This window comes from Streptomyces sp. NPDC058307 (assembly GCF_042880295.1).
Taxonomy (GTDB): domain Bacteria; phylum Actinomycetota; class Actinomycetes; order Streptomycetales; family Streptomycetaceae; genus Streptomyces.
On the sequence record NZ_JBHVYZ010000004.1, the window covers coordinates 61985 to 106743 of the forward strand.

39 protein-coding genes and 1 pseudogene are annotated in these 44759 nt (G+C 70.5%); 24 read left to right on the top strand and 16 right to left on the bottom strand.

Translation table 11 applies throughout. The features are described 5' to 3' along the window. Window positions 1-288 precede the first annotated feature (288 nt). The 7 genes from ACFVYN_RS04610 to ACFVYN_RS04640 all read left to right on the top strand — a co-directional run bounded on the left by ACFVYN_RS04610 (window position 289) and on the right by ACFVYN_RS04640 (window position 8360). Window positions 289-1521 carry an amidohydrolase family protein gene (locus ACFVYN_RS04610; RefSeq protein WP_389992427.1) on the top strand — a complete coding sequence of 411 codons (1233 nt, stop codon included), beginning with the start codon at window positions 289-291 and terminating at the stop codon, window positions 1519-1521. Further along, window positions 1521-2435, top strand: a complete 915-nt coding sequence (locus tag ACFVYN_RS04615) for an LLM class F420-dependent oxidoreductase (RefSeq protein WP_389992430.1) — start codon at window positions 1521-1523, stop codon at window positions 2433-2435. The genes ACFVYN_RS04610 and ACFVYN_RS04615 overlap by 1 nt, the downstream gene beginning before the upstream one ends. Window positions 2436-2446: 11 nt before the next feature. Continuing rightward, window positions 2447-3217 (top strand): SDR family NAD(P)-dependent oxidoreductase, encoded by a 771-nt coding sequence (locus ACFVYN_RS04620; protein ID WP_389992433.1) that lies wholly within the window; start codon window positions 2447-2449, stop codon window positions 3215-3217. Between the two features lie 155 nt (window positions 3218-3372). Further along, on the top strand, window positions 3373-4491 hold the full coding sequence (locus ACFVYN_RS04625) for an LLM class flavin-dependent oxidoreductase (protein WP_389992436.1): 1119 nt from the start codon (window positions 3373-3375) through the stop codon (window positions 4489-4491). Between the two features lie 14 nt (window positions 4492-4505). Next, window positions 4506-6236, top strand: coding sequence for an amidohydrolase family protein (locus tag ACFVYN_RS04630; RefSeq protein WP_389992439.1), 1731 nt, complete (start codon window positions 4506-4508; stop codon window positions 6234-6236). Continuing rightward, window positions 6233-7690 (top strand): aldehyde dehydrogenase family protein, encoded by a 1458-nt coding sequence (locus ACFVYN_RS04635; protein ID WP_389992442.1) that lies wholly within the window; start codon window positions 6233-6235, stop codon window positions 7688-7690. The genes ACFVYN_RS04630 and ACFVYN_RS04635 overlap by 4 nt, the downstream gene beginning before the upstream one ends. Before the next feature lie 133 nt (window positions 7691-7823). Continuing rightward, window positions 7824-8360: a DUF3455 domain-containing protein gene (locus tag ACFVYN_RS04640; RefSeq protein WP_389992445.1), complete on the top strand. Its 537-nt coding sequence runs from the start codon at window positions 7824-7826 to the stop codon at window positions 8358-8360. A 149-nt stretch (window positions 8361-8509) separates the two neighbouring features. On the opposite strand, the gene ACFVYN_RS04645 is transcribed toward ACFVYN_RS04640, so the two are convergent. The 3 genes from ACFVYN_RS04645 to ACFVYN_RS04655 form a co-directional block, all read right to left on the bottom strand. Further along, window positions 8510-9961 (bottom strand): family 43 glycosylhydrolase, encoded by a 1452-nt coding sequence (locus tag ACFVYN_RS04645; RefSeq protein ID WP_389992448.1) that lies wholly within the window; start codon window positions 9959-9961, stop codon window positions 8510-8512. 21 nt (window positions 9962-9982) lie between these two features. After that, a complete protein-coding gene (locus tag ACFVYN_RS04650) occupies window positions 9983-11413 on the bottom strand; it encodes a family 43 glycosylhydrolase (protein ID WP_389992836.1) in 1431 nt (476 codons plus the stop codon). A 468-nt stretch (window positions 11414-11881) separates the two neighbouring features. Next, a complete protein-coding gene (locus ACFVYN_RS04655) occupies window positions 11882-12274 on the bottom strand; it encodes a nitroreductase/quinone reductase family protein (RefSeq protein WP_389992451.1) in 393 nt (130 codons plus the stop codon). A 114-nt stretch (window positions 12275-12388) separates the two neighbouring features. Between ACFVYN_RS04655 and ACFVYN_RS04660 the strand changes: the two are divergent. Then, window positions 12389-13216: pseudogene (locus ACFVYN_RS04660) on the top strand (endonuclease/exonuclease/phosphatase family protein). Here ACFVYN_RS04660 and ACFVYN_RS04665 read toward each other — a convergent pair. Together ACFVYN_RS04665 and ACFVYN_RS04670 are read right to left on the bottom strand one after the other, a co-directional pair. Continuing rightward, on the bottom strand, window positions 13208-13372 hold the full coding sequence (locus ACFVYN_RS04665; RefSeq protein ID WP_389992454.1) for a DUF397 domain-containing protein: 165 nt from the start codon (window positions 13370-13372) through the stop codon (window positions 13208-13210). The pseudogene ACFVYN_RS04660 and the gene ACFVYN_RS04665 sit on opposite strands and share 9 nt — an antisense overlap. 10 nt (window positions 13373-13382) lie before the next feature. Further along, the gene (locus ACFVYN_RS04670) at window positions 13383-14234 is read right to left on the bottom strand and encodes a helix-turn-helix transcriptional regulator (protein WP_389992457.1); all 852 of its coding nucleotides are present in this window, start codon (window positions 14232-14234) and stop codon (window positions 13383-13385) included. A gap of 28 nt (window positions 14235-14262) precedes the next feature. Between ACFVYN_RS04670 and ACFVYN_RS04675 the strand changes: the two genes are divergently transcribed. Next, on the top strand, window positions 14263-14619 hold the full coding sequence (locus ACFVYN_RS04675; protein WP_389992460.1) for an ATP-binding protein: 357 nt from the start codon (window positions 14263-14265) through the stop codon (window positions 14617-14619). 38 nt (window positions 14620-14657) lie between these two features. On the opposite strand, the gene ACFVYN_RS04680 is transcribed toward ACFVYN_RS04675, so the two are convergent. The 3 genes from ACFVYN_RS04680 to ACFVYN_RS04690 form a co-directional block, all read right to left on the bottom strand. Further along, window positions 14658-15407 (bottom strand): anti-sigma factor, encoded by a 750-nt coding sequence (locus ACFVYN_RS04680; protein ID WP_389992464.1) that lies wholly within the window; start codon window positions 15405-15407, stop codon window positions 14658-14660. Further along, the gene (sigK, locus tag ACFVYN_RS04685) at window positions 15407-15997 is read right to left on the bottom strand and encodes an ECF RNA polymerase sigma factor SigK (protein WP_389992467.1); all 591 of its coding nucleotides are present in this window, start codon (window positions 15995-15997) and stop codon (window positions 15407-15409) included. Before sigK ends, ACFVYN_RS04680 begins: the two co-directional genes overlap by 1 nt. 93 nt (window positions 15998-16090) lie before the next feature. After that, window positions 16091-16561: an ATP-binding protein gene (locus tag ACFVYN_RS04690; RefSeq protein WP_389992470.1), complete on the bottom strand. Its 471-nt coding sequence runs from the start codon at window positions 16559-16561 to the stop codon at window positions 16091-16093. A 198-nt stretch (window positions 16562-16759) separates the two neighbouring features. On the opposite strand from ACFVYN_RS04690, the gene ACFVYN_RS04695 reads away from it, so the two are divergent. From ACFVYN_RS04695 to ACFVYN_RS04715, 5 genes are all read left to right on the top strand, one after another. Continuing rightward, window positions 16760-17134 carry a hypothetical protein gene (locus tag ACFVYN_RS04695; protein ID WP_389992473.1) on the top strand — a complete coding sequence of 125 codons (375 nt, stop codon included), beginning with the start codon at window positions 16760-16762 and terminating at the stop codon, window positions 17132-17134. A 137-nt stretch (window positions 17135-17271) separates the two neighbouring features. Beyond that, window positions 17272-17856, top strand: coding sequence for a sigma-70 family RNA polymerase sigma factor (locus ACFVYN_RS04700; RefSeq protein ID WP_389992476.1), 585 nt, complete (start codon window positions 17272-17274; stop codon window positions 17854-17856). Next, window positions 17853-18605 carry an anti-sigma factor domain-containing protein gene (locus ACFVYN_RS04705; protein ID WP_389992479.1) on the top strand — a complete coding sequence of 251 codons (753 nt, stop codon included), beginning with the start codon at window positions 17853-17855 and terminating at the stop codon, window positions 18603-18605. Before ACFVYN_RS04700 ends, ACFVYN_RS04705 begins: the two co-directional genes overlap by 4 nt. A 120-nt stretch (window positions 18606-18725) precedes the next feature. Further along, complete coding sequence (locus ACFVYN_RS04710; protein ID WP_389992482.1) at window positions 18726-20327, top strand: molybdopterin-dependent oxidoreductase; 1602 nt, start codon at window positions 18726-18728, stop codon at window positions 20325-20327. Window positions 20328-20412: 85 nt separating this feature from the next. Then, window positions 20413-21075: a fasciclin domain-containing protein gene (locus tag ACFVYN_RS04715; RefSeq protein WP_389992485.1), complete on the top strand. Its 663-nt coding sequence runs from the start codon at window positions 20413-20415 to the stop codon at window positions 21073-21075. A gap of 46 nt (window positions 21076-21121) precedes the next feature. Here ACFVYN_RS04715 and ACFVYN_RS04720 read toward each other — a convergent pair whose 3' ends face one another. Beyond that, window positions 21122-21679: a phenolic acid decarboxylase gene (locus ACFVYN_RS04720; RefSeq protein WP_389992488.1), complete on the bottom strand. Its 558-nt coding sequence runs from the start codon at window positions 21677-21679 to the stop codon at window positions 21122-21124. Between the two features lie 105 nt (window positions 21680-21784). Here ACFVYN_RS04720 and ACFVYN_RS04725 point away from each other — a divergent pair, with 105 nt between their 5' ends. Further along, the gene (locus ACFVYN_RS04725) at window positions 21785-22216 is read left to right on the top strand and encodes a MarR family winged helix-turn-helix transcriptional regulator (RefSeq protein WP_389992490.1); all 432 of its coding nucleotides are present in this window, start codon (window positions 21785-21787) and stop codon (window positions 22214-22216) included. Here ACFVYN_RS04725 and ACFVYN_RS04730 read toward each other — a convergent pair. Beyond that, complete coding sequence (locus ACFVYN_RS04730; protein ID WP_389992493.1) at window positions 22194-23357, bottom strand: FAD-dependent oxidoreductase; 1164 nt, start codon at window positions 23355-23357, stop codon at window positions 22194-22196. The two genes, ACFVYN_RS04725 and ACFVYN_RS04730, sit on opposite strands and share 23 nt — an antisense overlap. A gap of 203 nt (window positions 23358-23560) precedes the next feature. Here ACFVYN_RS04730 and ACFVYN_RS04735 point away from each other — a divergent pair, with 203 nt between their 5' ends. The 3 genes from ACFVYN_RS04735 to ACFVYN_RS04745 all read left to right on the top strand — a co-directional run bounded on the left by ACFVYN_RS04735 (window position 23561) and on the right by ACFVYN_RS04745 (window position 27728). Then, window positions 23561-24403: an LLM class F420-dependent oxidoreductase gene (locus tag ACFVYN_RS04735; RefSeq protein WP_389992496.1), complete on the top strand. Its 843-nt coding sequence runs from the start codon at window positions 23561-23563 to the stop codon at window positions 24401-24403. A 58-nt stretch (window positions 24404-24461) separates the two neighbouring features. Next, window positions 24462-27074, top strand: a complete 2613-nt coding sequence (locus ACFVYN_RS04740) for a bifunctional FO biosynthesis protein CofGH (protein ID WP_389992499.1) — start codon at window positions 24462-24464, stop codon at window positions 27072-27074. Window positions 27075-27167: 93 nt separating this feature from the next. Continuing rightward, window positions 27168-27728, top strand: coding sequence for a hypothetical protein (locus ACFVYN_RS04745; protein ID WP_389992502.1), 561 nt, complete (start codon window positions 27168-27170; stop codon window positions 27726-27728). On the opposite strand, the gene ACFVYN_RS04750 is transcribed toward ACFVYN_RS04745, so the two are convergent. Beyond that, window positions 27721-28227 (bottom strand): DUF2165 domain-containing protein, encoded by a 507-nt coding sequence (locus ACFVYN_RS04750; RefSeq protein WP_389992505.1) that lies wholly within the window; start codon window positions 28225-28227, stop codon window positions 27721-27723. The genes ACFVYN_RS04745 and ACFVYN_RS04750 overlap by 8 nt on opposite strands. 89 nt (window positions 28228-28316) lie before the next feature. Between ACFVYN_RS04750 and ACFVYN_RS04755 the strand changes: the two genes are divergently transcribed. After that, window positions 28317-31625 carry a tetratricopeptide repeat protein gene (locus ACFVYN_RS04755; RefSeq protein WP_389992508.1) on the top strand — a complete coding sequence of 1103 codons (3309 nt, stop codon included), beginning with the start codon at window positions 28317-28319 and terminating at the stop codon, window positions 31623-31625. 123 nt (window positions 31626-31748) lie between these two features. Further along, the gene (locus tag ACFVYN_RS04760; protein WP_389992511.1) at window positions 31749-32867 is read left to right on the top strand and encodes an ADP-ribosylglycohydrolase family protein; all 1119 of its coding nucleotides are present in this window, start codon (window positions 31749-31751) and stop codon (window positions 32865-32867) included. Between the two features lie 13 nt (window positions 32868-32880). Here ACFVYN_RS04760 and ACFVYN_RS04765 read toward each other — a convergent pair whose 3' ends face one another. From ACFVYN_RS04765 to ACFVYN_RS04775, 3 genes are all read right to left on the bottom strand, one after another. Beyond that, complete coding sequence (locus tag ACFVYN_RS04765) at window positions 32881-33438, bottom strand: WD40/YVTN/BNR-like repeat-containing protein (protein WP_389992513.1); 558 nt, start codon at window positions 33436-33438, stop codon at window positions 32881-32883. Between the two features lie 197 nt (window positions 33439-33635). Further along, window positions 33636-35201: a sodium:solute symporter family protein gene (locus ACFVYN_RS04770; RefSeq protein WP_389992515.1), complete on the bottom strand. Its 1566-nt coding sequence runs from the start codon at window positions 35199-35201 to the stop codon at window positions 33636-33638. 126 nt (window positions 35202-35327) lie between these two features. Then, entirely contained in the window at window positions 35328-36116 is a 789-nt protein-coding gene (locus ACFVYN_RS04775) for an SDR family oxidoreductase (protein WP_389992518.1), read from the bottom strand. A 138-nt stretch (window positions 36117-36254) separates the two neighbouring features. Between ACFVYN_RS04775 and ACFVYN_RS04780 the strand changes: the two genes are divergently transcribed. Beyond that, window positions 36255-37082, top strand: coding sequence for a hypothetical protein (locus tag ACFVYN_RS04780; protein ID WP_389992839.1), 828 nt, complete (start codon window positions 36255-36257; stop codon window positions 37080-37082). Window positions 37083-37096: 14 nt separating this feature from the next. Here ACFVYN_RS04780 and ACFVYN_RS04785 read toward each other — a convergent pair whose 3' ends face one another. After that, window positions 37097-38983 (bottom strand): MFS transporter, encoded by a 1887-nt coding sequence (locus tag ACFVYN_RS04785; protein WP_389992521.1) that lies wholly within the window; start codon window positions 38981-38983, stop codon window positions 37097-37099. 154 nt (window positions 38984-39137) lie between these two features. Continuing rightward, complete coding sequence (locus ACFVYN_RS04790; RefSeq protein WP_389992523.1) at window positions 39138-41918, bottom strand: D-alanyl-D-alanine carboxypeptidase; 2781 nt, start codon at window positions 41916-41918, stop codon at window positions 39138-39140. A gap of 250 nt (window positions 41919-42168) precedes the next feature. Between ACFVYN_RS04790 and ACFVYN_RS04795 the strand changes: the two genes are divergently transcribed. The 3 genes from ACFVYN_RS04795 to ACFVYN_RS04805 all read left to right on the top strand — a co-directional run bounded on the left by ACFVYN_RS04795 (window position 42169) and on the right by ACFVYN_RS04805 (window position 44540). After that, window positions 42169-42924: a GPP34 family phosphoprotein gene (locus tag ACFVYN_RS04795; RefSeq protein ID WP_007382717.1), complete on the top strand. Its 756-nt coding sequence runs from the start codon at window positions 42169-42171 to the stop codon at window positions 42922-42924. A gap of 331 nt (window positions 42925-43255) precedes the next feature. Next, window positions 43256-44125 carry a helix-turn-helix transcriptional regulator gene (locus ACFVYN_RS04800; protein WP_352388492.1) on the top strand — a complete coding sequence of 290 codons (870 nt, stop codon included), beginning with the start codon at window positions 43256-43258 and terminating at the stop codon, window positions 44123-44125. 223 nt (window positions 44126-44348) lie between these two features. Further along, window positions 44349-44540 carry a DUF397 domain-containing protein gene (locus ACFVYN_RS04805; RefSeq protein WP_031039646.1) on the top strand — a complete coding sequence of 64 codons (192 nt, stop codon included), beginning with the start codon at window positions 44349-44351 and terminating at the stop codon, window positions 44538-44540. Window positions 44541-44759: the final 219 nt, after the last annotated feature.

Below are 44759 nucleotides of genomic sequence, written 5' to 3' on the forward strand. Positions count from 1 at the left end.
ACCACCGACCCCTTGTCCTCCCCGGCCCCCGTCGAGGAGCCGGGACGTCTCTGTTCCGGTACTCGCGGTGCACCGTTCATCGCCGTCCCCCTCGGGCCTGTTTACAACCCCGTCAGTCTGCCTTGTCCACGGCGGATGCGTCAGCTGTGGAGAGGCTGATCACAGGAGGACGCGCGGGATGGCACAAGCCCCTCACCCGCCCCTCGCACACTTCCGCACAGGAACCGTCCCCATCGGCCCCCGTTCACACAGCTGACGGGTCGTCAGATCGGCGCTACCGTGAGCGCCATGGAGACCACGACGGCACTTCCGAAGATCATTTCCGTCGACGACCACACGGTGGAGCCCTCCGACGTCTGGCAGAACCGGCTCCCGAAGAAGTACCTCGACACCGGCCCCCGCACGGTCCGCGCCCCGCTCAAGGAGATCAGCTTCCTCGGCGGCCGCTTCAAGCCCGTGATGGGCGCCCCGGACGACGACGGACCCCTCGGCGACTGGTGGCTGTACGAGGGACTCCAGCGCCCCCTCACCCGCCTCGACACCGCGGTCGGCTACAGCAGGGACGAGATCAAGCTGGAGGTCATCACCTACGAGCAGATGCGCCCGGGCTCGTACGACGTCCCCGCCCGCCTCGCCGACATGGACGTCAACCACGTCCAGTCCGCCGTGTGCTTCCCGACCTTCCCGCGCTTCTGCGGCCAGACCTTCACCGAGGCCAAGGACCACGAACTGGGCCTGCTCTGCGTCCAGGCCTACAACGACTGGATGGTGGAGGAGTGGTGCGGCCCGCAGGCGCAGGGCCGGCTCATACCGCTCACCCTGATCCCCCTCTGGGACGCCGAGTTGGCCGCCGCGGAGGTCCGCCGCAACGCCGCCCGCGGCGTCCGCGCCGTCGCCTTCTCCGAGATACCCCCGCACCTGGGCCTGCCCTCCGTCCACTCCGACGACTGGGACCCCTTCCTCGCCGCCTGTGACGAGACCGGCACGGTCATCGCGATGCACATCGGCTCCAGCAGCCGTATGCCCTCCACGTCCGCCGACGCCCCGCCCGCCGTCGGTTCCACCATCACCTTCGCCAACTGCTGCTTCTCGATGGTCGACTGGCTGATGAGCGGCAAGTTCGAGCGCTTCCCGAACCTCAAGGTGATGTACGCCGAGGGCCAGATCGGCTGGATCCCCTACATCCTGGAGCGCGCGGACGTGGTGTGGGAGGAGAACCGCGGCTGGGGCGGCGTCGCCGACAAGGTCCACCGCCCGCCGTCCGAACTCTTCACCGAGCACGTCTACGGCTGCTTCTTCGACGACGCCTTCGGGCTGAAGAACCTCGACGCGATCGGTGTGGGGAACGTGCTGTACGAGACCGACTACCCCCACTCCGACTCCACCTGGCCCAAGTCCCGCGAGGTCGGCGAGGCCCAGATGGGGCACCTGGACCCCGACGTGGTCGAGCGGATCGTCCGCGGCAACGCCATCGAGCTGCTCGGTCTCACCCCGGACGGCCTCTGGGGCGGCCCGAAGTGATGGAGTACGGCATCCAGCTCCCCGTCCAGTCCCAGAGCACGATCTACGCCGAGCCCTGGGAGGCCGGCGCCGGTCCGGAGGACCTCGTCGAGGTGGCCCGGGCCGCCGACCGCGCCGGGTTCGCGTACATCGCCGCCTGCGACCACGTGGCGATCCCGCGCCGCCTCGCCCCCGCCATGAGCACGGTCTGGTACGACCCGGTCGCCACCCTCGCCCACCTCGCGGGCGTGACGGAACGCGTCCGGCTGCTGAGCCACGTGGCGGTGGTCGGACTGCGGCACCCCCTGATCACCGCCAAGCAGTACGCCACCCTCGACCATCTCAGCGGCGGCCGGCTGATCCTCGGGGTCGGCGCGGGCCATGTGCGGGAGGAGTTCGAGGCGCTCGGCGTCGACTTCGCCGGGCGCGGGGCCGTCCTCGACGAGTCGATCGACGCCCTGCGCACCGCCCTCGGGCCCGAGGAGTTCCCCGAACACCACGGCAAGCTCTACGACTTCGAGGGACTCGGCCAGCGTCCCCGTCCCGCGCAGTCCCGCGTTCCGGTGTGGGTCGGCGGGTCCTCTCCGGCCGCCGTGCGCCGGGCCGCCCTCAAGGGCGACGGATGGCTGCCCCAGGGCGACCCCCGCGACCGGCTGCCCGCGCAGATCGAGCGGCTACGGCGCCTGCGGGCACAGGCGGGCCGCGAAGGACCGTTCACCGTCGGGGCCATCGCCGAGCCGCTCCACCTCGGCGCACCCACGTGGGACGTCGGCCGCCGCACGCTCAGCGGCGGCCCCGACGAACTCGCGGAGTCCCTGCGCGCCTACCGCGCGATGGGCGTGGACCAGCTCCAGGTGCGCTTCCGCAGCCGCGGCCGTACCGAACTCACCGACCAGATCTCGGCGTTCGGCGCCGACATCGCCCCCCACCTCTGAGGAGTCACCGCATGGGCAAGCTGGACGGACGTGTCGTCCTCGTCACCGGCGCGGCACGCGGGCAGGGCGAGCAGGAGGCCCGGCTGTTCCGGGAGGAGGGCGCCGAGGTCGTCGTAGGCGATGTGCTCGACGAGCAGGGGAAGGCGCTCGCCGAGGAGATCGGGGCGCTGTACGTCCACCTGGACGTGAGCCAGGAGGCCGACTGGCGGCGGGCGACCCGGGCCGCCGTCGAGGAGTACGGGCGCGTCGACGGGCTCGTCAACAACGCCGGCATCCTGCGCTTCAACTCCCTCCTGGACACCCCCCTCGACGAGTTCATGCAGATCGTGAACGTCAACCAGGTCGGCTGCTTCCTCGGCATCAGGAGCGTCGGGCCGGTCCTGTCCGACGGGGGCACGATCGTCAACACGGCCTCCTACACCGGGGTGACCGGGATGGCGGGCGTGGGCGCCTACGCGGCCTCCAAGCACGCGATCCTCGGGCTCACCCGGGTCGCCGCGCTGGAGCTGGCGCCGCGCGGCATCCGGGTCAACGCCATGTGCCCCGGGGCCGTCGACACCGCGATGTCCAACCCGGCCGTCCTGGACCCGTCCGCGGACAGCGAGGAGGCCTCCCGGGGGCTCGACCGGTTCTACCGCAAGCTCGTACCGCTCGGGCGGATCGGGCGGCCGGAGGAGGTGGCGGCGCTGGCCCTGTTCCTGACGTCCGCCGACTCCTCGTACATCACCGGCCAGCCGATCGTGATCGACGGCGGCTGGCTCGCCGGGGTCTCCGTCATCTGAACCCATCGCGGTCATCTGAAGCCACCGCAGTCATCTGACTGGCCGTCAGCTATTGACGCTGTATGCGCCCGGTGCCACAGTCGGCGGCAGATCAGGAATCTGACGGAGTGTCAGAAACAGGAGTGTCAGAGACAGACTGGGGACGGTGAACCTCCTTGGAATTCGGGGTCTTTGTACAGGGATACGTGGGCAAGCGCGCCGAGACCGACCCGCTGGCCGAGCACAAGGCGCTGATGGAGGAGACCGAGTACGTCATCGAGGCGGACCGGTCCGGCTTCAAGTACGCCTGGGCGTCCGAGCACCACTTCCTGGAGGAGTACTCGCACCTCTCCGCCAACGACGTCTTCCTCGGCTACCTCGCGCACGCGACGGAACGGATCCACCTCGGCTCGGGCATCTTCAACCCGCTCGCCCAGGTCAACCACCCCGTGAAGGTCGCCGAGAAGGTGGCCATGCTCGACCATCTCACCGGCAACCGCTTCGAGTTCGGCAGCGGGCGCGGGGCCGGGTCGCACGAGATCCTCGGGTTCATCCCCGGGGTGACCGACATGAACTACACCAAGGAGATCTGGGAAGAGACCATCGCGGAGTTCCCCAAGATGTGGCTCCAGGACGAGTACACCGGCTTCCAGGGCAAGCACTGGCAGCTGCCGCCGCGCAAGGTCCTGCCGAAGCCGTACGGGAAGTCGCACCCCGCGATGTGGTACGCCGCCGGGTCGCCGCCGTCGTACGCCATGGCCGCCCGCAAGGGGCTCGGGGTGCTGGGCTTCAGCGTGCAGAAGGTCTCCGACATGGAGTGGGTCCTGGAGCAGTACAAGACGGCGGTGGTCGACGCCGAGCCCATCGGGGACTTCGTCAACGACAACGTGATGGTGACGACGACGGCGATCTGCGCGCCGACACACGCCGAGGCGATCGACATCGCCGTACGCGGTGACCTGCACTACCTGCCGTCCCTGGTCTTCCGGTACCACGACACCTTCCCGCGGCCCGAGGGGTTCCCCGTCTGGCCGGAGACCCTGCCCGAGTACACCGCGGAGTTCGTCGAGCTGCTCATCGAGGAGGAGCTGCTGATCTGCGGGGACCCGGACGAGGTGGTCCGCCAGTGCAAGCGGTGGGAGCAGGCCGGGGCGGACCAGCTGAGCTTCGGGCTGCCGGTGGGGGTGCCGAAGGAGGAGACGCTGCAGACGATCCGGCTCATCGGGGAGCACGTGATCCCGAAGATCGACACGGATCCGGTGCATCGGACCACCCGGTTCCGCGAATCCGTCTGAGGGGGTTCGGTTCCATGCTCGATCACGTCATCAGAGGTGCGACCGTCGTCGACGGGACCGGGGCGCCCGCCTTCACCGCCGACGTCGGCATCCGGGACGGTCGTATCGCTGTCGTGGGGACCGTCGCGGAAGAGGCCCGTACCGGCGAGGACGCCACGGGGCTCGTCCTCGCCCCCGGGTTCGTCGACCCCCACACCCACTACGACGCCCAGCTGTTCTGGGACCCGTACGCGACCCCCTCCCTCAACCACGGCGTCACCACGGTCGCCGCCGGGAACTGCGGCTTCACGCTGGCGCCGCTGAACCCGGCCCGCCCCGACGACGCCGACTACACCCGCCGCATGATGTCCAAGGTCGAGGGGATGTCCCTGGTCGCCCTGGAGGAGGGGGCGCCCTGGAGCTGGAGTTCCTTCGGGGAGTACCTGGACGCCCTCGAAGGCCGGATCGCGGTCAACGCCGGTTTCATGGTGGGGCACTGCGCGCTGCGGCGGTACGTCATGGGGCCGGACGCGGTCGGCGGGCAGCCGTCCGAGGAGCAACTGGCCGAGATGCTGCGGCTGTTCCACGAGGCCATGGACGCCGGCGCCTGGGGGTTCTCCACCACCCAGTCCTCCACGCACTCCGACGGGGACGGGAAGCCGGTGGCGTCCCGGCACGCGCTGCCCGCCGAACTCCTTGCGCTGTCCCGGGCCGTCGCGGAGCACGAGGGGACCCAGATCGAGGCGATCGTCGCCGGGTGCCTCGACCAGTTCAGCGACGCCGAGATCGATCTGTTCGTGGAGATGAGCGCGGCGGCGGGACGGCCGCTGAACTGGAACGTGCTGACCATCGACTCCTCCGTACCGGAGCGGGTGCCGAGGCAGCTGTTCGCGAGCGAGCAGGCGAGGAAGGCGGGCGGCCGGGTCGTGGCCCTCACCATGCCGATCCTCACGCCCATGAACATGTCCCTGGGCACCTTCTGCGCGCTGAACCTGATCCCCGGGTGGGGCCCGGTCCTCGCGCTCCCCGTCCCCGAGCGGATCGAGAAGCTCCGCGATCCGGACGTACAGAAGGAATTGCTCCGGCAGTCCCAGGCCAAGGAGGCGGGCGTCTTCCGGCGGCTGACCAACTTCGGGCGGTACGTCATCGGGGACACCTACAACGAGGCGAACCGCGGGCTCAGCGGGCGGGTCGTGGAGGACATCGCGGCCGAGCGCGGGCAGGAGCCGTTCGCCGCGCTGGTCGAGATCTGCGCGGCCGACTCCTTGCGTACGGTCCTGTGGCCCATGCCCACCGACAACGACCCGGCGTCCTGGGCGATGCGTGCCGAGGCCTGGCAGCACGAGGACGTGCTGCTCGGCGGGTCCGACGCGGGCGCGCATCTGGACCGGATGTGCGGGGCGCCGTACACGACCCGCTTCATCGGGGACTGTCTGCGCGGCCGGAAGCTGACGTCTCTGGAGCAGGCCGTGAAGATGCTCACCGACGACCCGGCCCAGCTGTTCGGGCTGCGGGAGCGCGGGCGGATCGAGGAGGGCTTCCATGCGGACCTCGTGCTCTTCGACCCGGAGCGGATCGCCGCGGGCACGGCCACCCTGGTGCACGACCTGCCGGGCGACAGTCCGCGGCTGGACTCCAAGGCGATCGGGATACGGGCCGTGTGGGTCAACGGCGTCGAGGCGATCCGGGACGACGTGGTGAGCGGGGCCGTACCGGGCCGCGTGCTGCGGTCGGGACGGGACACCCGGACGGTGAGCACCAGGTGAGTACGGCGGAGGAGCAACGGCTGTTCGTCGGCGGGGAGTGGGTGGTGCCGGACGGCGGGCACTACGCCGTGGTCGACCCGGCCGGCGAGGAGACCGTCGGGTGGGCTCCGGAGGCCTCGCGGGATCAGGTGCACGCGGCCTGTGCCGCGGCTCGCGAGGCCTTCGGTCCGTGGTCGCGCATGGCGCCGGGGGAGCGGGCGGCGATCCTCGCCCGCGCCGCCGATCTCATCCGCTCCCGCCTGGCCCCGTACGCCGAACTCGCGCAGGCCGAGACCGGCGCGACCACAGCCACGGCCCGCGCGATGCAGGTCGGCGTCGCCGCCGCCCGCTTCCGCCGGTACGCCCAGGTCGAGCCCGCCGAGTGGGCGATCCCGCCGCAGATCAACGAGGCCGGACCGATGGGGAGGGCCGCGGTGATGGGCGCGCTGGCCGTCCGGCAGCCCGTCGGCGTCGTCACCTGCATCACGTCGTACAACAACCCCTGGGCGAACCCGGCGGGCAAGATCGCCCCCGCGCTCGCCATGGGCAACACGGTGGTCGTGAAGCCCGCTCCGCAGGACCCCCTGTCCGTCTACCGTATGGCGGAGGCGCTGGAGGCCGCCGGGGTGCCGCGCGGGGTCGTGAACGTGGTCAGCGGGCGCGCGGTGGAGGTCGGCGAGGCCGCCGTCGACTCACCCGACGTCGACATGGTCAGCTTCACCGGCTCCACCGCGGTCGGACAGCGCATCGGCGAGGTGTGCGGGCGGTCCATGAAGCGGCAGCTGATGGAGCTGGGCGGAAAGGGCGCGGCGGTCGTCTTCGAGGACGCGGATCTCGGGTCGGCGGTCGCCGGCATCGGCACGACGTTCTCCTTCTACAGCGGACAGATCTGCACGGCGCCGACCCGGGTGCTGGCCCAGCGGGCGGTGTACGAGCGGCTGGTGGAGAGGCTGACCGCGTACGCCGGGCGGCTGAAGGTCGGGGATCCACGGGAGCCGGACACCGTCGTCGGCCCGGTGATCTCGGCCGCGCACCGGGAGCGGGTGGAGTCGTACGTCGAACTCGGCCGCAAGGAGGGCGCCGAGGTGGTCGCGGGCGGCGAACGCCCCTCGTACGACCGCGGGTTCTACGTCGCCCCGACCCTCCTCGCGGGCTGTGGCCCGGAGATGCGGGTGGTCCGCGAGGAGATCTTCGGACCCGTCGTGACCGTGACACCCTTCGACGACGCGGAGGAGGGCATCGCGCTCGCCAACGACAGCGACTACGGCCTCATCGACTACGTCTGGTCGGCGGACGTGGCCCGCGCCTTCCGCGTCGCACGGCGGCTGCGGGCCGGGGGAGTCGGGATCAACACGGTCGGCCGCAACATGGAGGCGCCGTTCGGCGGCTTCCGCAGCAGCGGGGTCGGACGGGACTGCGGCTCGTACGCGCTGCACGCCTACAGCGAGGTGCAGTCGATCGTCTGGCCGGGGTGAGGCGGGTTCTCTGGACGAGGTTCGGCCAACTGGCCGGTAACCCTCGGGTGGGCCCGTAGAGTCCCGGACCGGGGGCGGCGACATCGATGTCGCTGAACTGAAGACCAGTCAAGAACCTTTCCGGAGCACCGACTTGAAGCTCACGAAACAACTCGTCCTGACCACCGCGGCCCTCGCCGCCGCGACCGCCTTCCTGGGGACGACCGCCGGTAACGCGGCCCCCGCCGATGCGGCGCTCAAGCCCGTGAAGGCCCCCGCGGCACTCAAGGTGCCCGACGGCAACAAGCTCACCGGCGTGTACCCCGCCCGGGGCGTACAGACGTACACCTGCACCGACGGTGCCTGGAAGCTCCTGGAGCCGGCCGCCACCCTGTCGGACCGCAGAGGCCGCACGGTCGCCCTGCACTCCCGTGGCCCCGTCTGGGTCTCCACGGTGGACGGCAGCGCGGTGAACGCCGCCGCGATCGCCAACTCCCCCAGGACCGGCACCATCCCCGAGCTCCTGCTCCAGGCCACCGCGACCCGCGGCGCGGGCGTCTTCGCGGGCGTCTCCTACATACAGCGCCTGAACACCACCGGCGGTGTGGCCCCGGCCACCCCCTGCACCGGCACGGACCAGGTGAGCGTGGCGTACACGGCGACGTACGCCTTCTACAAGCCGGCGAAGTGACACGGGTGAGTCTCTGAGCGGCACGGCGGCGGCTTCCGCCACGCGGGGCCGCCGCCTGCACCCCAGGGCCGCGTCCTGGTCGACGAGCGCCCCTTTCGAGGCTGCCTTCGCCACCGGTCCGCGGCCCCGGTGAGAGCCGTCCGCAGGTGTTACTGGGCGTAGAACGTGGCGTCCGCCCGGTCCGTGGCCGTGCTCGGTGTCTGCACGTACAGCAGGTAGTTGAAGTGGCGGACGTAGCGGCCTGGTGAGCCGTAGGACTCGTAGGAGACGCCGGCCGAGTCGGACAGCCCCGCCCGCTTGGAGAAGGTGGCGTCGGTCGCGAACTGCGCCGTTCCGTCGTTCTTCTCCAGCCGGACCTCGAAGCTCGCGTTGCTCCGCAGGTAGTAGCCGGGGAAGTTGGTGGACTCCAGCGACACGGTGCCGCTGCCGGTCAGGCCGGTGACCACACGGAACTGCGAGTCCGCCAGCGGGCTGACGTTGGCGTCGATGCGGCCGCGGTAGTCGAAGTGGCGGATGAAGCGGTCCGCGAAGTTGTACGACGAGAAGCGCTGCGGGGTGACTCCGTCGGCGACCGGGATGCCGAAGTCGGGGGTGCCGTCGGCCTTCCAGTACACCTTCTGCACGCGGGTGCGGCGGTTGGGGTCGTTCAGCGGGTCGCCGGTGATGTCCTTGTAGCCGCGGTCGTGGTAGACGAGGACGTCGGACTTGCCGTCCTCGGAGACGGTGAAGGAGTTGTGGCCCGGACCGTACTGCGAGGTCGCCTCGCTCGTCCTGAACACCGGCTGCGCACCCTTGGTCCACGACGCCGGGCTGGTCAGGTCGGCCGTCGACGAGGCGGTCAGCATGCCGAGGCAGTAGTTGGCGTCGGTCGCGCTGGCCGAGTAGGTCATGAAGACCTTGCCGCCGTGCTCGATCACCGCCGGACCCTCGTTGACCTTGTAGCCGACCGTCTCCCAGGACAGTGTGGGCTGGGAGATCTCCGCCGGAGTGCCGGTGAGGGTCCAGGGGTTGGCCATCTTCGCGATGAACAGGCTGGTGTTGTTGTTCTCGGCCGGGTTGCGCTGGGCCCAGGCGAGGTAGCGGACACCGCCCACGACGAAGGTGGTGGCGTCGAGGGAGAAGCTCTCCCACGTCGTCTTGATCTGGCCCTTCTCGGCCCAGGTCGCGGTGAGCGGGTTGGCGCCGGTGCCCTCCAGGACGTACATCCGGATCGCCCACTGGTCACTGGTGGAGCCGGCGGCGAAGTACACGTACCACTTGCCGTCGATGAAGTGGATCTCCGGCGCCCAGATGTGGTTGCCCATCACGCCGCTGGCGTGCTTGGTCCAGATCGTGGTCTCCGGGGCCGTCGACAGGCCCTGGATGGTGGTCGCGCGGCGTAGCACGATGCGGTCGTACTCGGGGACGGTCGCGGTGAAGTAGTAGTAGCCGTCGGTGTGCTTGAAGATGTGCGGGTCGGCGCGCTTCTCGGCGATCGGGTTGGTGTAGGTCACGGCGGGTGAGTCGGGCACGGCCGCGTGGGCGGCGGTGCCGGGCCCGGCGAGACAGCCCACCAGGGCGAAGAGGACGGCGGCGAGCAGCCGTACGGCGTTGCGTCTCAAGGGGTTGCTCCAGATCACGGGTCAGGTCGTGGGGACGAGGCGCCACTGCTGGCAGTTGTTGTTCAGCCAGGTCCACAGCCGTACGTCGGTCCCGTTCGTGGTGCCGCAGTTGGCGACGTCGGCGACCTTGCCGCTGTTCTCGTTCACGATCCGCACGTAGTCACCGGTGGCCGTGTAGACCAGGCGGAACTTCTGGCAGTTGTTGTTCAGCCAGGACCACTGGGCGATGTCCGTGCCGTCGGCCGTCGCGCAGTTCGCGGTGTCCATGACCTTGCCGGTGGCGACGTTGACCAGCCGGCTGGTGTCGTTGCCGAGGTCCTCGACGCGCCACTTCTGGTTGGCGCCGCCGGTACAGCTCCACTGGAAGATGTTGGTGCCGTCCGTGGTGTTGCCGCCCTCCACGTCCAGGCACTTGCCGCTGTTGCGGTTCACCAGGGTGTACGCGGTCGGGGTCGTCGCCGTCTCGCCCGAGGGGCCGGGCAGCGTGGTGCCGAGCGCGACCGGGGTGCCGAAGTTCGGCGTGCCGTCCGCGTTCCAGGTGAACTTCTGCGCCCGCGTCGTACGACCGTTGCCGCAGCCGCCGTTCGCGGTGTCGTTGGCGTGGTAGACGATCCAGTTCTCGGTGCCGTCCGGCGAGGTGAAGAAGCCGTTGTGGCCGGGGGCGTAGACGCTCGCCGCGTCATCGCGCTGGAAGACCGGCGTGGACTTCTTCGTCCAGGAGGCGGGGTTCAGCGGGTCGGTGCCGGTCAGTTCCAGCTGGCCCAGCTTGTAGTCCGCGGTCTGGCAGTAGCTGGCGGAGAAGGTGAGGAAGATGCGGCCGTCGTGGTACAGCGGTTCCGGGCCCTCGTTGACCGCGGCGCCCGAGGTCTCCCAGCTCGCGGTGGGGCTGGAGATGATGGTGAAGGTGCTGCTGGCCAGCGTGTACGGGTTGCTCATCGGCGCGATGACCAGGCTCTGCTTGCTGCCGTTGATGAAGCCGCTGCCGATCAGGTACAGGCTGTTGTTGGCCTTGAGGACGGTGGCGTCGATGAGCCAGCCGCCGGGGGTGAGGTTGGAGCCGCTGAGCTGGTTCTTGTAGGTGTACGGGCCCATCGGGTCGGTGCCTGCGCTCTCCAGGACGTGGGTGCGCTGGGAGTCGCAGCAGGCGACGCCGCTCTGCGCCGCGGAGTAGTACAGGTACCAGTGGCCGTCGAAGAAGTGGATCTCCGGCGCCCAGATGTTGGTGTTGCGGGTGGAGGTGGTGTCACTCCAGATCTGGACGCTGGCGGCCGTGGAGAGTCCCGCCAGGGTCGGCGACTTCCGCATGGTCAGCACACCGGTGAAGGACGTGGTGACCAGGTAGTAGTTGCCGTTGTAGTACTCAAGCCACGGGTCGGCTCCCTTTTGCGACTTGATCGGGTTGGTGTACGGGCGGCCCTCGGCGGCGGTGGCCGGGGTCGTCGCCGACACCATGGCGATCAGTACGGCGAGCACGCACAGGATGAGGGACCTGTGGCGTCTGGCGGGGGGCTGCTCTGACATCTTTGGCATGCGGGACCGTCCCTGTCCGTAATTTTCGAACGTTGTTCGTAAATTCGGTCAGAAGATAAGCGGGGGCAATGATTCCGTCAACGGTTTCGTCACATGCACTTCACCTGCGGGACTTCAACCCGCGGATCGGACCGAGATACGGGGGAGTTCTCCAAACAGGAGTTGTCGGTCGTGGGCGGGCTGGGGCTCTGACGTTCTCCTTTCAGGATGGACCTTGGTCGTCAGACCTCCCCGGGATCGGCCGACGGCGTGATCGTCCGGTTCGTCCTGCTGGAGTACCTCTCTTTCGACGCCGCCGCTGTCGAGGATTTCCGCCGGAGTTCCTGGCGCGTGGGTGAGCGCACCTACACCTGCGCCGTGTGCGGACCTTCCCTTCAGGAAGGGGAGGATTCAATGGTCCAGATCCACTCGCACGGTCAACTGACCGACCCCTATGGCCCGTACCGCCGCGCTGTTCATCCGTGGCAGCGAGCGCAGTCGTACGGCGGTGTCGTCGTCCGGCATGAGATGGGCGGTCCCGGTGTGCCACCGCCCCCGGACGCGCACCCGGACCCGCGGATCGGCCTTGATGTTGCGGACGTACTGCGACCGCTCGCCGAACTCGGAGACCAGCCAGAAGGACCCGCCGATCCGCTTGCCGCCGACCGGGGTCCTGCGGGGCAGGCCCGAGGTGCGGCCGGTGGTCTCCAGGACCGTCTGGAGGGGCAGTCGGCGCATGATCGGGTTGAAGCGGCGCTGAAGGGCCGTGACGGCCCGGTACTTGCTCTCCGGATTGGCGGACATGGGTGGTGAGACTCCTGTCTCTGGGCTTCGTGCGGTCTTCCTTCCGGTCTTCCGTAACCCGACCGGTGGCCCCGATGATCTCAGGGTCGGCCGGGCGGACGAAGGGTGTCGGCGATGCGTGTGGTGACCTGGAACCTCTGGTGGCGCTTCGGCCCGTGGGAGGAACGCTAGAAGGCGATCCTGGCGGTGCTGCGGGAGCTGCGGCCGGATGTGGTCGGTCTCCAGGAGGTGTGGTCGGCCGACGGCCCGGGTGGCGGGAACCTCGCGGAGTGGCTCGCCGGTGAGCTGGGCCTGCACTGGGCGTGGGCCGCCTCCCCCGCCTCGGAGCGCTGGCAGCGGCGGATCGGTGACCCAGGGGTGGAGGTCGGCAACGCGGTACTGAGCCGCTGGCCGGTGGTCGACCAGGCGGTTCTCCGGCTCCCCGCCCCCGAAGCGCTGGACGACGGGCGCCTCGCCTTCCACACCAGGCTCGCGGGACCGTCGTACGACATCCCCTTCTTCACCACCCACCTCACCTCCGCCCCGACCGCCTCGGCGATCCGCTGCCGACAGGTCACGGCGCTGGCGGAGTTCGTGGCGGAGCACCGGTCGGGCACCGACTTCCCGCCCGTCGTCACCGGCGACTTCAACGCCCGGCCCGACTCCGACGAGATCCGTCTCTTCGGCGGCTACAAGACGGCCCCGGCCGCCCCGGACCAACTCTTCCTGGACGCCTGGGAGTACGCGGATCCTACGGCCCCCTCGGCGACCTGGGACCCGGCCAACCCGTACGTCCGCGTGGCCCCGCCGGTCCGCATCGACTACATCCACGTGGGCCCGCCGGGGGCGACGGGGCTGGGCCACGTCCTGGGCGTCCGGCGCGCGGGCGACGGTCCGGTCGACGGGGTCTGGCCGTCGGACCACGCGGCGGTCGTGGCGGACCTGGCGGACGGGTCAGAGTGACTTCACCAGGGCGGCGAAGGCGCCGTGGCTGACGGTGACGATGGTTTGGGCGGCGTCGGAGTCCGTGATGTGGACGTTGTCGGGGTCGGTGGATATATGGACGCAGGCGTCGCCTTCCTGGCAGTAGGACGACTTCTGCCAACGGTCCGTGATCATGTCGGCTCCCTCACAGGTTCTGGGCGATGGAATGGATCAGATCCCGGGATTTCTCGGGACTGAGGGCGGTGGCTTCCACGATGTCGAGCAGGTTCCGGTACTTCGTCAGAAGGGCCTCGGCATCCAGGAGCACGGGCCCGTGGAACTGGTCGAGTTGCGCGGTGTCGAGCTGCGGCACGGGCCCGTACAGGTAGTTGATGGACTGTCCTGATCCGGGAAAGGCGCCGACGTCGAACGGCAGCACACGGATCGTGATGTGCTCCTGCTCGCTCATGTCGAGCAGATGGCGCAACTGGGCACGAGCCACGTCCCGGCCGCCGACCCGCATGTGCAGAGCCGCCTCGTGCACGGTCGTGCGATACGGCGTCGGATCCGCGCCGTAGAGGAGGCCCTGCCGCTTGATCCGGTGCGAGACGCGGTGCTCGATCTCGGGCGGCGCGGGCTCCGGGATGACGTGCCGGAAGATCTCGCGCGCGTGGTCGGCGGTCTGGAGCAGTCCGGGCATGTGGGAGGTGTACGCGGTGCGTATGGCAGTGGCGTGATGCTCCAGTTCGGCGAGGTCGAGTAGTCCGGACGGCAGGACCTCGCGGTACGACTCCCACCAGCCGAAGGTCCTGTCGGTCGCCATGGCGACCAGGGCCTCCACGAAGGCCGGGTCCGGGCAGGAGTAGATGCCGGCCAGTGCCCGGATCCGTTCGGGACTCACCCCGAACCGGCCGGACTCCACGTTGCTGAGCTGTCCCTGGCTCGTACCGAGTGTGCGCGCGGCCTCGGTCGCCGTCATTCCCGACCGCTCCCGCATCTTGCGCAGCTCCGCGGCGACCCGGAGGCGGCGGGCCGTCAGCGGGGGTCTGGCGGGCATGGGTGAACTCCTCCCGGACGCGCGTTCCATGAGCCGTCACTCACACGAGGGAAATACGCCGTCTTGCTCAGGCGCCACCCCCGCCGCGGAGCTCCTCGCGGCAGAGCTGTTGGCGAACGCGCACTGCCACACGAAGGCCTTCCGCCTCCTGTCACCGTCCCCGGGACGGGTGCGGGTAGCCGTCTGGGACACGGACCCCCGGGTCCCACCCGGCTTCACGACCGACAAACCCCCCGCCGCCCCGGACGCCGAGAACGGCCGCGGCCTGCACCTGGTACGGGCCTGCGCGGACGCGACGGGCGTCTCGGTACTGCGGCAACTGGGCGCGTCGAAGGGCGGGAAGCTGCTGTGGGCGGAGTGCGGGAGCGGAGGGAAGTCATGGTGAACGGGGCGATGCCGCCGCCGCTTCTCGGGGCTCCCGTGCTAGGAGCCGACGGGGATGATGCCGAGGGGTTCGGTCGTGGGCCGGTGGGATCCGCCGGCCGGTTCGACGGTGATGCCGACGGCCACCGTCCGGCCGAGCGGTCGGTCCAGAACACGGGCGGAGCGGTCTCCGGTTCCCGGCAGGAGGCCCGCTGGACGGAGGTCGCCCGAGGGAGCCGCGTACCAGAGTTCGTAGACCTCGTCGGCGCTGAGAGCGGGCAGGTCCGCGGCTACGAAGGCGGCCCGGTCGGCGGCGCGGGAGACGATGACGGTGGCGGAGCCGCCGTCGGCCAGTTTCGTGGTGTGCAGGGTGGCGTCAGGTGCGGTGAGCACGCCGGCCAATGCGTTGTTTCTGCTCTGCAGTGCGGTCGCCTGGTCGCGGGCGTCATCGGCCTGGACGGCCTGCCAGGCGGCGATCCCGCCGAACGTGGCAACGGCAGCGAGGCTCGCGGCCAGGGCCCAGGACGTGAGGCGTCTCCTACGTCGGCCGGGTGCCCGGCCGGTAAGCGCGTGTTCCTGCGGGGTCCGGCCGATGTCGTCCAGGACGCGGCCGAGGAGGTCGGCCGGTACGGCAGCGTCCTCGGCGGGGGTGGGCACGAGGCGGGCTGCTGCTTCGGCGAGTTCGGCCACTTCGCGCCGGCAGGCGTGGCAGCCGTCGAGGTGCCGTTCGAAGGCGGCTGTCTCGTTCGGGGGGAGAGCGTGCAGGACGTAGGCGCCGACCAGCTGGTGCGGGACTTCCTCGGTGGTCATCACCGGGCCTCCAGACAGTCGCGCAGCAGGCGCAGCCCGGTGCGCATCCGGGACTTGACGGTGCCGGCCGGTGTGGACAGGGCGGCCGCCACTTCGACGTAGGTCAGCCCCTGGTAGTAGGCCAGCACGAGGGGGACCCGGTACATACGGGCGAGCCGGGCCATGCACTCCTGGGCGCGCCGGCGTTCGTCGTCGTCTTCCACGGCCTCGGCCACCTCGTCGTGCTCGCGGCCCGCGAGCACGGCATCCGCACGGCGCTCGCGCTGTGTTGCCGCCTGTGCGTAACGGACCCGGTCCACCGCCCGGCGATGGGCGAGGGTGAGCACCCAGCCCTTGGCACTCCCGCGTTCGGGCCGGTAGCGCCGGGCCGTGCGCCAGACCTCGACCATCACCTCCTGCGTGACCTCCTCCGCCTGTGCCGGGTCGTGCAGAATGCGGCAGGCCAGCCCCATGACGGGGCGTGCCAGCGCCTCGTACACGCCGGTGAACGCGTCCTTGTCACCGTCCGCGACCCGGACCAGCAGTGCCTCGACGTTCTGGGCGTCGTCGGCAGGCGGTTCGGATGACTCCTCATGGGCTGTGCTGGGCATGGTTCTCACGTTCCGTCGACGTGCTCGTCCCGATCGATCGTGCGCCCCACGGCATGAGCCCGCAGCCCAGGGCCCTCATCCAGCTCAGCACGCTCACTCCACGAGGTCATGGGGTGCTTCACCGCCGAGGTCGTAAGTGGCCTTAACCGCCTTGCCCCGGAGGGTCGGGGTGACGGTGAGCCGGACTCCCATGCCGTACAGCAGCGCCAGACCGCGCCCGCCGTCCTCGTTCGCCGCCGGATCCGACCGCATCCTCGGGAGCCGGGTGCTGGTGTCGGTGACGGTGACGCCGACCGTGGTGGCGTGGGCGGTGAGCGTGAGAGTGCAGGTGCCGCTGGTGTGACGCAGGGTGTTGGTGACCAGCTCCGAGACGATGAGCAGTACGTCGGGCGCCGAGCAGGGAGACACGCCGCGCGCGGCCAGCCACCGCGCGGTGATCCTTCGGGCGACCTCAGGAGCGTGACGGCTGCGGGCCAGCGCGACACGGTGACCGGTATCGGTGCTGTGGGCGGGTGGCGTGGCGATGAGTGGCGTAGCGATGAGTGGCGTGGCGACGGTGGTCATGACCGGTCCCTTGAGCGATGGGCAGTGACGCGGCTTCGCCAGGGATTCGATGCCGCTCCGGCCGTGGATGACTCCTGGTGACGTCGCATGCCCCGCTTCCCGGATGAAGTTTTCTCCGGCCGTAAGTCATACGCGGGCCTGCGTGCCTCGAACCCCTTGTGCCAATGCAATCGACTTCGAAGGATGAGGTGAGCCTTCATGGCTGTATCCACGCGAGTCCGCCGACTGGTGGCCGGTGCGACTGCCACCGGGCTGCTGGCCGGCGGCGCCGCCCTGGGCCTGACGGGCACGGCCGTGGCCGCGCCGGCGCCCTCGACCGTGTCCACGGCGCTGGTCGGGGACCACCACGACCAGTGCGAGTGGGTCAAGGGGCACTGGGCCAAGGAGTGGGTCAAGGGCCACTGGGAGAAGAAGGTCCAGTACACCAAGACCTGGCACCAGGGCCATTACGACAAGCACGGCATGTGGCACGAGGGCTACTGGTCCTACGACCGCCATTTCACGTGGGTCTACGTCCACGGACACTGGCACCACTACTGGGTGAAGGGGCACTGGGACTGCGACCACAAGTGACCTCACAGCCCGCGTGCAGCCCGTCGGCCACAGTCGGCGGGCTGCACCCGTGAGCCGATTCGTCACGGGCGTGACCAATCCATGTGTCCTGCGGGAACGGATTACGTCTGGACATGTCCCGACGGTGGAGGCCCTCGGTGAAAAAAGCTGTACATATCGACAGAAACCCCTCGGTAGGGCCCGATCTGCAGGAACTCGTGGAGCAGGTGGCACTGGGGGACGAGGGCGCGTTCGCGGGCGTGTACGACCGCGTGGCGGGCCCGGTGCTGGGTGTCGTGCGTGCCGTGCTGCGGGATCACGCGCAGTCGGAGGAGGTGGCCCAGGAGGTCCTGGTGGAGGTGTGGCGCACAGCTCCCCGCTACCGTCCCGACCGCGGGACCGCGGTGAACTGGATCCTCACCCTGGCGCACCGACGGGCGGTGGACCGGATCCGTTCGGTGGACGCCGCGATGGCCCGGGACCACAAGGCCGCACTGCTCGACAAGGTGCCGGAGTACGACGAGGTGGCCGAGCACGTCGAGGCACGCCTGGAGCGGGAACAGGTACGGCGCTGCCTGCGCACGCTGACCGACCTCCAGCGCCAGTCCGTGACTCTCGCCTACTACCGCGGGCTGACCTACCGCGAGGTCGCCGAGGCGCTGGGACTCCCGTTGGGGACCGTGAAGACCCGCCTGCGCGACGGACTGATCCGGCTGCGCGACTGCCTGGGGGTGACCGCGTGACTACCACCGACCTGCACCGGCTGACAGGCGCATACGCCCTGCACGCCCTGTCCGACAACGAGAACGCCTCGTTCGAACGGCACCTCGTGGACTGCGCATCCTGCACGCAGGAGACGGCCGAGCTGAGCGCGACAGCCGCCCGCCTGGGACTGGCCGTCGCCACGACTCCGGCGTCGGCATTGCGCGAGCAGGTGCTGCGCCGGATCACCACCGTCCGCCAGGATTCACCCGGCACGTCCGCCCGGATCGTCCCGGTGCGCGCCGGGCTGAGGGCCCGGCTGCTGTCCCGGTGGGCGCTCGCCGCCTGCCTCGCCGCGGCCGCGGCGCTCGGCGGGACGACCGTGTGGCAGCACCAGCGGGCTGCGGACGCCCGCGACCAGGCGCGCCAGGTGTCCCGGACGTCCGACGAGATCGCCGCCGTACTGGCGGCGCCGGACGCCAGGACCCGGGCCGCCGGCCTGGCCGGCGGTGCCACCGGTACGGTCGTCGTCTCCCACCGCCGGGACAGAGCCGTGTTCGTCGTCTCGGGAATGGCCCGTCCGCCCGGCGGCAAGGTCTACCAACTCTGGTTCGACGACGGTGGGACCATGCGGTCCGCCGGGTTGATGGACCCCGACCGCAGCGACCAGGCCGTCCTGATGCGGGGCGGCGTCGACCGGGCCTCGGGCATGGGTATCACCGTCGAACCCGACGGCGGCTCGAAACAGCCCACCACCACGCCGATCGCCCTGATGGCCTTTCCCGGCTGAGCGCGACCAGGGTTTTATAGGTAATCCGTAGCCGAAGCGGGCGCGGATGGGTGGGAAAAGAAAATTCATCCGATCGTGGATTCGGCCAATCCGGCGGGCTTTCAGAACCGGATTACCCACGTGACCGAGAACCAGAAGAAAACCCACCGCCGGACCCGTCCGGTGCGGCTGCTGCTGGGCGCGCTCAGCGGTGCGCTGGCCGGGTGTGCGGCGCTCGCGGTCGCCGAGGCCGTGGCAGGTGCGGTCCGCCAGCAGGCCGGTCCCGTCGTCGCCGTCGGCGGCGCCGCGATCGACCGCACGCCCGCCGCGGTCAAGAACTGGGCGATCCGGAATTTCGGCACCGACGACAAACTGGTTCTCCAGCTGGGAATTCTCGCGGCCCTCGCGCTTTTCGCGGTGTCCCTGGGAATTCTCGGGCTGTGGTTCCGCCGCACGGCCGCGGCCGGTCTGCTGCTGTTCGGGGCCGTGGGAGCGCTCGCGGCGACCGGAAGGCCCGACTCGACCAGCGTCACGGACGCGCTGCCCTCGGTGGCCGGGGCCGTCGCCGGAGCCGTACTCCTGTACCTGCTCACGGGCCGCCTCCAACCCCGCACCGAACCCCACACGTCCCCGGCGGTCCCGTCCGGCGGGGACTGGGACCGCCGCGGCTTCGTGATCGCGGCGGGCACGGCGGCCGTGGCCTCGGCGGGAGCCGGTCTGCTGGGCCGGTCCCTGACCGGAGCCGGCGGCCGGGACGCGGTCGCCTCCCGGCGGAACGCGGTGCTTCCCGCACCCGCATCCCCCGCCCGGGTCGTGCCGAAGGGCGCGGGACCGCGGATCCCCGGCCTCAGCCCGTTCACCACGCCCACCGCGGACTTCTACCGAGTCGACACCGCCCTCGTGGTGCCCAAGGTGAACGCGACCACCTGGAAACTGCGGATCCACGGCAAGGGCGTCACCCGTCCCGTCACGCTCTCGTACGACGATCTCCTGCGCCGTGATCTCGTCGAACGGGACATCACGTTGACCTGTGTCTCCAACGAGGTCGGCGGCCCCTACGTCGGCAACGCCCGCTGGATCGGCGTACGCCTGGCCGATCTGCTGGCCGAGTGCGGGGTGAAGCCGCCCTCGAAGGGTGGCCCCGCCGACCAGTTGGTCGCCCGTTCCGTGGACGGCATGACCATCGGCAGCCCGGTCGAGGACGTGATGGACGGCCGCGACGCCCTCCTCGCCCTCGGTATGAACGGCGAACCCCTGCCCTTCGCCCACGGCTTCCCGGTCCGCATGGTGGTGCCCGGGCTGTACGGCTTCGTCTCCGCCTGCAAGTGGATCAAGGACATCGAGCTCACCACGTTCGCCACCTACGACCCCTACTGGGTCAAGCGCGGCTGGGCCCGCAAGGCAGCCATCAAGACGGAATCGCGCATCGACACGCCCAAGCCGTTCGCACGGCCCGGGGCCGGCACGGTGATGGTCGCCGGCGTCGCCTGGGCCCAGCACCGCGGCATCGACAAGGTCGAGGTCCGCGTGGACGACGGCCCCTGGCAGCAGGCCAGGCTCGCCACCGAGGACACGGCCGACACCTGGCGCCAGTGGACCTTCCCCTGGCGGGCCGCCAAGGGCGGCCACACCCTCACCGTGCGCGCCACCGACCGCACCGGCGCGGTGCAGACCGAGAAACGCGCCCGCACCATCCCCGACGGCGCCAGCGGATGGCACTCCGTGGTCGTGACCGTCGACTGACCACCCGCCGACCGACCATCCGAACCACTTTCCCCTTTCCCATGTCGAGGCAGCTCGGGCTGCCCCAACCCACAGGAGAAACACCATGAACACCCGTATTCGCCGTACCGCCGTGACCCTGGCCGCCGCGGCCGTCCTGCCCCTGGCCCTGAGTGCCTGCTCCGACAGCGGCTCCGACTCGACCAAGTCGACCAAGTCGGACTCCTCGTCGAAGGCGTCGGCCTCCGCGTCGGACGACGGCATGGCCGGCTCCGGCAGCAGCACCGCCGTGGACAAGCCGTTCGGTTCGGCCTGTTCGTCGGTGCCCGCGACCGGTGCCGGTTCCTTCGACGGCATGGCCCAGGCCCCGGTCGCCACGGCCGCCTCCAACAACCCGGCCCTGTCCACGCTGGTCACCGCGGTGAAGAAGGCGGGGTTGGTCGACACCCTCAACAACGCCCAGAACATCACGGTGTTCGCGCCGACCAACGACGCCTTCGCGAAGATCCCCAAGGCCACCCTGGACAAGGTCCTGGGCGACAAGGCCCAGCTCACCAAGATCCTCACCTATCACGTCGTGGGCCAGAAGCTCACCCCGAAGGACCTGGAGAAGGGCTCCTTCGACACCCTGGAGAAGTCGAAGGTCATGGCCTCCGGTTCCGGCGAGTCCTACACCGTCAACGGCTCCGCCAAGGTGGTCTGCGGCAACGTCCAGACCGCCAACGCCACCGTCTACATCATCGACAGCGTCCTCATGCCCACCAGCTGACGCGGCGTCATCGGCGGGGTGCCACACGAGTGGTACCCCGCCGGTTTCAGTTGGTGCGGTCGGACCAGCCGGCCGGAAGGTCGCCGGGGGCGGCGGAGATGACGGAGTCGTCGTCTGCGCCGACGTACTCGAAGAGAGTGATCTTCGCGAACTCGGGGACGACGTAGATCGGGTAAGTGGGCCCCTGGTCGCGGTAGCGGCGCATGTCGTCCAGGTGGTCGTTCTGGAAGCAGACGGTGCGCTCACCGTGCTCCTCGACCCAGTGCGGGAAGAAGATCACCCCGTGCAGGCGCCGCTTGCCGGGCATGACGTCGACCGCGACTGACGTGCCGGTGGGCTCGTTCCAGGAGACCTTGAAGTTGTCGTCGTCCAACTGGACGAGGTCGACCTGCTGGTCCTTGACCCAGCGGCCGCCGACCATTCCCGAGTGGATCCGGTAGTCGATCGTGTGGTCGTTCTTCACGTACATCTCGTACTGCCAGCCGTTGGCGTAGGTGTAGATGAAGCGGTGGCCGACGATCTTGGACAGGTCCTGCGGGGGGACGGGCTGCTCGACAGTGGTCTGGAAGGCACCGTTGCCGGTGGTGCCGTTGCTTGTCGTCATGGGTGACCTCCTTGGGTGGTGCCTGCCGGCGCGGCGTGGCCGACCACTTCATTTTGCCACAAAACTATTTTGCGGCAAAATCACCTGTGCGGGAGAATCGATCCCATGGACACTGCCACCGAGTTCGGCCGCCTCGTCGGCCCGCTGCGCCGGGCCATCCTGCGCACCCGACGCACCGCCGACCTCCCCGACCTCCCCGAAGCCCAGATCGAACTCCTCCGGGCACTCGCCGAAGCCGGACCGCTGTCACCCCGCCAGGCCGCCGACCGGCTGCGTCTGGCCCCGTCCACCATCAGCAACCTCGTCCGCACCATGACCACCGCCGGCCTGGTCGAGCGCGAACCCTCGACGACCGACCTGCGCACCGTCCGCCTCGCCGCCTCACCCACCGCACTGGAGATGCTCCACACCTACGACCGCGCCAGCACGGCCGCCCTGCACCGCGCCCTGGCCGATCTGACTCCGGACAGCCGCGAGGCGATCGAACACGCCCTGCCCGCCCTCGCCGAGCTGCTCACTGTCCTTGAGGCCGAGTAGTACTCCCGGTTTCGTCCGGGCCGTCCGTGAACATGCTGATCAGGCCGTGTGGTGTGCTGTCGCCGAACATCAGGGCGTAGAGCTCGGTGCCCTCGGTGGCGGTTGCGGCGCTGCGGGGGAACATCGCCCGCTCGTACTCGGCGAGCGCGGTCTCGAGGTCGTCGCGGTGGGCTGCCAGGGACTGCGCCAGTTCCGCGCCGTCGAGCATGGCGAGGTTGGCGCCCTCGCCGTTCGGGGCGGCGACATGGGCGGCGTCGCCGATCAGCGTCACTCCCGGCACCCGCTCCCACCGGTGCTCGACGGGCAGGGCGACGAGGGGACGCAGGACCGGTGCGGTGTCGGCGTCGGTGATCAGTGCCGTGAGTTCCGGGGCCCAGCCGTCGAACTCCGCCGCGATCCGCGCGGTGGCCGCGGCGGAGTCGGTGAAGTCGATGTCCGCGAACCAGTCCTGCGGGCGGACGAACATCACGTAGGTGTGCAGGTCGCCTCCCTTCTCCCGGTGCGTCACGAAGCCCTTGCCCGGCGCGAGCACGAACAGCGCCCCGCCTCCGACTGTTTTCGCGCTGACCGGGTGCCGGGTGTCGGAGTCGTACAAATACACCTCGACGCAGGACATGCCGGTGTACTCGGGAACCGCGTCCGACAGCAGCGGCCGTACCCGTGACCACGCGCCGTCCGCACCGACCAGCAGCTCGGTGACGACCGAGGTCCCGTCGGCGAACGTCACCTCGTGGCGGCCCTCCCCGAGCGCACGCGTGCCGCCGACCTTGTGACCCCAGCGGACCGTGCCGGGCGGGAGGGAGTCCAGCAGGAGCTGTCGCAGTTCGCCGCGCTGCACCTCGGGGCGGTCGCCGGTGCCGTCGTCGGCCTTCTCGAACAGGACCGTCCCGTCCCGGTCGAGCAGCCGCGTGGCCTCGCGCCCCTCCAGGACGAGACCGCGGAACTCGTCCATCAGGCCCGCAGCCTCCAGCGCGAGCTGTCCGTTGTAGTCGTGGATGTCGAGCATCCCGCCCTGCGCCCGCGCCGTCGGCGAGGACTCCGCCTCGTAGACGGTGGACGGGATGCCGTGGACGTGCAGGACACGGGCGAGCGTGAGGCCGCCGAGCCCGGCGCCGATGATCGTGACGTGGGTGGTGGTCATGGTGACTCCTGGGAGTTCGCAGGGTCGGCGGGCGGTCACCCGGCCGGGTCTGCGACCAGACTCCGGGCCCCTGTCGACAAGCCCCCGACATACGGCCGACAGCACCGACAGATCACCGACACCGGGCACTGGAACCGATCTCCATCAGAGATGCCGACCAGTCGGTATGGACATCCCCGCCCCCGCCCGGTACAGATGCAGTCATGCGTATTTCCGTGACGATCTTCCTCACCGACGAGACCATCACCCCGACCCGGCTCGCCCGTGAGCTGGAGGCGCGGGGCTTCGCCGGGCTGTATCTGCCCGAGCACACCCACATCCCCGTCGAGCGGACCACCCCGTACCCGGCGGGCGGCGATCTGCCGCGCGAGTACGGCCGTACCCTCGACCCGTTCGTCGCGCTCGGCCAGGCCGCCGCCGTCACCGAGCGGCTCGGTCTCGGCACCGGCATCACGCTCGTCGCCCAGCACGACCCGATCGACCTCGCCAAGCAGATCGCGACCCTGGACCACCTCTCCGGCGGGCGGTTCACACTCGGGCTCGGCTTCGGGTGGAACGTCGAGGAAGCCGCCGACCACGGCGTCGAGTGGCGTACCCGGCGCGAGCTCGTCCGGGACCGGATGGCGCTCATGCAGGCGCTCTGGGCGGATGAACCGACCGCCTACGAGGGGGAGTTCGGGAGTGTCCGGGCCAGCCATGCCTTCCCCAAGCCCGTCCGGAGGCGGACCCTGGTGGGCGGCGCCGCCGGGCCCAAGCTGTTTTCCCACATCTGCGAGTACGCCGACGGCTGGCTCCCCATCGGCGGCCGCGGCCTGGCCGAGTCCCTGCCCGTGCTGCGCACCGCCTGGGCCGACGCGGGCCGCGACCCGGCCGCCCTCCAGGTCGTCCCGTACGCCGTCGTCCCCACCCCCGGCAAGCTCGCCCACTACGCCGAGCTCGGCATCGAGGAGGTGGTGCTGCAGCTGCCTCCGGCGGGGGAGGGTGACGTGCTCAAGGTGCTGGAGGAGTATGCCCGTTATGTCCAGGACGGTGGTGAGGGAGTGTGACGTCACCCACCTCCGGGCAGCACCGCCGCCCTGATCACCCCGCTCGTATGCTCGAAGGATGACGACTTCCGCGGCCTCCGGAACCGGCCCCACCGACCGCCCCGGCGGTACGGGCCCCACCGAGAACTCCATGCGTCGCGCTCTCAAACGTGCCCGGGACGGCGTCGCCCTCGACGTCGCCGAGGCCGCGGTGCTGCTCCAGGCCCGCGGCCCGGCCCTGGACGACCTCACCGCGTCCGCCGCCCGGGTCAGGGACGCGGGCCTCGCGCAGGCGGGCCGCCCCGGTGTCATCACGTACTCGAAGAGCGTCTTCATCCCCCTCACCCGGTTGTGCCGGGACAAGTGCCACTACTGCACCTTCGTGACCGTGCCCGGCAAGCTCCGCCGGGCCGGCCACGGCATGTTCATGTCCCCCGACGAGGTCCTGGACGTGGCCCGCAAGGGTGCCGCGCTGGGCTGCAAGGAAGCCCTCATCACCCTCGGCGACAAGCCCGAGGACCGCTGGCCGGAGGCCAGGGAGTGGCTGGACGCGCACGGCTACGACGACACCATCGCCTACGTCCGGGCCATCTCCATCCGCATCCTGGAGGAGACGGGACTCCTCCCGCACCTCAACCCGGGCGTGCTGACCTGGACCGACTTCCAGCGGCTGAAGCCCGTCGCGCCGAGCATGGGCATGATGCTGGAGACGACCGCCGAGCGGCTGTGGTCCGAGCCCGGCGGACCGCACTACGGCTCCCCGGACAAGGAACCCGCCGTACGGCTGCGGGTCCTGGAGGACGCCGGACGTTCGTCGGTGCCGTTCACGAGCGGCATCCTCCTCGGGATCGGGGAGACGTACGAGGAGCGCGCCGAGTCCCTCTTCGCGCTCCGGCGCACGGCACGGGCGTACCACAGCGTCCAGGAGCTGATCATCCAGAACTTCCGCGCCAAGCCGGACACCGCGATGCGCGGCATGCCGGACGCGGAGCTGGACGAACTGGTCGCCGCGGTGGCGGTGGCCCGCCTCATCATGGGTCCGGCGGCCAACATCCAGGCCCCGCCGAACCTCGTCGACAGCGAGTACGAGCGCCTGATCGGGGCGGGGATCGACGACTGGGGCGGGGTCAGCCCGCTCACCATCGACCATGTGAACCCCGAGCGCCCGTGGCCGCAGATCGAGGAGCTCACGGAGCGCTCCCGCGCCGCCGGTTTCGAGCTGCGGGAACGTCTCTGCGTCTACCCCGAGTTCGTGCGGCGCGGCGAGCCCTGGCTGGACCCGCGGCTGCGGCCGCACGTGGCGGCGCTGGCCGACCCGGAGACGGGCCTCGCCCGCCCCGACGCCCTCCCGAAGGGGCTGCCCTGGCAGGAGCCGGAGGAGGTCTTCGTCCCGTCCGGGCGTACGGACCTGCACGCCACGATCGACACCGAGGGCCGTACGTCCGACCGCCGCGACGACTTCGACGAGGTCTACGGCGACTGGGGTGCCCTGCGCGAGGCGGCCGCCCCCGGCATGGTGCCCGAGCGCATCGACACGGACGTACGGGACGCGCTGCGCACAGCCGCCGACGACCCCACGAAGCTGACCGACGCGGAGGCCCTCGCGCTGCTGCACGCCGACGGGCCCGCCCTGGACGCGCTGACCGCGATCGCCGACGACGTCCGCAAGTCGGTGGTCGGCGACGACGTGACGTACATCGTCACGCGGAACATCAACTTCACCAACGTCTGCTACACGGGCTGCCGTTTCTGCGCCTTCGCCCAGCGGCGCACCGACGCCGACGCCTACACCCTCTCCCTGGACCAGGTGGCCGACCGCGCCGAGCAGGCCTGGGAGGTCGGCGCGGTGGAGGTCTGCATGCAGGGCGGCATCCACCCGGACCTGCCCGGGACGGCGTACTTCGACATCGCGAAGGCGGTGAAGGAGCGGGTCCCCGGCATGCATGTGCACGCCTTCTCCCCGATGGAGGTCGTCAACGGCGCGACCCGCACCGGCATGTCCATCCGCGAGTGGCTGACGACGGCCAAGGAGGCCGGCCTCGGCTCCATCCCCGGCACGGCCGCCGAGATCCTCGACGACGAGGTCCGCTGGATCCTGACCAAGGGCAAGCTGCCGACGGCGACCTGGATCGAGGTGATCGAGACGGCGCACGAGGTCGGCCTCCGGTCCTCCTCGACGATGATGTATGGCCATGTGGACCAGCCGCGCCACTGGCTGGGCCACCTGCGCACGCTGGCCGCAATCCAGCAACGCACGGGCGGCTTCACGGAGTTCGTGACGCTCCCCTTCATCCACACCAACGCACCGGTGTACCTGGCCGGCATCGCCCGCCCCGGCCCGTCCATGCGGGACAACCGGGCGGTCACGGCGATGGCCCGCCTCCTGCTGCACCCCTGGATCCCGAACATCCAGACCAGCTGGGTCAAGCTGGGTACGGAAGGCGCGGCGGAGATGCTCCGCTCGGGGGCGAACGACCTCGGCGGCACGCTGATGGAGGAGACGATCTCGCGGATGGCGGGTTCGTCGTACGGCTCGTACAAGTCGGTGAAGGACCTGATCGCGGTGGCCGAGGCGGCGGGCCGTCCCGCCCGTCCACGCACCACGCTGTACGGACAGGTGCCGGAGGAGCGGCAGCAGGCGGCGGCCGTGTCCGACGGGCATCTGCCGGAGCTGCTGCCGGTGCTGGACTGAGGAGGCGGAAGGACTGAGTGAGGCGGAAGGTGTCTCGGCGGGGGCCGGTACGATGATCCGACCCCCGTTCGACGGGGATCCTTAGCCGAGGAGATGCGTGCCGTGCCAGCCCCGAAGGTCTGGGTGACGGGTCTGACCGTGGGGGCGATCGCCGCCGTCGTCGCCCTGGCCGTACAGGCCGACAAGGGAACGAAGCCGAGCCTGGCCGGCACCGCCCGGCCGAGCGTGTCGGCGTCCCCGAGCACGTCCGCGCGGCCCCAGCCGTCGGCGACCGCGGTCCCGGACGCCTCCGGGACCGGCCGCCGGATCGTCTACTCGCTCGGCGACAAGCGGGTCTGGCTGATCGACGCGAGCGAGTCGGCCCGGCGGACCTTCGCCGTCTGGCCGGGGACGGTGGCCCCGGCCCCCGGCACCTACTCGGTCTCGCTGCGCCGGGGGGAACCGACGACCGGATCCGACGGCGTGAAGATCGAGCACATCGTGTACTTCACCGCCGTGGACGGCGTGAACGTCGCCTTCTCCAACGCGGTGGACGGCTCCTCGCCCCCGCCCGCGAACGGCGCCCGGACCGGCGGCATCCGCATGAAGGCGGCGGACGGGTCGGCACTGTGGACGTTCGGCGAGACGGGGACGAAGGTCGTAGTCGTCAACTAGCGCTGCGGTCCGGGAGGTTGACCACCAGCAGCACGAGCCCGCTCAGCACGAACACCCGCAGCGCCGCGTCCAGCCCGTTCCAGGTGTCCGACTGCCACATGGAGAACCACTCCCCGCCGATCGCGATGAACCCGGCGCCGAAGAGCAGCATGAGCATGAGCAGGCCGTAGGTGGAGAAGCGCCGGGCCCGCGGATCGTCCCCGCGCACCCACAGCCACGTGCCGTAGATCAGCACGAGAGCGGCCAGCGTCTCCCACACGATGATCGCGACGTACGCCGTGTTCTGAAGTCCCTTGCTGGTGATGGCTCTCCACATCAGATCGTCGTCCTTGAACGTCGTATCCATCGCGAGAACATGCTGCACGAACGCCTGGTTGGTCCCGAAGTCCGTGATGTTCCCGAACGCCACGAGCGCTATGTACAGCGCGACGGTCGCGGTGAGCAGGGTGGCGGAGAGGTGGAGTGCGCTGCGGGTGGTGCGTGGGGGTGTCGATGCCATGGGGATCATCTTCCCTGTGCGGGGCGGTGTGTTCCAGATCGCTTGCGCCAGAATGGGAGGCGGACGGGCCGCGACGAGGGGACGGACGCATGGCGCAGGCGGAGCCGTCGCTGCAGGAGCTGATCCTGCGGCGCACACGGGCCGGGTTCGTCGGCCGCGAGCCCGAACGGGCCGCGTTCCTGCGGAACTTCGACATCCCGGCCACCGACGCCCGGCACCGCTTCCGGTTCCATGTCCACGGCAGCGCGGGCATCGGAAAGACCTCCCTGGTCCAGGAGTTGGCGCAGCTCGCCCGTGAACGCGGTGCCCTCACGGCCTACGTCGACGACAGTGTCGGCAGCGTGCCGGAGGCGATGGAGACCCTGTGCCGCGAATTCGCCGGCCAGGGGCGGCGGTTGAAGGATCTGGAGCGGCGCCTGGCGACCTGGCGGGAGCGGCGGCGCGAGGCGGAGGCGGCCACCCTCGCCGCGCTCGCGCCCGAGTCCTCGCCGGAGCCGGCCTCGGCCTCGGCCGGGAGCAGGATGGCGGTGGACGTCGGTCTGGGCGCACTGGAGGCCGCCCTGCCGGGCGCCGGCCTGGTCACCCGGGCCCTTCCCGCGGACCGGCTCGCCCAGGGGGCCGACCGGCTGCGGGCCGGCCTCGGCGCCCGCTTCCGCAACCTCGACGACGTCGACCTGGTCCTCACCCCGGAGCGGGTCCTCACCCCGGTGCTGCTCGGCGAACTGAGGGCCGCTGCCTCCGCCGTACCGTGGATCGTCCTGTTCTTCGACACGTACGAGCGGACCGGCCCCTTCCTCGATCCATGGCTCTACGACGTCCTCACCAAGCCCCGCGAGCACGGCCGGCTGCCCGCCGCGGTTGTCGTGGTCACCGCGGGTCAGCGCCCCCTGGACAGCGCCCGCTGGGGCGGCCTGGACTCGGTGGCGGAGGTGCCGCTGGCTCCCTTCACCGAGACCGAGTCGCGCCGCCTGCTCGCCGCGCGGGGCGTCGTGGCCGAACCGGTCGTGGAGGAGGTGCTGCGGCTGACGGGCGGCCTCCCGGTCCTCGTGTCGACGCTCGCGGCCAGGCGCCCCGACGGCCCGGACGACGTGATCGACCCGAGCACGACCGCGGTGGAACGGTTCCTGAAGCCGGAACCGGAGCCCCGCCGGAAGGTCGCCAGGGCCTGCGCGCTGCCGAGACGCCTGGACGCGGACGTCTTCCGGGTGCTCGCGGCCTCGCCCGAGGACGAACTCGACACCGAGTACGCATGGTTGACCGGGCTGCCGTTCGTCGCCCAGCGCGGGGACCGGCTCCAGTACCACGACGTCGTACGCGCGCAGATGCTCCGGCTGGAGCGGCGCCGGTCCCGGACCGAGTGGACGACCCGGCACCGGCGGCTCGCCGACGCGTTCGCCGAGTGGCGCGAGGACGCCGGATTCGGCCGCGGTGCCGAGGAGTTGTGGGCCGACGAGGAATGGTGCGAGCTGCGCCTGGAGGAGATGTACCACCTGCTGTGCGCCCGCCCGCCCGCGGCGCTCGCCGAGGCGCTGCGCGGATTCGTCGTGGCCTGCCGCGAGGACGAGGTCGTCGCCCGCCGCTGGGCACGGATGCTGGAGGAGGCGGGCGACGCCGCGGACCACGCCGTACTGCGCGAATGGGGGCGCTCCTTGGCCGCGGCGCTCGCGGACGAGGAGAGCGGAGTGACCCGGGCGACGGACCTGCTCCTGGCCCGCCCCGGTCTCGACCCGGCCGGCCGGGCGGAGGCGCACGTGCTGCGCGGCCGGGACCTGCGCAACCGCCAGGAGTACGCCCAGGCCCTGGAGGCGTACGACCATGCGGTCGAGCTCGACCCGGAGCAACCGCTGGCCCACTACGGCCGGGGCGTCACCCACCAGCTGCTGGAGGACTACCCCGCTGCCCTGGCCGCCCTAGACCGGGCCGTCGAACTGGCCCCCGACACCGGGTGGATCCTCGCCGAGCGGGCCGAGACCTACCGTCTGGCGTCCCGGCTCGATGAGGCGGACGCCGACTTCAGCCGTGCCGTCGCCCTCGACCCCACCGACGACATCGCCCTGACCGGGCGGGCGGTGTGCCGGCACAGCATGGGACGGCTCGACGAGTCGCTCGCCGACTTCAACCGTGCGCTGAGCATCGACCCCGAGTACCTGTGGGCGCTGGTGCGCAGGTCCCGGCTGCACCGTGCGCGCGGCGACCTGGACAAGGCGTTCGCCGACCTGGACCGGGCGGCCGCGCTCGCACCCGAGCTGGCCTGGGTCGCGTCGGAACGCGGCGACGCGTACCGGCTCGCCGCGCGGTACGAGGAGGCGGTGGCGGAACTGGGGCGTGCGGTGACCCTGGAGCCGGGCTACGCGTCGGCGCTGGCGAGCCGCGCCCAGACCCTGTACGAACTCGGCCGGTACGAGGCGGCGTCGGCCGACTTCGACCGGGCCGTCGAGCTGATCCCCGACTACGCCTGGGCGCTGGTGATGAGATCCCGGGTGCGGCGCCGGCTGGACGACCAGGACGGCATGTTCGAGGACCTGCGGCGAGCCGCCGAAGCGGAGCCCGGCGCCGACTGGATCCGGGCCGAGCTGGGATCGGCGTACCGGACCGCGGGCCGGCTCGACGAGGCGGTGGCCGTCTTCCACGCCCTCCTGGCACAGGACCCGGCCCATGAGACCGCCCTGGCCGGCCTGGGAGCGATCCACCACGCCCGCAAGTCCTACGAGGACGCCCTGCACCACCTGGACCGCGCCCTGGCGGCCGACCCGGAGTACGCGTGGGCCTACGGCCTGCGGGGCCGGGTGTGTCTGGCGGTCGGCCGCACGGAACAGGCCCTGTCCGACCTGGACCGCTGCGTGGCACTGGACGGCGAGGTGACGTGGCAGCGGGGTGCGGCGATCGAACTGCTGATGTGGTGCGGGAGATGGGAGGAGGCGAGGGAGCGGCTGGCGTCGACCCACTCCGAGGAACTGGACGACGTACGGGCGCAACTCCACCGCCACAACGGCGAGTGGGCGCAGGCCCGCGCTCTCGCCGAGCACCTGCGCACCACGGACCCCCTCCGCGGCACCTTCCAACTGGCCATGACGATCCACCGCTCCGAAGGCCCGGCCGCCGCCGCATCCCTGTGGCGCGACCTCGGCCGCCTGGTCGAGCAGGACTCCGGCATGGAACCCGTGATGCGAGCCCAGGCCCACTGCTTCCTGGGCTGCGCCCGGTCAGACGCCCCGGCAGCGGACCGGGGCCTGTCCGAACTCCTCGCCCTCGGTCCGGAATGGGACGACCTGGCGACCCTGGCCGCCATCCTCACCGATCTGCTGACAGCCCCCGACGGGGACCGTCACCACGTCCACGCCTGCCTGACAGCGGTGACCGGGGCGAGGGACGCGATACGGGCTCGCTATGCGGGGTGATTGGTCCGTTCCAGGACCAACCGGGACGCACCCCGCGTACTCCCACGCCCCCTGAACCTCCCACCCTGCGTCGATTACAGTGCAGGGCGTCGTACATACGGACGGTCGCCATGGGAGGTCTTGGTGGGTGCGACAACCGGGGCCGTCGTCTGGGGGCGTGCCGAGCAGCAGGACTTCCGGAGCCGGGTGCGCGGGACGCTCCTCGGGGTGGCCGTGGGTGACGCGCTGGGCGCGCCGGTCGACGGACTCGGACTGGACGAGATCCGGGAGGCGTACGGCGCCGAGGGACTCGTGGACCTCGGCTTCGGGTACGGCCGACGCGGCGCCGTCACCCATCTCACCCAGCTCAGCCTCTTCACCATGGACGGGCTGATACGGGCCCAGGTCCGCCGGGACACCGGCGCCTGGCATCCGCCCACCGACCTGCACCGGGCCTATCGCCGCTGGGCCGCCACCCAGAGCGACTGGGGGCCCGACGAGCGGCGCAAGGAAGACGGCTGGCTGGCCCGGGAGGAGTGGCTGTACGCCCGCCGCGACCCGACCCGGTCCCTGCTCATCGGGTTCGGCGACGACACCATGGGGACCCTGGAGTCGCCCAAGAACCCGGACGAACTCGGACCCGAGGCCACCGCCCGTTCCGCGCCCTTCGGGCTCCTCGTCGGATGGGAGCCGCAGCTCGTCGTACAGCTGGCCGTCGAGTGTGCCGCGCAGACCCACGGGCACCCCGTCGCGTATCTGTCGGCGGGCGCGTACGCCGTGATCGTGCACGCGCTGGCCCTCGGCGACAGCCTGGACGGGGCGGTGCAGCGGGCCCTCGCCCTGCTGGCCGCGCGGCCCGGACACGAGCCCGTGTCGGACGCGCTCCAGCACGCGCTCGGCGCCGTACGGCAGGGGATGCCCACCCCGGCGCGAGTGGAGGAACTCGCCGCCGACGGTTCGGCGGACGGGCTGCTGTCCGCCGCCGTGTACTGCGCGCTGGTCGGGGAGGACGTACGGCACGGTCTGTGCCTCGCCGTGAACCACGACGGGCCCTCCGCCGCGGCCGGCGCGCTCACAGGCGGCCTGCTGGGTGCCCTGCACGGGGAGACGGCCCTCCCGCCGGCCTGGCTGGCCGAACTGGAGGGCCGTCCCACACTTCTCGAACTCGCCGACGACTTCGCGATGGAGATGACCCAGGGGCCCGCGCTGCACGGTCCCGCGGGGGCGTCTCCCGGGTGGCTGACGCGCTATCCGCGAGCGTGAGACCCGCTCGCTCTCACAGCGGTGCCTGCGCGGACCAGAGCCCGCGTCCGTGGGTCGCCACCAGGAGGCGCCCGCCGTCGGGCGAGACGTCCAGGGAGACGATCCCGGCGTGCGGCAGGGCGTCACCGAGCCGGTACCAGGAGTACGAGCCGGTCCCCGTGGGCGCGGCGGCGAACACCCCGACGTCCGTGCCGACGACCACGTGGCCGTGCCACAGGGCGAGCGCCCCGGCCGGCGCGTCCGGCAGGTCGCCGGTGCGGTCGGTCCAGGTGGTGCCGCCGTCGGTGCTCTCGAAGACGTGGCCCTCGCCCGCGCCGGAGACGTAACTCACGGTGAAACCGCCGTACGTCGCCCACACGTGGCGGGCGTCGTGCGGGTCGACGGTGAGCGAGGTGACGTACCGGTTCGGCAGCGGCGCGGTGAGCCGGTGCCAGGTGCCGCCCGCATCGGTGTCGATGCCGCTGGCGTACTGCTTGCCGCTCCAGTCCTCCCAGCCCGCGTACGTCACGGACCCGTTCACGCCGAGAGCGGTGACGGAGTGGTTCTCGCCGCCCAAGACCGTTCGGGGCACGCGGCTGAACGGACTGACCCCCGCTCAGTCCACAGGAACGGTGGCTTCATGACAGTGATCACACAGGAGCTGTTTGAACTCTGGAGTACACAGGCGGCAATGATCCGGCAAAGCAATCCCCTCAACCAACCTACGAAGCAGGCCGGTTGAGGGGATCGAGTGCTTGGGGGAGAGCGGGTGCTTCGATCAGGCCGAGGTCAGTCCTTCACCGGGGTACGGTCCGCCGGACCCACCGGAACCGGGATCGCCACACCCGCCGCCCCGTCGTCGTCCGTGTTGATCTTCTCGATGATCGCGAGACGCTCCGGGGTGTCCTCGGGCTTGATGAACCCGATGAGGATGTAGAGGACGAGGGAGACGGCCAGCGGGATCGAGACCTGGTACTGGAGCGGGACCCCGCCGTCGACGTTCCAGTTGATCGGGTAGTTGACCAGCCAGAAGGCGAGCAGACCCATCGACCAGCTGGTGAGCGCGGCCGTCGGGCCGGAGCGGCGGAACGGGCGCAGCAGGCCGAGCATCATCGGGATGGCCATCGGGCCCATGAGTCCGGCCACCCACTTGATCACGACGGTGATGATGTCCTTGAACGCGGGCGAGTTGACCTGGGTCGCCGCCGCCATCGACAGACCGAGGAAGACGACCGTGGTGATACGCGCGACCCTGAGGCCCTGGCCCTGGTTCCAGCTGCGCGCCCTGCGCCAGACCACCGGTGCGCAGTCCCGGGTGAAGACGGACGCGATCGCGTTGGCGTCGGAGGAGCACATGGCCATCGTGTGCGAGAAGAACCCGACGATGACGAGGCCCAACAGGCCGTGCGGCAGCAGCTGTTCGGTCATCAGGCCGTAGGAGTCGGAGCCGTCCGGCTTGTTCGAGTGGACCAGCAGCGGTGACATCCACATGGGGAAGAACAGGACGACCGGCCACACCAGCCACAGGATCGCCGACAGGCGCGCGGAGCGCTCGGCCTGGTGCGCGTTGGCCGTGGCCATGTAGCGCTGGGCCTGGTTGAGCATGCCGCCGTTGTACTCGAAGAGCTTGATGAACAGGAAGGCGAGCAGGAAGACCGTTCCGTACGGCCCCACCAGCGGCTTTCCGTGGCCCTGGAGCGCCGGCTCGTCCCAGGCGCCGAAGAAGCCGATGCCCTTGTCGTTGAGTTTGAGGACGACGGCGATGAACATCGCGACGCCGGCGAGGAGTTGGATGACGAACTGGCCCAGCTCCGTGAGCGCGTCGGCCCACAGCCCGCCGATCGTGCAGTAGACGGCCGTGATGGCGCCGGTGATCAGGATGCCCTGGTTGAGCGAGAGCCCGGTGAACACCGACAACAGGGTCGCGATGGCGGCCCACTTGGCGCCCACGTCCACGATCTTCAGCAGCATGCCCGACCAGGCGAGCGCCTGCTGGGTCTTGAGGTCGTAACGGTTCTTCAGATACTCCAGCGGGGAAGCCACATGGAGTCGTGAACGCAGCCGGTTGATGCGCGGCGCGAACAGCTTCGAGCCGATCGCGATGCCGAGGGCGATGGGGAAGGACCAGGTGATGAAGGAGGTGACGCCGTAGGTGTAGGCGATGCCCGCGTACCCGGTGAACATCACCGCGCTGTAGCCCGACATGTGGTGCGAGATGCCCGACAGCCACCACGGCATCTTGCCGCCGGCGGTGAAGAAGTCGCTCACGTCGTCGACACGTTTGTGCGACCAGACGCCGATGGCGACCATCACGCCGAAATAGCCGATGAGCACGGCCCAGTCGAGACCGTTCATATGCGCCCTCCCATGGATCAGCCCGGCGCTCATCGTGGGTGCCACCACGTGGACACGACAAGCTGACGTCGGGTCAAGGGGAGGTAAAAATATTCGAGATGATGGCCTGCGTTCACCTACATGAACTCATCGCATCAGCTCCCCGGCGTTGACCAGCAACGACTGTCCGGTGATCGCCCGGGCCCGGTCCGAGGCCAGGAACACCGTCGCGTCCGCCACGTCCCCGTCCGTCGCGAGGTCGGGCAACGCCATCCGGTCGGTGAGCCGCTTCAGCACGTCCGCCTCCGGCACCTTCTCCGTGTGCGCCGTGAACTGCACGTACGCCTGCACCGGCGGCCCCCACATCCAGCCCGGCAGCACGGTGTTGACCCGGATCCGGTACGGCCCGAGCTCCCGAGCCAGCGAGTACATCGCGCTGGTCAGCGCCCCCTTCGAGGCGGCGTACGCGGCCTGCCGCACCTGCGAGGGGGCGGCCACGGCCGACTGCGTCCCGACGAACACCACGGACCCCCCGCCCGCCGCCCTCAGTCCCGCCAGGCACGCCCGGGTCATCCGCAGCGACCCCAGCAGGTTCACGTCGATGACCGACTGCCAGGTCGCGAAGTCCGCGTCCTCGAGCCCGCCGAAGTAGCTGTCCCACGCGGCCACCTGCACCACCGCGTCCAGTCGCCCGAACCGCTCCAGCGCCAACTCCCCGAGGGCCGCGCACTGTTGCTCGTCGGTGATGTCCGTCGACCGGTACGCCGTGTGCGCCCCGCCCGGGTCGAGCTCGGCGGCGCTCTTGGCGAGGTTCGCCTCGGTCCGCGCCCCCAGCACGGCGTTCCCGCCGTCCCGCACGACGGCCGCCGCCACCTGATGACCGAGCCCGGCACCGACACCCGACACCACGACGGTCTTCCCGGAGAGAAGTGACATACCGGCGGCCTCCCTGCCCTGGCGCATTATCTGACGGGGCGTCAGAGTATGGGCGAGCGCTGGAGGAGGGAAGGTCCCATGTCAGAAGAGACCGCGTCAGGGAAGACCGCGTCAGGGAAGACCGTGTCAGAGAAGACCGTGTCAGAAGTGACCCACAGCGAGACGTACGCCGAACTGGCCGCCGTAGGACCCTACGGAGTCCGCCCCGGCCACGCGCTGATCACCATGGTCGAACCGCATCCCGGCCATGAGTACGCCTACAACCGGTGGTACGAGGACGATCACTACTACGCCGGCGCGATGGCGATGCCCTGGATGTTCGCGGGCCGCCGCTGGGTGGCCACCCGGGATCTCCAACTCCTGCGCGTCCCGGAGAAGTCGGCGGTGGCCCAGCCGGTGACGGCGGGCTGTTACCTCTCCACCTACTGGGTCACCGACGGCCGCTACGACGACCACATGAGATGGACGGTGGCCATCAACAAACGCCTCAACCGCGACGCCCGCGTCTACCGCGACCGCACCCACGTGTTCACCGCGTTCCAGGACCACGAGCACACGGTCTACCGCGACGGAGCGGCGGGCCCGAGGGACTTCCACGCCCTGGACCACCCGTACGCCGGGCTGGTGCTGGAGGTCATCGACGCGGAATCCCCGGAGCAGCGTGGGGAGTTGCTGGAGTGGCTGGTCTCCCGTCACCTTCCGAAGCGGCTGGCAGGCTCCCCGGCGGCCATGGTGACGGTCTTCCGCCCGACTCCTCTCCCCGGCGACCGCATGACGTACGTGAAGCAGGTGGAGGGCGTGGACACCCGCCTGACCCTGCTGTGGTTCCTGGAGAGGGATCCGAGGGAGTGCTGGGAGCGGTGCTTCACGACCCTGGAGGAACCGCCGATGGGCAGGGTGGAGCTACTGGCGCCGTTCGTCCCGACAGTTCCGGGCACGGACAAATACGTGGACCAGCTGCGCTGATCACACCGCGCTGATCACTTCAGCTCGTCCGGACAAGGCGTCCCGCGCGGCACGGTGTACGGCGCCGCCAGCCGGTACGTCCCCGCCTTCGGTGCCAGCAGCATCGTCCACTTGTCCCCGTCCGCGTCCTCCGGCGTCTCCATCAGGCACCCGTTGACGTTGTCGAAGGTCTTCGGCTCCCCGTCCCCCCGCTCCTTCGACGCGTCCGTCTCCTGCGGTGCCTGCAGCTTCTTGCCCTTCGCGTCGACGATCGACAGCCACGGCGAGTACGGGATCCGGATGAGGATGCGCCCGGCCTTCTTCACCCGCATGGTCATCTCGCCCTGCGCGGCCCGGTCGACGACCGTGTTCGGGGAGGCGAGTGGCGCCGGGTCGGTCACCTGGAACAGCTGCCAGTTCGCGTCGCCCCAGATCTGCTTCAGATACGGCATCCCGCGCTGGACCAGCTCGCGCTCCCGCTCGCCCCCGTCCCCGTCGGGCTCGTCCTTCGGTACGACCACGAAGTGCACGGCCCAGCGCTGGAGCCACTCGTGGTAGTTCGCGGAGTTCAGGGTGTCGTCGTAGAAGAGCGGGTTGCGCTCCATGTCGGCCTGGCGGTTCCAGCCCCGGGCGAGGTTGACGTAGGGCGCGAGCGCGGACGCCTCGCGGTGGGAGGCGGCCGGTACGACCTCGACGCGGCCCTTCTCGGCGCCGACCTCCTGGAGCTCGTTGACGAGGGGGGCCAGCTCGCGTGCCCAGGACGCCGTGGGGGTCGTGTGGACGACGTCGTCGACCGACTTGAAGCCGACCCAGACGGTGAAGCCGGCGAAGGCGACGACGGTGGCGTACCACTTGCGGGAGCGCGGCACCGTGAACGGCAGCGCGGCCGCCAGGGCCACCCCCGCGAACAGCATCGGCAGCCGCGAGATGTTGGAGCCGATCTGGGAGCTGACCAGCCAGACCAGGACGACCGACAGGCTGTAGACCCCGGCGGCGATCCGGACCGTCGTCCACTCGCGCGGGACGAGGAAGTAGACGAGGAGGCCGTACGCCAGCGGCAGCAGCACCGAGGCGATCTTCATCGGCTGGGTGCCGGCGAACGGGAAGAGCCAGGCGGACAGGGCTACGACGGCGGTGGGGGCGAGGCCGAGCGCCCAGGCGCCGGGGCGCCGTTTCTGCAGGAAGAGGGCGACCGCCACCAGGCCCACGAACAGGCCGGCGACGGGTGAGGCCATGGTGGCGAGGGCGGCGAGCGTGGCCGCGCAGGCGGCCTTGGCCCCGCGTTTGTAGCGCCAGCGGTGCGGCCAGCAGAAGACGACGGCGACCGCGCCGAGCGCGAACATCGTGCCGAGACCGAAGGTCACCCGGCCCGAGGCCGCGTTGCACAGGAAGGCGAACACACCCGCCAGCGAGGCCCACAGTGGGTTCCGCACCGACCGGCTGCGGAGGAGGATCAGCGCCAGCAGCCCGGCCGAGACGGTCCCGGCCAGCATCATCGTCGTACGGACGCCGAGCACCGACATCAGATACGGCGAGACGATGCTGTACGACACCGGGTGCATGCCGCCGTACCAGGCCAGGTTGTACGCGGAGTCCGGGTGCCGGCCGACGAACTCGGCCCAGGCGTCCTGCGCCGCGAGGTCGCCGCCGCTGTTCGCGAACGTGAAGAACCAGACGATGTGGAGGACGCCGGAGAGCGCGGTCATGGAGAGGACGGGGTGGCGCAGCAGCCGCTCGCGCAGCGCGAGGAGGGCGGTCCGGGTTCTGGTCCTCTTGGAGTCCTGGGGGTCCTGGTGGGGGCCCTTGGGGTCCCCGGAAGGGCCGCCGTTCCCGGTCTCAGGTTCCGCGGGCACGCCTATTCGCGGGCCGGTACCCGGGCCCGGGTCGGTGTCGTCGGCGCGTGTCGGCTCCGCAGTGGCCACCTGAAGGCACTCCCCGTGGTGTCCCGTCTTCGTTTCTCGGCCGCGCCCCAGCGTCGACCTGCCCCGGTTCGTGACGCTAGCACGCGGCCCGCCGTCCGGAACCCGGGCGGGGTCCGGACGACGGGCCGGGTGGGGCGTCCGTCCCGTTTCCGGATCAGCCGACGCGGGTCAGCTTGTCGGTGAGACCCGGTTCGGTCAGATCCTTCTGGAGGGTGACCGGGACCTTGACCGCGCCGCCCTCGCCGTCACCGACGGTGAGGGAGCCGACCTTGGTGCCGGCCTTCGCGGTGTGCGGTACGTCGTCGGCGGCGAAGGAGAGCTTCACCTTGTAGCCGGCCCAGCCGACGGCGGTGACGTCCTTGGTCAGCACGACGGGGGTGTGGCCGCCGAGGCCGTCGTCCACGTACCCGACGACGTCGCCCTTCTTCAGGATCTTCGTCGAGGTCAGGGCGTCCCGGGCGGCGAGCATCGCCGTCTTGCTGACCGCGTTCACGGTGTCGATGATCGGCGCCGTGTGCTGGCCGAGGATCGCGCCGACCACGGTGACCGTCTGCCCGCCGACCTCCTTGGTGGCGGCGAAGAGGAGATTGCCGCCGGCCGCGCTGGTGGTGCCGGTCTTGATGCCGATGGCGCCGTTGAAGGGGACCAGCTCGTTGTAGTTCCTCCACTTCTGGCCCGACGGGTCGACCCAGTTCGGCAGCTTGGTGATCTCCATCAGCGCCGGGATCTTCACGAGCTCGTTGCCGAGCTTCACCTGGTCCTCGGCGGTGGAGACGGTGGTCTCCTTGAGGCCCGAGGCGTCGGTGTACTTCGTGTTCTTCATACCGAGTTCCTTGGCGGTGTCGTTCATCTTCTTGATGAACGCGGCCTCGGAACCGGCGTCCCAGCGGGCGAGCAGCCGGGCGATGTTGTTGGCGGAGGGGATCATGATCGCCGAGATCGCCTGCTTCTGGGTGAGGACGTCGCCCTGCTTGACGGTGTTGAGGGTGGACTCGCCCTGCTTGTTGTAGCCACCCTCCTTCTCGGCGAGCGCGTCGACGGTGATCTTCGCGCCCTCCTCGCCGGACTTGAGGGGGTGGTCCTTCAGGACGATGTAGGCGGTCATGGCCTTGGCCACGGAACCGATCGCGACGGGCGTCTGCTTGCCGAAGTCGCCCATCGTGCCGATGTCGTTGACGTCCATCCAGCCCTGGCCCTGGGTGGGCCACGGGAGGGTCGCCTTGCTGCCGTCGAAGGTGTAGGAGTCCTTGGCGGTGAGGCTGAGCGTGGGGGTCGGCAGCGGGCGCAGGGCCTGCACGATCGCAAACACGACGACCAGGAGGATGAGGATCGGGGTCCAGATCTTGACCCGGCGGCCAAGGGTGCGCAGGGGGCTGGGCGGGGGCGGCGGAGTGTTGGTGAGCTCCGCGAGCAGGTCGAGGGGCGGCTTCGGCGGCAGGGGCTGCTGCGTGGTCCGCTCCGGGCCGACCTGGGGGACGGCGGCGGTCGCGTCCGCCTTCGGCCGCGCCTCGCGGGGCTCGTCGAGGCCCTTCAGCGCGACGAACTTGCTGGTCCGCTCGGCGGGGGTCTCCGGCTTGGGCTTCGGCTTGGGCTCGGTCTTCGGCGCGGCCTCCGGTGCCTTGCCGAGCTTCAGCATGGTGGTGGGCTGGTCGACGGGGGGCCGGGGTGCCTTGAAGACGGCGGTGGGCTGATCGACGGGGGGCGCGTCGGTCACGTCGCCGTCGCCGTCGCCGCCGGGATGGGGGGCTTCGTCGGGCTCGTCGTCGGTCTGCGGGTCGGTGGGGGCTGGTCGCGCAGTTCCCCGCGCCCCTGGGGAGTCCGGCTTGCCGGCGTCGGCACGGGGGCCGTTGTCGGGCTCGTCGTCCGTGTGCGGGTCGGTGGGGGCCGGTCGCGCAGTTCCCCGCGCCCCTGAGGGGGTCGACTCGCCGGCGTCCGAGTCGTGATCCTCGTCGTCGGCAGGGGCTTCTTCGGCTACGGCCGTCTCGGCGTCGTCGCTCTCGGGCGCCGAGTCGGTGTCCGGGCCGGACTCGTCCTCGGAGGCCTCGTCGTCGGGCTCGGTGTCCTTGCCCTCGGGCTTCTCCGCGGCCTCCGCCGTACCGGAACCGGTCCCGTCTCCCGTGGCCACCCACGCCGCCACCGCGTCCCGCAGCCGCGCGTCGCCCGAGGGGGCCGACTCGTCGCTCTCGCCGGCACTGGAGTCACCGGACCCGGTGTCGGGGCCGTCCGAGCCGTCGGCCGTACCGGATTCGTCCGAGCCCCCGGCTGCGCTGGTGTCGTCCGGGACCTCAGCCGTGCCCGAATCATCCGTGGCGGTGTCACCCGAGTCCTCGGCGGCGCTGGAGGCACCCGTGTCACCCGCGTCTCCGGCTGTGCCCGTGGCGCCCGGCGCCTTGGTCTTACCGGAGCCCTCCGAGCCCTCAGAGCCCTCGGCCGCCCCGTCCGTGACGCTCAAGCCGTCACCCGTCCCGGAGTCGCCCGAGTCCCCGGCCTTATCCACATCGTCCCGGGGCTCCGCCGTGCCCGTGTCCTCCACCGCGTCCGAACCGCCGGTCTCGGCCTCGTTCTCGGCCCCGCCGGCTTCCTCCTCGGCGTCGGCCTCGCCCGCGGACTTCCCAGACTCAGCCTCAGCCTCGTCCTGGAGTTCCTCGGCCCCGTCCACGGCCGAACGCGTGTCCCCGGCCCCCTCGGCCCCGGAACCCCCCGTCCCGGCCTCTGCGGGCCCCTCTGCGCCCTCCTCGGGCGTCTTCGGGAGGTCGCGTACCGAGAAGACCCTCGTGGCCGTGTCGATGCCCGCGAGGGAGACGGACTCGCGTGCCACCGCGAGCCGGGGGTCGCGGGCGGAACTCCTCGCCCCGGGAACCGGGCTCCCGCTCCCCGACGTCGGTTCTGCCGACGACTCGCGCTGCTTCGACCTGTCGGGGGACTCGCCCGCCACCAATGCCTCCTCGATGTGCCGCAGGCGATCGGTATCCGTCGCCCTGCGTCTGCCGAACCGTTGAATCGCCGCCCGGGCAACCGCCACACCACGCTGTCCGAACCGTGTACCAGTGTCCTGTGTGTGGCCCTGTCCCAGGCGGTAGACGAGAACGACATACCTACTGGTTCCACTACAAACAGGTCACGCACCCTCGACAGACCAATGTGAGAGGGGTCACCCTGTCTTTCATCCACGCGGGGAGGCATGGATGGGCAGGAGCCGCAGAACACTTCCGGAAGAGCTTCTGCTGCTGGCGTTGGACCCGACCACGGGTACCACCGCACAGCCGCAGTCGCTCGACCTCGGTCTGGCCGGAGCACAGCTAGTGGAGCTGGCGCTGGCCGGACGGATAGCCCCAGACGGGGATCGTATAGCCGTGGTGGCCCCACGGCCGACAGGAGATCCGACTTTGGACTGCGCGTTGGAGTTGCTGCGAAGGCGTGGCGCTCCCGTGCGGGCAGTGAACTGGATCGGCGGGCCGCGCCTTGGGCTCCGCCAGACCTACCTCTCGCATCTGGAGCGGTGCGGCATGGTGCATGCCGTGGCGGGTCAGATGTGCGGGGTGTTGCCGACGACTCGCTACCAGGCGACGGACAACGAGATCAGCCGGGAGATCAAGGCCCGACTGGACTCGGCGATCCGCACCGGCGTACCGCCGGACCCGCGGACCGCCGCGCTCGCCGCCCTGGCACACGCGGTCGGCCTCGGCAAGCACCTGTATCCGGGCAACGAGGGTCGTTCCTCGCGCTCCCGGCTGCGGGACCTGATCAGGCACGACCCGATGGGCGGACTCGTCGCGCACGCCGTGATGGACGTCCAGAACGGCGTGGCCGCACAGCCACGTCGCAGCCCGGCACCGGCCGGCCGTCAGGCCGCCCCCGGAGCCAGGCCCGCGCCGGAACCCGCTCGCGGCGTTCCGATGCAACCGCGCCGAGGGCCGATGGCGCGCGCCGTGGCTCACTGAGCCGCAGTCCCACGGCACGCACCGTCGGCAGCACGACCCGCACGACCCGCACGACCCGCACCACTCAGCCGCCGCACCGTCCCCAAAGACCGGTTCGGGAGCCGCTGGTCCGCGCGGGGCGACGGAACCGTACGTCCGTACATCGGGCGTTGTCGGGTTCCGACGCCCCGCGCGGCCGCATGTCCGGGCACCGCCGACCGGGCGGCCCCGACGGAGGCGCGCGCAGCGCATATACACCGTTTCCCAGCGGTAATAAGCACCTTGGTGGCAGTCTGCTCAACAGCAGATACGCAAAGTCAAGAACGAGGCAGCAGCCGGAGGTGCACGTCCCGTGGCGTCCAGTGTCAATCCCACCGTCAGGCGACGCCGGCTGGGCCAGGAGCTGCGCAGGCTCCGCGAGCTCAAGGGCATGACGGCCGAAGAGGTGGCGGAGCGGCTGCTCGTGTCGCAGTCGAAGATCAGCCGGCTCGAGAACGGCCGGCGCAGCATCAGCCAGCGCGACGTGCGCGACCTGTGCGGGGTGTACGAGGTCGAGGACCAGCGCATCGTCGAGTCCCTGATGCAGATGGCCAAGGACTCGCGGCAGCAGGGCTGGTGGCACGCGTTCGGGGACATCCCGTACAGCGTCTACATCGGCCTGGAGACCGACGCCGAGTCGCTGCGCGTGTACGAACCCCAGATCATCACCGGCCTGTTGCAGACCCGGCCCTACGCCGAGGCCATCGTGCGCGGCGGCGCGCCGGAGGCCACCGAGACGGAGAACGACAAGCGCGTCGAGGTACGGCTGCGGCGGCAGAGCCGGGTCGCCGCCGAACGGGATCCGCTGCGGCTGTGGGTCGTTCTGGACGAGGCGTCCCTGCGCCGGGTCGTGGGCAGCCGGCAGGTGATGCGCGAGCAGCTGGAGTACCTCGTGGAGATGTCCCAGCAGCCCCACATCACCGTGCAGGTGCTGCCGTTCGACGTCGGCGCCCACCCGGGGCTGAGCGGCCAGTACTCCATCCTGGAGTTCTCGGACGCGGCGGACTCCAGCGTCGTCTACATCGAGGGCGTCACCAGCGACCTGTACCTGGAGAAGGCCCACGACGTGCAGAAGTACACCGTGATGTACGAGCACCTGAGGGCGCAGGCGCTCAACGTCGACCAGTCGCGTCAGATGATCGAGGACATCGCCAAGGAGTACGCCCGGGAGTACGCGCGGTGAACCGCCTCTGAGTGGCCGCTGAGCCGCCTCTGGGCCGCTTCCGGACAGGGCGGGCCGGATGGTACACCCCGGCCTTGCCCGTCTGGAAGAGTCCTTTGGAATATGCCACCAGAAGAGTGAACGACTGCTCCGAAAGAGGAAGTCGGCGAGTAGCGTCGATCACGCCAACGATCAGTAAAGGTTGGCGTAATCCGAACACTGCGCATCTGGCTACGGAGCGAATATGGCAATTCGTCTGGGCAACCTGGACTCATGGACGACCTCCACCTACACCAACGCCAACGGGGCGTGCCTGATGGTGAGGTCGACCGAAGAGGAAGCACTCGAACTCGGCGACACGAAGATCCCCGAGGGTCCCAAGCTGGCCTTCCCCGCCGAGGCGTGGAGTGCCTTCGTGGCCTCGGTCAAGGTGTGAGGGGCGGACCGGTCTGATCCCCGTCCCGTTCACCCACAACTGCACATCACAACTGCTCACGACAACAGCACAAGCACCACCACAGAGCCCTCTCGACCAGATCGCCGTCCTTGCCGAGGGGGCTCGGCGCATGCCTGTGCCTGCGGCGCTTCGGCCGGTGGGGGCCGCTCGCGCAGTTCCCCGCGCCCCTGACCGAGTGCGGCCGAACCTGCTCAAGGG

Excerpts from the sequence above, each read along its gene's own strand:
- ACFVYN_RS04675 (WP_389992460.1), top strand. The coding sequence starts at position 14,263 with ATGAGCCGTCACTCACACGAGGGAAATACGCCGTCTTGCTCAGGCGCC.
- sigK (WP_389992467.1), bottom strand. The coding sequence starts at position 15,997 with ATGCCCAGCACAGCCCATGAGGAGTCATCCGAACCGCCTGCCGACGAC.
- ACFVYN_RS04695 (WP_389992473.1), top strand. The coding sequence starts at position 16,760 with ATGGCTGTATCCACGCGAGTCCGCCGACTGGTGGCCGGTGCGACTGCC.
- ACFVYN_RS04745 (WP_389992502.1), top strand. The coding sequence starts at position 27,168 with ATGCGTGCCGTGCCAGCCCCGAAGGTCTGGGTGACGGGTCTGACCGTG.
- ACFVYN_RS04665 (WP_389992454.1), bottom strand. The coding sequence starts at position 13,372 with ATGATCACGGACCGTTGGCAGAAGTCGTCCTACTGCCAGGAAGGCGAC.
- ACFVYN_RS04755 (WP_389992508.1), top strand. The coding sequence starts at position 28,317 with ATGGCGCAGGCGGAGCCGTCGCTGCAGGAGCTGATCCTGCGGCGCACA.
- ACFVYN_RS04690 (WP_389992470.1), bottom strand. The coding sequence starts at position 16,561 with ATGACCACCGTCGCCACGCCACTCATCGCTACGCCACTCATCGCCACG.
- ACFVYN_RS04620 (WP_389992433.1), top strand. The coding sequence starts at position 2,447 with ATGGGCAAGCTGGACGGACGTGTCGTCCTCGTCACCGGCGCGGCACGC.
- ACFVYN_RS04740 (WP_389992499.1), top strand. The coding sequence starts at position 24,462 with ATGACGACTTCCGCGGCCTCCGGAACCGGCCCCACCGACCGCCCCGGC.
- ACFVYN_RS04715 (WP_389992485.1), top strand. The coding sequence starts at position 20,413 with ATGAACACCCGTATTCGCCGTACCGCCGTGACCCTGGCCGCCGCGGCC.
- ACFVYN_RS04670 (WP_389992457.1), bottom strand. The coding sequence starts at position 14,234 with ATGCCCGCCAGACCCCCGCTGACGGCCCGCCGCCTCCGGGTCGCCGCG.
- ACFVYN_RS04725 (WP_389992490.1), top strand. The coding sequence starts at position 21,785 with ATGGACACTGCCACCGAGTTCGGCCGCCTCGTCGGCCCGCTGCGCCGG.
- ACFVYN_RS04730 (WP_389992493.1), bottom strand. The coding sequence starts at position 23,357 with ATGACCACCACCCACGTCACGATCATCGGCGCCGGGCTCGGCGGCCTC.
- ACFVYN_RS04615 (WP_389992430.1), top strand. The coding sequence starts at position 1,521 with ATGGAGTACGGCATCCAGCTCCCCGTCCAGTCCCAGAGCACGATCTAC.
- ACFVYN_RS04750 (WP_389992505.1), bottom strand. The coding sequence starts at position 28,227 with ATGGCATCGACACCCCCACGCACCACCCGCAGCGCACTCCACCTCTCC.
- ACFVYN_RS04805 (WP_031039646.1), top strand. The coding sequence starts at position 44,349 with ATGGCAATTCGTCTGGGCAACCTGGACTCATGGACGACCTCCACCTAC.
- ACFVYN_RS04655 (WP_389992451.1), bottom strand. The coding sequence starts at position 12,274 with ATGTCCGCCAATCCGGAGAGCAAGTACCGGGCCGTCACGGCCCTTCAG.
- ACFVYN_RS04795 (WP_007382717.1), top strand. The coding sequence starts at position 42,169 with ATGGGCAGGAGCCGCAGAACACTTCCGGAAGAGCTTCTGCTGCTGGCG.
- ACFVYN_RS04770 (WP_389992515.1), bottom strand. The coding sequence starts at position 35,201 with ATGAACGGTCTCGACTGGGCCGTGCTCATCGGCTATTTCGGCGTGATG.
- ACFVYN_RS04775 (WP_389992518.1), bottom strand. The coding sequence starts at position 36,116 with ATGTCACTTCTCTCCGGGAAGACCGTCGTGGTGTCGGGTGTCGGTGCC.
- ACFVYN_RS04680 (WP_389992464.1), bottom strand. The coding sequence starts at position 15,407 with ATGACCACCGAGGAAGTCCCGCACCAGCTGGTCGGCGCCTACGTCCTG.
- ACFVYN_RS04610 (WP_389992427.1), top strand. The coding sequence starts at position 289 with ATGGAGACCACGACGGCACTTCCGAAGATCATTTCCGTCGACGACCAC.
- ACFVYN_RS04720 (WP_389992488.1), bottom strand. The coding sequence starts at position 21,679 with ATGACGACAAGCAACGGCACCACCGGCAACGGTGCCTTCCAGACCACT.
- ACFVYN_RS04735 (WP_389992496.1), top strand. The coding sequence starts at position 23,561 with ATGCGTATTTCCGTGACGATCTTCCTCACCGACGAGACCATCACCCCG.
- ACFVYN_RS04650 (WP_389992836.1), bottom strand. The coding sequence starts at position 11,413 with ATGGTGTCGGCGACGACCCCGGCCACCGCCGCCGAGGGCCGCCCGTAC.
- ACFVYN_RS04630 (WP_389992439.1), top strand. The coding sequence starts at position 4,506 with ATGCTCGATCACGTCATCAGAGGTGCGACCGTCGTCGACGGGACCGGG.